General features: G+C 31.6%; 56 protein-coding genes, 1 pseudogene, 1 riboswitch and 1 other annotated feature. Of the genes and pseudogenes, 6 read left to right on the top strand and 51 right to left on the bottom strand.

The window, feature by feature from the left end:
- Positions 1-392 precede the first annotated feature (392 nt).
- The 23 genes and pseudogenes from LQK79_RS15840 to LQK79_RS15730 form a co-directional block, all read right to left on the bottom strand.
- Positions 393-1770 (bottom strand): annotated as a pseudogene (locus LQK79_RS15840) (SNF2-related protein).
- A gap of 29 nt (positions 1771-1799) precedes the next feature.
- Complete coding sequence (locus LQK79_RS15835; RefSeq protein WP_053241819.1) at positions 1800-2210, bottom strand: HNH endonuclease; 411 nt, start codon at positions 2208-2210, stop codon at positions 1800-1802.
- On the bottom strand, positions 2211-2486 hold the full coding sequence (locus LQK79_RS15830) for a VRR-NUC domain-containing protein (RefSeq protein ID WP_053241820.1): 276 nt from the start codon (positions 2484-2486) through the stop codon (positions 2211-2213).
- Positions 2487-2760: 274 nt separating this feature from the next.
- Positions 2761-5190, bottom strand: coding sequence for a virulence-associated E family protein (locus tag LQK79_RS15825; protein ID WP_198149986.1), 2430 nt, complete (start codon positions 5188-5190; stop codon positions 2761-2763).
- Between the two features lie 156 nt (positions 5191-5346).
- Positions 5347-5505, bottom strand: coding sequence for a hypothetical protein (locus LQK79_RS15820; RefSeq protein ID WP_198149988.1), 159 nt, complete (start codon positions 5503-5505; stop codon positions 5347-5349).
- A gap of 5 nt (positions 5506-5510) precedes the next feature.
- Positions 5511-5804, bottom strand: a complete 294-nt coding sequence (locus LQK79_RS15815) for a hypothetical protein (protein WP_053241821.1) — start codon at positions 5802-5804, stop codon at positions 5511-5513.
- A gap of 36 nt (positions 5805-5840) precedes the next feature.
- On the bottom strand, positions 5841-6086 hold the full coding sequence (locus LQK79_RS15810; protein ID WP_053241822.1) for a hypothetical protein: 246 nt from the start codon (positions 6084-6086) through the stop codon (positions 5841-5843).
- A 3-nt stretch (positions 6087-6089) separates the two neighbouring features.
- The gene (locus tag LQK79_RS15805) at positions 6090-6275 is read right to left on the bottom strand and encodes a hypothetical protein (protein WP_053241823.1); all 186 of its coding nucleotides are present in this window, start codon (positions 6273-6275) and stop codon (positions 6090-6092) included.
- 133 nt (positions 6276-6408) lie between these two features.
- Positions 6409-6639: a hypothetical protein gene (locus LQK79_RS15800; RefSeq protein ID WP_231017151.1), complete on the bottom strand. Its 231-nt coding sequence runs from the start codon at positions 6637-6639 to the stop codon at positions 6409-6411.
- A 46-nt stretch (positions 6640-6685) separates the two neighbouring features.
- A complete protein-coding gene (locus LQK79_RS15795) occupies positions 6686-8650 on the bottom strand; it encodes a DNA polymerase (protein ID WP_053241824.1) in 1965 nt (654 codons plus the stop codon).
- On the bottom strand, positions 8643-9203 hold the full coding sequence (locus LQK79_RS15790) for an NUMOD4 motif-containing HNH endonuclease (protein ID WP_053241825.1): 561 nt from the start codon (positions 9201-9203) through the stop codon (positions 8643-8645). The genes LQK79_RS15795 and LQK79_RS15790 overlap by 8 nt, the downstream gene beginning before the upstream one ends.
- Positions 9203-9760, bottom strand: a complete 558-nt coding sequence (locus LQK79_RS15785; RefSeq protein ID WP_053241826.1) for a DUF2815 family protein — start codon at positions 9758-9760, stop codon at positions 9203-9205. The genes LQK79_RS15790 and LQK79_RS15785 overlap by 1 nt, the downstream gene beginning before the upstream one ends.
- Positions 9761-9794: 34 nt before the next feature.
- Positions 9795-10946, bottom strand: a complete 1152-nt coding sequence (locus LQK79_RS15780) for a DUF2800 domain-containing protein (protein WP_231017150.1) — start codon at positions 10944-10946, stop codon at positions 9795-9797.
- Positions 10946-11188: a hypothetical protein gene (locus LQK79_RS15775; RefSeq protein WP_053241827.1), complete on the bottom strand. Its 243-nt coding sequence runs from the start codon at positions 11186-11188 to the stop codon at positions 10946-10948. Before LQK79_RS15775 ends, LQK79_RS15780 begins: the two co-directional genes overlap by 1 nt.
- Positions 11188-11652, bottom strand: coding sequence for a hypothetical protein (locus tag LQK79_RS15770; RefSeq protein ID WP_053241828.1), 465 nt, complete (start codon positions 11650-11652; stop codon positions 11188-11190). Before LQK79_RS15770 ends, LQK79_RS15775 begins: the two co-directional genes overlap by 1 nt.
- A 2-nt stretch (positions 11653-11654) precedes the next feature.
- Positions 11655-12119 carry a hypothetical protein gene (locus LQK79_RS15765; protein ID WP_053241829.1) on the bottom strand — a complete coding sequence of 155 codons (465 nt, stop codon included), beginning with the start codon at positions 12117-12119 and terminating at the stop codon, positions 11655-11657.
- A 20-nt stretch (positions 12120-12139) separates the two neighbouring features.
- Positions 12140-12424 (bottom strand): hypothetical protein, encoded by a 285-nt coding sequence (locus LQK79_RS15760; protein WP_053241830.1) that lies wholly within the window; start codon positions 12422-12424, stop codon positions 12140-12142.
- Positions 12424-12675 (bottom strand): hypothetical protein, encoded by a 252-nt coding sequence (locus LQK79_RS15755; protein ID WP_053243297.1) that lies wholly within the window; start codon positions 12673-12675, stop codon positions 12424-12426. Before LQK79_RS15755 ends, LQK79_RS15760 begins: the two co-directional genes overlap by 1 nt.
- Before the next feature lie 91 nt (positions 12676-12766).
- Positions 12767-13003, bottom strand: a complete 237-nt coding sequence (locus tag LQK79_RS15750) for a hypothetical protein (protein ID WP_053241831.1) — start codon at positions 13001-13003, stop codon at positions 12767-12769.
- Positions 13004-13006: 3 nt separating this feature from the next.
- A complete protein-coding gene (locus LQK79_RS15745; protein ID WP_157055707.1) occupies positions 13007-13144 on the bottom strand; it encodes a hypothetical protein in 138 nt (45 codons plus the stop codon).
- 4 nt (positions 13145-13148) lie between these two features.
- A complete protein-coding gene (locus LQK79_RS15740; protein ID WP_157055708.1) occupies positions 13149-13304 on the bottom strand; it encodes a hypothetical protein in 156 nt (51 codons plus the stop codon).
- A gap of 237 nt (positions 13305-13541) precedes the next feature.
- Positions 13542-13850, bottom strand: coding sequence for a helix-turn-helix domain-containing protein (locus tag LQK79_RS15735; RefSeq protein ID WP_053241832.1), 309 nt, complete (start codon positions 13848-13850; stop codon positions 13542-13544).
- A 1-nt stretch (position 13851) separates the two neighbouring features.
- Positions 13852-14094, bottom strand: a complete 243-nt coding sequence (locus LQK79_RS15730) for a helix-turn-helix domain-containing protein (protein ID WP_053241833.1) — start codon at positions 14092-14094, stop codon at positions 13852-13854.
- Between the two features lie 170 nt (positions 14095-14264).
- On the opposite strand from LQK79_RS15730, the gene LQK79_RS15725 reads away from it, so the two are divergent.
- The 3 genes from LQK79_RS15725 to LQK79_RS15715 all read left to right on the top strand — a co-directional run bounded on the left by LQK79_RS15725 (position 14265) and on the right by LQK79_RS15715 (position 16247).
- Positions 14265-14609 carry a helix-turn-helix domain-containing protein gene (locus LQK79_RS15725; protein ID WP_053241834.1) on the top strand — a complete coding sequence of 115 codons (345 nt, stop codon included), beginning with the start codon at positions 14265-14267 and terminating at the stop codon, positions 14607-14609.
- A 20-nt stretch (positions 14610-14629) separates the two neighbouring features.
- Positions 14630-15097 carry an ImmA/IrrE family metallo-endopeptidase gene (locus tag LQK79_RS15720; RefSeq protein WP_053241835.1) on the top strand — a complete coding sequence of 156 codons (468 nt, stop codon included), beginning with the start codon at positions 14630-14632 and terminating at the stop codon, positions 15095-15097.
- 64 nt (positions 15098-15161) lie between these two features.
- Positions 15162-16247: a tyrosine-type recombinase/integrase gene (locus tag LQK79_RS15715; protein WP_053241836.1), complete on the top strand. Its 1086-nt coding sequence runs from the start codon at positions 15162-15164 to the stop codon at positions 16245-16247.
- 44 nt (positions 16248-16291) lie between these two features.
- On the opposite strand, the gene LQK79_RS15710 is transcribed toward LQK79_RS15715, so the two are convergent.
- Entirely contained in the window at positions 16292-18031 is a 1740-nt protein-coding gene (locus LQK79_RS15710; RefSeq protein WP_231017149.1) for an ABC transporter ATP-binding protein, read from the bottom strand.
- Between the two features lie 320 nt (positions 18032-18351).
- On the opposite strand from LQK79_RS15710, the gene LQK79_RS15705 reads away from it, so the two are divergent.
- The gene (locus LQK79_RS15705; RefSeq protein ID WP_053241837.1) at positions 18352-19413 is read left to right on the top strand and encodes an aldose epimerase family protein; all 1062 of its coding nucleotides are present in this window, start codon (positions 18352-18354) and stop codon (positions 19411-19413) included.
- Positions 19414-19449: 36 nt separating this feature from the next.
- Here LQK79_RS15705 and LQK79_RS15700 read toward each other — a convergent pair whose 3' ends face one another.
- From LQK79_RS15700 to LQK79_RS15640, 13 genes are all read right to left on the bottom strand, one after another.
- On the bottom strand, positions 19450-20520 hold the full coding sequence (locus LQK79_RS15700) for a mannose-1-phosphate guanylyltransferase (protein WP_053241838.1): 1071 nt from the start codon (positions 20518-20520) through the stop codon (positions 19450-19452).
- A gap of 160 nt (positions 20521-20680) precedes the next feature.
- Entirely contained in the window at positions 20681-20860 is a 180-nt protein-coding gene (locus LQK79_RS15695; RefSeq protein WP_231017148.1) for a hypothetical protein, read from the bottom strand.
- Positions 20861-21049: 189 nt separating this feature from the next.
- Entirely contained in the window at positions 21050-22969 is a 1920-nt protein-coding gene (locus tag LQK79_RS15690) for a hypothetical protein (RefSeq protein WP_231017147.1), read from the bottom strand.
- Positions 22970-22993: 24 nt separating this feature from the next.
- Complete coding sequence (locus LQK79_RS15685; RefSeq protein ID WP_198149990.1) at positions 22994-24226, bottom strand: glycosyltransferase family 2 protein; 1233 nt, start codon at positions 24224-24226, stop codon at positions 22994-22996.
- Positions 24227-24633: 407 nt separating this feature from the next.
- Positions 24634-25242 carry a DNA-3-methyladenine glycosylase gene (locus LQK79_RS15680; protein ID WP_053241843.1) on the bottom strand — a complete coding sequence of 203 codons (609 nt, stop codon included), beginning with the start codon at positions 25240-25242 and terminating at the stop codon, positions 24634-24636.
- A gap of 14 nt (positions 25243-25256) precedes the next feature.
- Entirely contained in the window at positions 25257-26423 is a 1167-nt protein-coding gene (locus LQK79_RS15675; protein ID WP_053241844.1) for a MalY/PatB family protein, read from the bottom strand.
- Positions 26424-26725: 302 nt separating this feature from the next.
- Positions 26726-27634, bottom strand: coding sequence for a PLP-dependent cysteine synthase family protein (locus LQK79_RS15670; RefSeq protein WP_053241845.1), 909 nt, complete (start codon positions 27632-27634; stop codon positions 26726-26728).
- 353 nt (positions 27635-27987) lie between these two features.
- Positions 27988-29130: a trans-sulfuration enzyme family protein gene (locus LQK79_RS15665; protein WP_231017146.1), complete on the bottom strand. Its 1143-nt coding sequence runs from the start codon at positions 29128-29130 to the stop codon at positions 27988-27990.
- Between the two features lie 56 nt (positions 29131-29186).
- Positions 29187-29813: a class I SAM-dependent methyltransferase gene (locus tag LQK79_RS15660; protein ID WP_053242464.1), complete on the bottom strand. Its 627-nt coding sequence runs from the start codon at positions 29811-29813 to the stop codon at positions 29187-29189.
- Positions 29814-30218: 405 nt separating this feature from the next.
- Positions 30219-31364 carry a tRNA uracil 4-sulfurtransferase ThiI gene (gene thiI, locus LQK79_RS15655; protein WP_053242463.1) on the bottom strand — a complete coding sequence of 382 codons (1146 nt, stop codon included), beginning with the start codon at positions 31362-31364 and terminating at the stop codon, positions 30219-30221.
- Positions 31361-32497, bottom strand: a complete 1137-nt coding sequence (locus LQK79_RS15650; protein ID WP_269144180.1) for a cysteine desulfurase family protein — start codon at positions 32495-32497, stop codon at positions 31361-31363. The genes thiI and LQK79_RS15650 overlap by 4 nt, the downstream gene beginning before the upstream one ends.
- 179 nt (positions 32498-32676) lie before the next feature.
- A complete protein-coding gene (locus LQK79_RS15645) occupies positions 32677-33831 on the bottom strand; it encodes a pyridoxal phosphate-dependent aminotransferase (protein ID WP_231017145.1) in 1155 nt (384 codons plus the stop codon).
- Between the two features lie 76 nt (positions 33832-33907).
- Positions 33908-34014, bottom strand: a riboswitch (SAM riboswitch).
- A 96-nt stretch (positions 34015-34110) separates the two neighbouring features.
- Entirely contained in the window at positions 34111-34392 is a 282-nt protein-coding gene (locus LQK79_RS15640) for a hypothetical protein (protein WP_053242462.1), read from the bottom strand.
- Between the two features lie 254 nt (positions 34393-34646).
- On the opposite strand from LQK79_RS15640, the gene LQK79_RS15635 reads away from it, so the two are divergent.
- The gene (locus LQK79_RS15635) at positions 34647-34820 is read left to right on the top strand and encodes a small, acid-soluble spore protein, alpha/beta type (protein WP_084757010.1); all 174 of its coding nucleotides are present in this window, start codon (positions 34647-34649) and stop codon (positions 34818-34820) included.
- A 50-nt stretch (positions 34821-34870) separates the two neighbouring features.
- On the opposite strand, the gene gatB is transcribed toward LQK79_RS15635, so the two are convergent.
- From gatB to LQK79_RS15565, 14 genes are all read right to left on the bottom strand, one after another.
- Positions 34871-36310 (bottom strand): Asp-tRNA(Asn)/Glu-tRNA(Gln) amidotransferase subunit GatB, encoded by a 1440-nt coding sequence (gatB, locus tag LQK79_RS15630; protein WP_053242461.1) that lies wholly within the window; start codon positions 36308-36310, stop codon positions 34871-34873.
- A gap of 2 nt (positions 36311-36312) precedes the next feature.
- Positions 36313-37752 (bottom strand): Asp-tRNA(Asn)/Glu-tRNA(Gln) amidotransferase subunit GatA, encoded by a 1440-nt coding sequence (gene gatA, locus LQK79_RS15625; protein WP_053242460.1) that lies wholly within the window; start codon positions 37750-37752, stop codon positions 36313-36315.
- A 13-nt stretch (positions 37753-37765) separates the two neighbouring features.
- A complete protein-coding gene (gene gatC / locus LQK79_RS15620) occupies positions 37766-38059 on the bottom strand; it encodes an Asp-tRNA(Asn)/Glu-tRNA(Gln) amidotransferase subunit GatC (RefSeq protein ID WP_053242459.1) in 294 nt (97 codons plus the stop codon).
- 205 nt (positions 38060-38264) lie between these two features.
- Complete coding sequence (aspS, locus tag LQK79_RS15615) at positions 38265-39557, bottom strand: aspartate--tRNA(Asn) ligase (protein WP_053242458.1); 1293 nt, start codon at positions 39555-39557, stop codon at positions 38265-38267.
- Between the two features lie 54 nt (positions 39558-39611).
- Positions 39612-39896, bottom strand: a binding site (T-box leader).
- A 93-nt stretch (positions 39897-39989) separates the two neighbouring features.
- Positions 39990-40568, bottom strand: a complete 579-nt coding sequence (locus LQK79_RS15610; RefSeq protein ID WP_053242457.1) for an undecaprenyl diphosphate synthase family protein — start codon at positions 40566-40568, stop codon at positions 39990-39992.
- Positions 40569-40842: 274 nt separating this feature from the next.
- Complete coding sequence (locus tag LQK79_RS15605) at positions 40843-41679, bottom strand: Mrp/NBP35 family ATP-binding protein (protein WP_231017144.1); 837 nt, start codon at positions 41677-41679, stop codon at positions 40843-40845.
- 21 nt (positions 41680-41700) lie between these two features.
- Positions 41701-42540, bottom strand: coding sequence for a hypothetical protein (locus tag LQK79_RS15600; protein WP_053242455.1), 840 nt, complete (start codon positions 42538-42540; stop codon positions 41701-41703).
- 88 nt (positions 42541-42628) lie between these two features.
- On the bottom strand, positions 42629-43210 hold the full coding sequence (locus LQK79_RS15595; RefSeq protein ID WP_053242454.1) for a PsbP-related protein: 582 nt from the start codon (positions 43208-43210) through the stop codon (positions 42629-42631).
- 21 nt (positions 43211-43231) lie between these two features.
- Positions 43232-44644, bottom strand: a complete 1413-nt coding sequence (locus tag LQK79_RS15590; protein ID WP_231017143.1) for a synaptonemal complex protein 1 — start codon at positions 44642-44644, stop codon at positions 43232-43234.
- 437 nt (positions 44645-45081) lie between these two features.
- Positions 45082-45930: a 16S rRNA (adenine(1518)-N(6)/adenine(1519)-N(6))-dimethyltransferase RsmA gene (gene rsmA / locus LQK79_RS15585; protein WP_053242452.1), complete on the bottom strand. Its 849-nt coding sequence runs from the start codon at positions 45928-45930 to the stop codon at positions 45082-45084.
- Positions 45923-46474 (bottom strand): ribonuclease M5, encoded by a 552-nt coding sequence (rnmV, locus tag LQK79_RS15580; protein ID WP_053242451.1) that lies wholly within the window; start codon positions 46472-46474, stop codon positions 45923-45925. Before rnmV ends, rsmA begins: the two co-directional genes overlap by 8 nt.
- 171 nt (positions 46475-46645) lie before the next feature.
- On the bottom strand, positions 46646-47695 hold the full coding sequence (locus LQK79_RS15575; protein WP_053242450.1) for a G5 and 3D domain-containing protein: 1050 nt from the start codon (positions 47693-47695) through the stop codon (positions 46646-46648).
- 278 nt (positions 47696-47973) lie between these two features.
- Positions 47974-48735 carry a TatD family hydrolase gene (locus LQK79_RS15570; RefSeq protein WP_053243329.1) on the bottom strand — a complete coding sequence of 254 codons (762 nt, stop codon included), beginning with the start codon at positions 48733-48735 and terminating at the stop codon, positions 47974-47976.
- Between the two features lie 370 nt (positions 48736-49105).
- Complete coding sequence (locus LQK79_RS15565; protein ID WP_231017142.1) at positions 49106-49480, bottom strand: desulfoferrodoxin; 375 nt, start codon at positions 49478-49480, stop codon at positions 49106-49108.
- Between the two features lie 204 nt (positions 49481-49684).
- Between LQK79_RS15565 and LQK79_RS15560 the strand changes: the two genes are divergently transcribed.
- Complete coding sequence (locus LQK79_RS15560; RefSeq protein ID WP_053242448.1) at positions 49685-49882, top strand: hypothetical protein; 198 nt, start codon at positions 49685-49687, stop codon at positions 49880-49882.
- The last annotated feature ends 198 nt before the right edge of the window (positions 49883-50080 follow it).

Here is a 50080-nt window from a genome sequence, read left to right as displayed (position 1 = left end):
ATATAAAGCAGGAAGAACACTAAAACCTACAGCCTTAAATGATCAAAAAGTTACATTTTAATCTTGACATTTATATACCTATTAGTTTGTCCTTATGTTCTATGTTTATATCCTGGATTAAATTAGGTTCATCTAAATCTAACGCTTTCCTGTGGCACTTCCATAAAATCAAGATACACATCTGGATTAAGTCAAAGGTTTCTCTAACTATCTCTTTAAGATTGCTAAGGCATTTACTCTTGTTGTATCTGGCTATTGCATCAACTACCTCAGCGTACTCCTCTGTGAGCTTAGTAATTATCCCCCTCTGTTGTGATTGTTGTATTATCTATTTTCAATTTGTCATTTTTTCTCAAAATATGCATTAATAATTTCATACCTCGTTTTACCTCCTAGCTCTTATATTTTTCTATCCTTGCCTTTACTGCTTCCAAAAGTATATTTTGATTTACTTCTTTGCTACCTAAGGACTTCATAACATCTTCATCCACAGTATTTTTAGCTATAATATGATTTATAACAACTGTTTCCTTTTGACCTTGTCTGTGTAATCTTGCATTTGCCTGCTGGTAGAGTTCTAAGCTCCATGTAAGTCCAAACCAGGTAATAATATTTCCTCCATACTGAAGATTTAAGCCATGTCCTGCTGAAGCTGGATGAATTAAAAGTATTGGTATTTTACCCTCATTCCATTTTTTAATATCTGCTGAATCCTTTAATCCAACTGCTTTTAATTTTTTAGAACCTAGAAATTTAACTATTCTATCAAAATCATGTTTAAAAGTATAAAATACTAAAACTGGTTTTCCGTTAGCTGCTTCTATAATTTCTAACAAAGCCTTTAATTTTTCCTCATGAATTTCTATAACTGCCTTATTTTCTGAATAGATAGCTCCATTAGACATTTGTAATAATTTGTTTGTAAGTACTGCTGCATTTGCTGCTGTTATGTCTTCTTTTCCAAGTTCCAAAACTAGATCCTTCTCTAGTTCTTTATATTTTTGCATTGCACTTTCAGGTAATTTAACCTCTATAGAATTATCTATCCTTTCAGGTAGATCTAAGTAATCCTTTGCTTTCATAGAAATACAAATATCACTTATCCTGCTTTCAATGGCTTCTGCTGCACCTTCTTTTAGATTCCAGTTATAAACTACAAATTGATTTCTATTACCTGGGGTAAAATATTGTTCTCTATAACTGCCTATTGTTTTTCCTAACCTTTTACCTCCATCAAGTAAATACACTTGTGGCCATAAATCAATTAAACTATTAGGTGCTGGAGTTCCTGTAAGTCCTACTATTCTTTTAAAATAAGGCCTTACTTTTCTTAATGATCTAAACCTTTTAGCCTTAGAACTTTTGAAAGAACTTAACTCATCTATAACAACCATATCAAACATCCATCTACCAAAACATTCACCAACTAACCAATCCACATTCTCTCTATTGGTCACATAAATATCTGCGTTAACCATTAAAGCATTTTCTCTTTCTTTTTTAGTTCCTAGAATCTTTGATATTTTTAAGTGTTTTAGATGGTCCCATTTTTGAACCTCAGTACTCCATGTATCTTCTGCTACTCTTAGAGGTGCTATAACTAAAACTTTATAAACTAAACCTAAAAACAATAATTCATCTACTGCTGTTAAGGTACTCACTGTTTTTCCGTACTCAACCCATGCCCATATCCAAGAATAAACCGGATGCCTCATGGTCTATGATGTGGCTAATTGCATATTCTTGATAATTCCAGGGCTTAAATTTCATAAAATCACCTTCTATCTTTCATAATATTTCTACTTAAACCTTCCATTTTTCTGGTGCAATTTTGCGTGTTCCTTTTGGGAAGGTAGCACTTCTAAATTATCCTCATTAAAGTTTAATTTGTTTTCATCTTTATGGTGAACTACTTCTCCCTTTCTTAGTTTTCTTCCTAATATTTTTTCAGCAATTACTCTGTGTGCATGTTTACCATGAATTTTGGGATACGTCTTACCTTCACCTTTTAATAAATGTGACCATCTTAAGTTTTCCTTAACTTCATTAGTCATTCTCGTAGGATTAAGTTCTTCATTCATTTTTGTCATTCTTTCGCTTGTATAAGTTTTTGAACATTCTCTACTACAAAAGACATGACTTAATATTTGACCTTTGTATCTATAAATTTCTTTTCCACAATTCTCACATTTTACTTTTATTTTAGGCATTTACTTCAACTCCCTTACAAAATTCTCAACTCCATTAATGCTATCTATACATTCAACCCTAAAACCCAAAGCTTGTAATTCTTTAGCTCTATACTCTTGAAGTTTTCTTCTTTTTTTACCTGGGGCTTTAAGTTCTACAAAAACAATCCTACCATGTGGTAAAAGAACAATCCTGTCTGGTACTCCGGACACTCCTGGACTAACAAACTTAAATGCTTTACCACCAATCAACTCAATTTGTTTTTTCAGTTTTCTTTCAATAACACTTTCTAACAATAAAATCACCTTCTATCTAACGGATACAAATGATACAATTTTTTCTTATATACGTGTATACGCGTGTTTAGGCGTGTATGTGTGTATACGTATATGCCTAATTATATAAATACTACTTATATAATATTTTTTGTATCATCTGTATCATGTAGTATTATATCCATTGGTGTACAATACTTTTAGTATGATACAAAATCGGATACAGTGTATATTTTTTTGTATCAATTGTATCCGTTTCTTCTTTACTGCGGATACAGAATTTTTTGTCTGATTTTTAATTCTGTATCCGGATATAAGTTCTTTGTCTGCCATAAATTTTACCAAAACTTAATGGTGCATTATTTTTCTCCCAGCCTTTCAAGCCTTTAAGAATATCATTAATTTCGCGTGATTGAATTGGTGTAAGGCTCTTAGGATCACCATTAAATAACTCACACCATATTTCCATTACACACGTTTTATTTCTCAGTACATTACCTTCTGGGATGTCTCCAAAATCAGAACCATGAATGTAGTTTCTTCTATCTACGATACTTAAGTTGTACCAGTTATCAGTAATTGGTCTGTTAAGGTATTCTTCAATTAATCCTGCCTTTGCACTTTCTTCACTGTGTGCCTCCTGCTGCTCCTGCGCTTCTTTCTCTTCTGCTGTACTTAAATATAAAGGTTCTTTATCATTCCATAATGTTGCAGCCTCAGCCCATATCTGGTCAATTTCATAATCTGTTAAATCCTTAAACACGCTTTTGCTGTGAGTTGTCACACCTACATCTATTGGCCAGAACCTTCTATTGCCTGTTTTATCCCTTAAAAATTCTCTATCATTTGTGGTACCTATAAAAACACATTGGCGTGGAAATCTACTAGTCCTGTGACCGTACGCGACTCTATAAATATCTTCCTGCTTAGATAAAAACTGTTTAGTAGCTTCAATGTCAGCCTTTTTTGTGGCCATCATTTCTCCCATTTCTAAGAGCCATACACCTTGTAATTGTTCATAAGCTTCTTTACCACTTACTGTTGTTAAGCTGTCACTATACCATTCCTTACCTAACTTTTTAATAATGGTACTTTTACCTATTCCCTGAGGACCACTTAAGACGGGCATGTTATCGAATTTGCATCCGGGAACAAAAACCCTTGCTACTGCTGCAACTAATATTTTTCTTGTAACTGTCCTTACATAATTGTTGTCCTCAGCTCCTAAGTAATCTACAAGCAAGGTATCAATTCTTTTAACTCCATCCCAGAATAAATTATTTAAGTATTCTCTTACTGGATGCACTGAATGTTTTTCAAAACTTAATGCCAGTGCATCAGCACATTTTACTGTAGAACTTATTTTATAATACTTCTCAATAAACTCCTGTAGTCCGCTGTCGTCTGTATCATTCCAGTCTGATTTATTATTTTTATTTCTCCATGGAAGCTGGCCAACAACTACAGCTCTATTAGAAAACTCATTGTAAGCAATTTTTCCTTTAAGCAGTGGCTCGTTTTCAATTATTAGTAGAAAATTACTTCTTGTGCTTTTTAGTTTACCATTGTCTGTGTATTCAAGTTCTTTAACCCATTCAGTGTCAACTTCTTCCTCAACTATTCCAAAATCCTCCTGAGCTTTTTCCATACGTTCTTTTCCTAAAGTCTGCATAACATTTTTATCATTTGAAGCAAACTCTGTCATTTTAGTAAATGAAGGTAATCTATTAGCAGGAGTATCAGGCTTTGCCTCATCATCTAAATCACCAAACTTTTGTATCCTAACAAGATCAAATGCATTGCATAATATTTCACTCGCAGGATCTGTACCATGATGACTGTAACTGAATTTATCATCATATATCACAACTCCGCCAGTTGTTGAACCTTCTGCATATGTGTACCTGGTTTCATCTGCACCAGGTATATAAACATCTTTTAAAAATTCATCTATAGCCTCAGTAATTGAGTAAGTTCTGCAAAAGGCTCCTATAATACCTTTCTTATGCAAAGGGTCTTCCTGTTTTTTTATTGCTGTATTTATTTTTGCTCTCGACCTTGAACTTTCTGGCCAATAACTAACATCCTGCCAACCAAATGTATATCTATCAAGTACTTCATCTGGATTAAGCCATTTTTCATCCTGGACCTTAAATATATATTCGCCATCACTGCTAGTTGATGGCCAGTACATTAACCTGCATGGTTCATATGTTGTATCATCAAATTGGTCTATGCCTAAATCACTAGCTATCATTCTTGCTATGGCTTGATACTCGTCTGGAAGTACTGGCCTTGATAATGGAATTATAAGTCTTAACCTCTGATTATCTGGTGCATGTGTATGGGTTGAATACATAAGACAGCCAAAATCCCATAAAAGTTCTATGCTTGACCATATATCATTTTGAACATAATCCAAGTCTAGTGTTAATATTGCTCTGTTGGCCACATTCTCGGCTTTACGTCTTCCGTTCTTAAGACTACCACCTACAAATCCACCAACATCTTTAATTCTGTCTCTTTCACTTTTAGGCATTTTCTTATATTCTGCGTATGTTTCTGGTGTTTTTGTTGTATGACTTAATTTCTCAACTAAAGCTGAATATAATAGATTTTTGTTTTTCCAGTGAGTTTCTTTTTTTGATTTTCCGGTGGCTATTGTTATGGATCCATCATATTTAATTTTTAAGATTTGTTTTTTATCTACTGCACTATCTTCCAAAGTTACCACCTCCTTATTTAACTACTTTCTGGTACATCTTTTTACTGCCCTACTTACAACGTCATATACTGCTGCTTTATTTGCTTTATCCTTTTTCTTTTTTCGTTTTTGAAGCATTTTTATAGTAAAGTCTGTTTTATCTTTAATACTTGGGCTCTAATTCTTTTTTCTCCTTTCCATATATAAAAAACCTATAGTACTATCCATTTCTGATATATTTTCAATGTGATATTCACCTTCAAAATGTTTTACTTTTTTAATCTTATCTTTAAAATTTTTATATGGAAGCAATATTATTTTTATTTGAGACACCATAAGCTTCACTCTCCTAAAAAATCATTTATATCTTCATCATTCTTCTTAGGTGTTTCTGACTTCACTGTGAGCCCATCAATGAGTTTATATAATTCATTAATCTTATTACACACTGTCTCAAAATCTTTTAATCCTGTGCCTATTATCTCGTCGTTAACTAATCCCTTTAATGCTCCCTGAGGAGTTGTATAGTAACCCGTTCTTTTCCAATCTTCTTTACCCTTGATTGTTGTTCTTTTTAAGATACATATGTTTCTATCATCAACAGCTTCAACCTTAATATTTTTATTTATTTCCAATTTGCTACCTCCTTACAATTTCTTTGAATTGCGAACCTATATATCATTAAGTTTTGATATAATTCCAGTTATAACATTATCAGCATATGGTTGATATCTAAATGCTAATTGAGTTAACTCTTCAACATTAAATTCTGTTATCTTTTTAGAAAACTTATTTACTACTTCTTGTATTTCATCAACACTAAGTTCTTCATCTATATTTTGAGCATCTTCTAATGTCAAAGTGGCAGAAGATATAATTTCCAATGCTTTATATAAAACTCTTTGCTTTTTATTCACTTTTCAACCTTCTTTATTAATTATTCGTATTTGACTTGGATATTTTTCTACTAAATTAGCATATTCACTTTTCCCTAATTGATTATGAATACCTCTATTAATTTCAATAGTAATGTTTAAATCTTTTAATTCTTCTTCTGAATATTCTTTTAAAATATTATATAATTCTATCGCTTTTAAATTTAACATAAATCCTCCTTTTAAATTCATCTTTTATTCAACTGGTGATTTTTTTACTATTTCTGTGATAAAAATAGCCATTTTGATGATTTTTTAACCTATATCGTGATATTTTAGTTGAAGTGCGAACTTAATATTCATCTTAACTGCATAATGATTCCATTGCTTCTTGCCAGTTATTAAAATAAAACACTTCCTTTTTTTCATTATTTCTATGTTCATTTTGGATTTTAAACACAATAACTTTTTTAAAATCCTTTGTCATCCCTTGTGGCAAATATCCATTCTTTACTAAAATTTCATGTGCTTCGTGTTCTGCTCTAATATATTCTTTTTGTTTAAAAACACTTATGCCTTCAACTTTTTTAATCATTTTTTTCACTCCTTCTTATTGATTCACATTTTATTCATATTCACAACTAATCCTTCATGTAGTAATTACATTCATATCCATCAGCCTTTAGTGGTAATCCCGGAGCCCATTCTATAGGTTCAGCAAATATGTTGCATATTTCTTCAACGCTGCCCTTTTCCTTAAGTACATCAAGTATTAACTCATCATGTACATGCATTACAACATGAAAGTCTTTTTCCTCGACTCTCATCATAGTAATACCTAAGCAATCTCTTGCGGTAGCTTGAACTATATTCTCTACAAGTTTTGGACCATATGTGTCTATTCTTTTCCACTGCTTTGAAGTTTGTTCCATACCTTCATATGTGATTTTGTCACCACTAAAAGTCTCATGTGGTTCAACCTTAGGTCTTAAATATGCTAACTTTCTTCTACTCGGCAGCTGTATGAATAACACCCCAGGGGCATATATAAACTTAAGACCAAACTGCAAATTTACTGTTGTTTTTTCTGTTATTGCTTTTTTAGCTGCTTTATCTACATCCCACCAAAATTTTGTTATCTTAGGGTTTGCATTTCTCCAATCTCTTACCAACCCCGGAAGTTCTTCCTCAGGAATATCCTTTTTCTTATCCATACTTGCAAGAGCTCCAACACTACCACCATAACCAAGGGCCAACTCTGCTATTTTTCCTTTTGGTCTTAAATCACCGTTAATACCATGCTTTTCTACTGGTACCTTAAACATTTTTGATGCTGAAGCACAATAAATATCACCATTATCGTTAAAAACATCTAGTCTCCATTGTTCTCCTGCATACCATGCAATTACTCTTGCTTCTATAGCGGAGAAGTCAGCAACAATAAATCTATTACCTTCTTTAGGGATAAATGCTGTTCTTATAAGTTGTGAGAGTGTATCTGGTATACTGTCAAATAAGAACTCCACTTCATCAAATTGTCCATTTCTTATAAAGTTTCTAGCATTATCTAAATCGGGCAAATGATTTTGTGGAAGGTTCTGTACTTGTACTAATCTTCCAGCCCATCTACCAGTACGATTTGCACCATAGAATTGTAATAATCCTCTTACTCTTCCATCCTTGCATCTAGCTCTCTGCATGGTTTCATATTTTTTTATCGAGGTCTTGGCCATAAGCTGTCTTAGTTCTAAAATTTCTTTAACTTTTTCATCTGTAGTTTCTTTTATAAGAGTTGGAACTACGTCTTTTGTAAGACTAGTAACTTCATGGCCAACTCTTTCACCAATCCATTTTTTTAATTGAGTTGGACTATTAGGATTACTTAACCCTGTTAGCTCTATAGCTTCTTTGGTAAGTCTTTCAGTGTAACTACTGTCACATTCAATTGCTTTTTCTATTAATGTCAAATCAACTCCAACACCTCTATCATTTATGTGTTGGTCTAGTTCCCATAATCTTTGTTCATTTTCTATAATTGGGTATTTATTTAATTTATTTCTTATGGTTCTTTCAACCTCAACATCTTGCTTATTGTACTTTTTAAATATTTCCCACTTCTCAGGTGCGTGTTCTGGAAGGTTTCTTGTTCTTCCACCATTAGCCTTTGTAGGTTTACATGGCTTGCAGAAGTATTGTATTAATGCCTTACCTTCTTTCATCTTTTGTTTATTTTCTTCAAAGTGTAGAGCTTTTCCAACCATATCAAGTGAACCAGGTAAACCAAGAGTTAAAGCTTTAATCATAGTACATTGCCATTGTTCTGGAGGACATTCTATTAATGCAAAATCATTGGATATGGCATTTCTTTCAAAGTTTGCATTAAAGGCGGTTTTTATAATATTAGGATTTTCAAGAGCGTCTAAAACACTATCTGGTAAATCTTCACCCTGCGCAAAGTCCACAACTTCCACAGGTTCATCATTGAAAGCATATGCAAATAGTAATATTTCAAATGAAGGGTGCTCACAATATTTATAAGCACCCACATTTTTAATATCTAAGTCGCAATATGTTTCTACGTCGATAGAAAGTATATCTTTATTCATTCATAACACCTTCTTTATTCAGCCACCAAAATATTTTATTCTCTTTTATGTCATAGACTACAGAAGTTTTAACATTAACAATTTTGGCTATTTCCGAACACTTAATATTATGTTTTAATAAGTGTTTTATCTTTATAGCTTGTTCTATAGATGTTTTTCTCCACTTTTTTCCTTGTCTATATACATCTAAAATATTTTGAGTTCTTGTACCATAAGCTAAATTACTTAATTTATTATTTTGTGGGTTTCCATCTAAATGTCTAACATCATAACCTTTAGGTCTATCTCCTAAAAACGTTAATGCAATTAGATGATGGACTGGTGAGCCATTTGCTCCATGTCCAAGCACTACTGACACACGACCATCTTGATTATATCTACCTGGCTTTAGGATTTTACCCTTAAGTAATCTTGTAAATGGTTTACCAGTTCTTCCTATTTGAGTTACATATCTATCTAAACTTCTTATTCTACCAACGTTGGAAGCCTGATAACGACCTTCATATCCTGGTATGTCTTTCCATAATTCTTTTTCTATTGCTAAAGTATCCATTATCCTAAGAAGTCTTCTTCTGAACCTACAGCGTCAAAATCGTCTTCTGCTCTTGTAAATCCTCCAAGTGGTTCACCATCTTCAAGCTTTTGAACATTACCAAGTCCTGCTGCAACACCCTTGTTACCACTCGCACTATACGGATAAAAATTTAATGTAAGTCTCGCATAGCAGCCACTATAAACCTCAGTTGCATCCATAATAGTTTGTACATTCTGGTCAACAACTCCTGGTCTATTTTTGCTTGAAGCATTTAAAAAGTAACAATTTGCATAGGCTTCATCATCTGGTCTTTCAGCATCACCGTCACGTAATGGAGTTTTTAAATTAGGTGGAACTTTTCCATTCCATTTAGATTTACCCTGTTCCTTAGCTTCTGCAACTGCTTCCTTGATAGCTTTTAATGTTTCTGTATCAGTTTTAGGTATTATTACACTTACTGAGTATTTTGGTTCATTTCCTTCTATTGCATGTGGCTCAAAAAGGTGTGCATAGCTTAATCTAACCTTTCCTGTAGTTACCTTTGTTCCTGTTCTTTTTGCTTTTATATTTGACATATTAATCATTCTCCTTCATATTTAAATTTTTTATTTATTCAAAATCTGCTTTTGCAGAATTAAACACTGGTCTTTTATCATCCTGAGATACTAATACAGGTTTACCCTGAGGTTTCTCTATAAGATCACCTATTAACTGATTTAATTTTTTCTTACCAACAAGCTTCTCCATGTTAGTAAGACCTTGAAGCTCTTTAGGTTTATAAATAACACCTTCAGCATATTGGTTAGCAATTAATATTTCTGCTACTTTTTCAGTGTCAGTGTATTTTCTATTGCTTCTACCTTCTACAACTTTCCAACCTTCATATGCTACACCTTGCAATGCTTGGTCTAACGCATACTCCTGTATGTCCTTAACCCATTTAGCAAGTTCATCGGCTTGACCCAAAATATTTGATATATCTTTTTCACTTAAGGTATCAGTAGATCTAAATTCATACTTAGCAAGTTCCATATTCTTATCAGCTCTAGCCTTACATACGCTTTTCGCTCTACAGAATCCACAGTGCTCACCAGCTTTAAATTCTCCTTCACCTTTAAATGCAAGTTCTGCCGTTGGTTTCAATACTTTTTCAGCCCATTCTAGTAAATCTTTTACTGATATTTCATCAGTAGAAATACTATCTAAACGAGGTTGTATTATGGTCATTTTTATTTTTTCAATGTCATATAAGAAACTAAATTCTGCTATTGCTCCAAGTGCATAAAGTCTCATTTGTGGATTGCCTTTGGCACTTACGGGAACACCTTTTCCATACTTTAAATCACATATTTCCATAGTTCCATCTGCTATTGTTACAAAGTCTCCCGTTCCAAAACCTTCTGGAACCCATTCAGAAAAATCAAGTTTTTGTTCTACCTTGAAAATAGCATCCGGTGTTTTTGCTTTAGCTTCTGAAAACTTCTCTAAGCAAGTATCAACATAAGTTTCTACATAGTCAGGCATATCTGCGGTAAATAATTTATCCCCTTGAATTTTTTTAAGCTTGGAATTGAATGTCCTTGTAGGCATTTCACCTAGCGTGAATTTTAAGCTTATCTCTCCTAATTCATGTGCAAGAGTTCCTTCTGCTGCATATTCGCTTGTTTTTTGTGGAAATTTTTCTTCTAGTCTTACACATGGTGGACAAGCGAGCCACCTGTGCGAAGAACTAGCGCTTAATATCGCATGTTGTTCTGGCATTATTCTAATTCCTCCGATTCTTCAAATTCAAATTCTGAAATTTCTCCATCTTCATCTAAGCAAGTATTTTTTATGGTAAATCCTTTTTGTTCAAGATCAGCTATTATATCATCAGTACATATGGAATCTCCCGCTATATCATCTATAACAGAATCTACATAATCTGTATCAAAATTAGATTCTACATAAATTATGTGATTAAATTCTCTATTCTCTGAAAGACTTAGTTTATGAACTGCCATTACAGTAATGCCTCCACTTCCTTATATACTGCTGGATAATTTTCTTCCTTCAACTCTGGTAACTTACTAGCACCATACTTTTTAGTTATTTCCTTAGCTTCTTTTGACTTACCAGCTTTAATTAGCTCCATGAACTTAGCTCTAATCATTTCCTTAGTTATCTGAACTTCTCCCTCAGACTTTGACCCTTCCTTTGCTGTCTCCTTTGGTTTATCATTAGGAGCTGTATTAGTCTTTGTGGTTTCCTTCTTTGCTGTTTCTGCTGCAGTTTCAGTTTTTGTTGTCACTTTCTTAGTGTCCTGAGCTTTACTCGTTGAATTTTCCTTTACTACTGTAGAATTTACTATACCCTGTGATAAATTGTTGTTTGTTTCTGTTGCAAGTGTAGTAATTCCATTAGCACCAAAGGCACCTATAAAACTTAGTAACTCCTCATTTGAATTGAATTCTGCTGTTATTTTCATAATTAATTTTCCTCCTTAATTCTTATTGGCAATACAACACCTATAAATTCATTATCTTTAAACAATCCTATTGGACTAACTCTATCCTTGAATTTTAACTGTGCACCAAGTTTCTTAAAATAGCTGTAATAATTATAGTTGAGACCAATTTTTCCTAGCTTATCCATTCCTGTATCCAAAATTATTATTGAATTATCACTTGAAATTTTATAATGCTCGACATCATTATCAGTAAACTTGTAGCCATCTAGGAAATACTCAAAAACATTCCCATTTATTTCTCTAATTTCTTTCAGAGCACCAATTCTATTTTTAAAACCTTTAGGTGCCATTTCATCTTTTAGAAAGAAGTATTCAGTACCTATAAAATTGACACTCTTAACCTTTGTTTTAAGAGCACTAAACCTTGATTTAACAACCTGTGCTACGGTAACCTTTTTAATTGGTATTTCTATTTGTGTATTCAACTTAAAACCTCCTAACTTATTTATCCTAAGAAGTCATTAACTTCTTTGCTTGACTCTTCTGCTGGCACCTCAATATTTTGAAGTTCCTTAAGAACCGCTTTTAATAGTTCAGTATTTTTGACACTAACGTGCCAACTTCTGGTTAACCCATCATTAAATGTCGGATTAGTAGCGTCTGTACAAACTGATATAGTTAATTTTTTACTAGCTGAATGGTAGTTGAATTCTATATCTTGCTTTCCAGTAATATCTATCTTGATTGCTTCAGTCATTATTGCTTTTATAATTTCTAGGTTTTCATTCATTAATCAAAACCTCCTAAAAACATTTTTGTTTCAAAAGCTTCAGTATCAACTTTTTCAACTATCCATTTAGATGCGTTTTTTATATGCTGCTTGTTGGTACTGTACCTTGAAAATACACCTACTGAATAAAAGTTATTGGTTGGTACTACTACAACATCACCTTCTTTTAAATCTTCTATATCAGTGAAATATGAGTACTCCATAAATTCTTGATAGCCTTTGAATTTAATTAATGCTACTTGCTTAATCAAATCAATAATCCTTTCTTGATTTATTTTCATTCCTGTATTAGAATGAATGTGTTATAAAACTTTGTTTGGACTCTTTGGCGAGAGTCCTTTTTTATTTCTCAGGCATTTGAAAAACATTTTCTTGCATAATCCTTTTTCCATGAAGTATCACATCACTTGATGAGCCAACTACCAATTGATTTTGTATCATGTCTACTACTTCAAGAGCTCTTTCATTGGTTTTATATCTACCTATTCTCATACTGTCAGCATATACAGCTTGATCCACAGCATGTATCCTTCTATGTGCATTTAATAAATCTTTTTTATCTTGACTTCTAATCCACATAAATTATTTTTCCTCCTTCTCATCTTCTATTTGAATGTATTTACCATCAGTAATAACCAGTGCAATGCCAGTATGCTCATAACATAACTTTGCTGAATCTAATCTTATAATTGCTGCTAAATCATACTTAGTTCCTAACATTTCCTCACCTCCTTCCGTGGCTCTTGCCATCTAGTTCCATGATTTCCTTATCAACAACCTCTTTTCTTTCTTGGTATTGTTCATCTGAAACCATATTTTTTATCTGCTCAAGTCCTTGTCTTTTATAGGCTATCTCACGCCTTTTCTGTTCATCAGTCATAGAACCAACCTCCTAGTACCAAGTATGTGGAGATAGAACTCTGAACCACTCACCACTTTTAGTAGTAGCTTTTATAAATTGTGTTGCGTGTTTCCCTCGACCTTCCCTTGCAATAGCAACTTTTGCAACTTCATGATCCTGTGGAAATTCAAATGCTGCATAAAAATTTTTAAGAAATCCTGTAAAAACCTTTTGAGCTTCTAAAGGTAATTTATTAAATCCTTTAATTTAAGCATTTTATACACTCTCCTTTAACTTTAAATACATAGTTTCAGTTGTAATCATATTTACCCTAGCGATTATTTTTTCTGCTTCCTCTGCTCTGTGTTTCCATTCTTCAAGTTCTTTTTCAAGCCTTCTGCGTTCTAATGGAGAAAATCTTTCTGGCTCAACACCTTCAAGTTCTTCGATATGGCTTGGCGTAAATCTAACTGTTGGTATTCCCTTTACGGGAGTAAGTATTTTGTCTGAAATGTATCGGTCTATTGTTGGTAATGATACATTTAAAAGCTTCGCTACATCTTTTTTAGTAAGGAGTTGTTCCATTTTAAATAGCAACCTCCTTTATAGAATTTTCTCGTTCCGATTTAGGAACAAAATCTGCAAAAAAAATATCTGCATTCATGTTTAATTCTTTACACATTTTTTTTACTTGTGTTATTGTAAAATCTCCTATTCCATTCAATTTGTTATTAAATGTAGAATTAGACATACCTAGAATAGTGGCTACATCTTTCTGTTTTATCCCATGTTCTACAAGGTAGCCTTTAACTTTTGCGTAACCAGACATCTATATTCCTCCTTCCATTGTTCCTTTTTAGGAACTTTATGATTTTAGTATAGTAAACATTTGTTCCTTTGTCAATAACTTTTTATGATTTTTTTTAAAAATATGTTCCCATTATGGAATTTGTATGATATAATCAGATTAATCAATTTTTTACAAGGAGTTTAAGAAAAATGAAAAATATAAGCGAAATTTTAAAATCTTTAAGAGAAGAAAAAAATATATCAATGGACGAAATGGCAGAACAATTAAAAAAATATGGTGTTAATCCATCTAAATCTATGATTTCAAGATGGGAAAACGGCAAAGCCGAACCATCAATGTCTTATGTTAGAATACTTGCTAAATATTTTAACGTAACCTTAGATTATTTATTGGGTTTAGATAGTGAAGAAAAATCAAACAAAGAAAATCAAATTAATACTTTAGCCGCGCATCTAGAAGGTAAGGACTTAACACCTCAAAAAATGAAACTACTAGAAAAATACATAGATGCTTTATTTGATGATGAAGACTAGATTTACAAGGTGGCGAATATATGACATATGAAGAATTATTGATTGAAGCTGAAAATAAGGATAAAAGATTAAAAATTAAAGAGGGATCGTTACATAAATTTGGACTAAGTGGAATATGTAAAAACAATAAAATAGCTATTGAAAAAAATCTCAATTCGCGTGAGAAAAACTGTATACTATCCGAAGAGCTTGGACACTACTGCACTACATATGGCAACATACTTGATCAAACTGACACTAATAACATAAAACAGGAAAAAAGAGCCCGTAACTGGGGATATGAAAAACTTGTAGGCATTGTTGATTTAATTAATGCCTTTGAGAAGGGCATAAGATCCAAGCATGAAATTGCTGAGTATTTAAATATTACCGAGGAATTTCTTGGACAGGCAATTCAGCATTACCGTGAAAAGTATGGTATATGTTATGAAATAGATAATTATTTAGTGTATTTCGAACCTAATTTGATAATACTAAAAATGCTTTAAAGACTAAAAGTCTTTATATATTTTTCTAAAATTTTAAGAACATATGTTCAGAAAGGATGATTTTATGCAGTACAATATTACTTACCGAGAAAAAGATAAAGGAATTCAATTTATTATTTCTTACAAAGACAGCAGCGGGAAATGGAGGCAAAAAAGCAAGCAAGGTTTTAAGGGTAAAGCAGTTGCAAAAATTGCAGCAGATAAGTTACTTGATGAATTAAAAAAGACCGTAGCTTTGCAAAGTAAATTAAATGCTAATTATGAAAACATTACTTTTAAGGACTATACATTAGATTTTATTGAACACCAGAAGCTATATAAGGAACCAAATACTATAGACCACTACAATTCTACATTTACCAAATTTGAAGCACTTAATAACCTAAAAGTTATAGATATTAAGGCCCCTGACATCCAGAAATGCATTGATAAGTTAGTTGAAAATGGATATAGTCAAATGTCGATAGAAGGATATTTATCTTCACTTCATTATCTTTTCAACTATGCCCAAAAAAAGGATAAAATAATTTTAGAAAATCCCGTACATGATATAGACTTTAAGGTTGAAAAAAAGAAAAAAGAAAAAACGGCCCTTACATTTGCGCAAACTAAGGACTTGTTAAATAAGATAAAAAACCCAAAGCTACATCTAATAACAATGATTGCTGTTAAATGCGGACTTAGAATAAGTGAGATAATGGGTCTAACTTGGAGTGATATTGGTTTTAACGATAATCTTCTTGTAGTTAATAAGCAGTGGAAAAAAGATAAACGGGGAGTTTATGGATTCGGAGAAACTAAGGGAAAAAATTCGAATCGAGTTATACCAATTCCAAAGGATCTGATGGAAGAGTTTAAAAAATATAAAAGTAATCAAAAAATTATAAGTCTAAATGATAGAATTTTTGATTATGAAAAAAGAAATGTAGTATCATCAACCTTATGTAATACTTATAAGCATTTGGGTTATAAAATATCAGTTCATGAACTAAGACATACTTATGCTACTACATTAATCGGTAATGGACTAGACTTTAAAACAACGGCCAATCTATTAGGTCATGATGTTGTACAAACCATGCGTACCTACTCTCACGTTAACGATGATATGATTGACCGCGCTAAAAAATTGATTGATAAAATATTATAGATTTTTGACGAATTTTTGACGATTACAATTCAAACACTGATTTTTCATGCTCCTAAGCCCTCAAATTGCATATTGTAGTAGTATGCATAGAGTCCTTGTTTTTCAAGTAATTCTTCGTGATTTCCTCTTTCCTGTATGCCTTCATTGTTTATAACTATAATCTCATCTGCATTTCTAATTGTACTCAATCTATGAGCTATAACTATAGTTGTCCTGTTCTTTGAAAGTTCTTCAAGTGATTTTTGTATAAACCTTTCGCTTTCGTTATCAAGAGCTGAGGTCGCTTCATCTAGTATCAAGATTGGAGGATTCTTAAGGAAAACTCTAGCTATTGAAATTCTCTGCTTTTGCCCTCCAGAAAGTTTAACTCCTCTTTCGCCAACATATGTGTCATATCCATCCTCAAGGCTCATTATATAATCGTGGATATTTGCCCTCTTGGCTGCCTCCATAATTTCTTCATCAGTAGCCTCAGGTTTTCCATAGCCTATATTTTCTTTAATTGTACCAGAGAACATGTAAACATCCTGCTGAACCACTCCAATACAACTTCTAAGGGATTCAATGGTTATGTCCCTTATGTCCTTTCCATCAATTGTAATTGCTCCTTCTGTAACATCATAAAATCTAGGAAGTAAAGAACATAGAGTTGTTTTTCCTCCTCCAGATGGTCCAACAAGTGCAATATTTTTTCCAGCTTTTATGCTTATACTTAAATCTTTCAACACATAATCTTCCTTATCATAGCTAAAGGACACGTTTTTATATTCTATATCGCCTTTTACATCGGATATAACTTCTGCATTCTCTCTGTTTTCTATTTCTGTTTCAGCTTCCATAACATCTATAAATCTTCTAAAGCTTGCATATCCCTTTTGAAACTGCTCTGTAAAGTTTATAAGTACATCAATAGGATTTATAAGTATATTTATATATAAAGCATATGTAGCTAAATCAGTAGCTTTTACAGTACCTTGAGTTATAAATATTGCACCTGATACTATTACTGATACATACAAAACACCTTGAAAAAACGAGTTTCCAGCCATAAATTTTCCCATAGCTACATAGCTGCTAACTTTAGATTCAAGATAATTTTTATTTGCTCTTCCAAACTTTCTTTTTTCAAGCTTTTCATTTGCAAAGGATTTTACAACTCTTATTCCAAGAAGACTATCTTGAACCATTGAGTTTACATTTGCTATTTTTTTCCTATTATCCATAAATATCCTCTGCATTTTCTTATTTTGAATAAAGGAAAATACAATCATAATAGCAGTAACCACGCATAGTATCAAGGTCATTTTAACGTTGATCGTAAGAAGTATTGCAAAAGAACCTACTATTTTAAGTGCTGATATAAAAATATTTTCAGGTCCATGGTGTGCAAGTTCTGAGATATCAAACAAGTCTGATACAAGCTTTGACATCATTTCACCAGTATTATTTTCATCATAATATGAAAATGGAAGTATTTGAAGATGATCAAATAAATCTCTTCTCATGTTAGTTTCCATTCTAGCTCCCATAATATGTCCCCAAGAAGCTATAAAGTACTGGCAAAAATACTTTACCATATACATAATTAAAAGACCAATTCCTATATAAGCTATCATCTTCATTATATATGTCCTGTCCATTATGAAAAAGTTCTTTACAAGATAATTAAGTATAACAGGAAAAGATAAGTCAATTAAAGAAACAACAAGCGCACAAAACATATCTGCAAAAAAAAGAAACCTATACGGCTCATAATACTTTATGAATTTTTTCCATACCTTCATATATTTATTATTCCCCCTTTTTTAGAGCTATCGTATCAAAACTTATTAATCTATACATGTAAATTCAGCAAAATATATTAATTCATTTTATCATATGAGTAATTATAACATAACAATTTTAAAATTCCAATTTAAATGCATTGCCCTAATGTTTAAATGTTTTTGCCTGTCATGTGAAAAATTATAAAAAAAAACTTCATAAAGCAATTTTAAAATTAATATAAATTTATTAATTTAAACCTTTACTTTTATTTGTTAACCGTTTACTATTGTATTGTACATAAAATTTATTTAATTTGATTTTAAGGGAGGCCTTTATTATGTCTATTGTTAAGAATAATTTTGGAAAAACTAAAGATGGTAAAAATGTAGATATATTTACTCTTACTAATTCTAATAATTCAAAAGTAAAAATAATGACTTATGGAGCTACTCTAGTTTCATTAGTTGTTCCTGATAAAAATGGACTTTTAGCTGATGTTGTACATGGATATGAAAATATAGAAGCCTATGAAAAAGGTGATAAATTTTTTGGAGCAGCTATTGGAAGATGCGGCAATAGAATAGCCTTTGGCAAGTTTACAATTAACGGGAAGGAATATTCATTAGCTCAAAACAATGGTAAAAATCACTTACACGGCGGCATAAAAGGCTTTGATAAGGTTGTTTGGAATGCTAAAATAATTGATAGTGAAAAGAATGTACTTGCCTTTTCATATTTAAGCAAGAATGGCGAAGAGGGGTATCCTGGAAATCTCAATGTAACTATTACTTATACTTTCACTGATGATAACGCTTTAAAAATAAACTACAAAGCAGTTAGTGATAAAGACACTGTAGTAAATCTTACAAATCACTCTTATTTTAACTTAACTGGTAACCAAGCTTTAACAGCTTTGAACCACAAATTAATGATAAATTCTGATGAATTCACAGAAGCTGATGAGTTCTCTATTCCAACCGGCAAATTTATAAAAGTAAGCGAAACCCCAATGGATTTTAGAGAATTAAAAACTGTTGGAGCTGAAATAAATGAAGATTATTACGAACTTAAATTTGGCGGTGGATATGATCACAACTGGATGTTAAATACTAAAGGAAATTTAAATGAGGTTGCTACTAAATTGGTTGATGAAGCTACAGGCAGAGTTATGGAAGTACATACTACAACCCCAGCTATGCAATTTTACAGTGCAAACTTCCTTGACGGCTCCGATATTGGTAAAGGAGGCATTCACTATGAAAAAAGAAGTGCCATCTGCCTTGAAACTCAATATGTTCCGAACGCTATAAATGATAATCATTTTGAGTCTCCACTTTTAAAAGCTGGCGAAGAGTACAATCACACTACAATATATAAATTTTCAACAATTGCGAAGTAACATAAAAAATCCGCCCGAAAAACTTCGAGCGGATTTTTAAAGATACCCTTCTATTTCCTTTTCATTTTTTAACTCTTCAACAAGATGTTTTAGTTCTTGATCCCTATTTTTGTCCATTATTAAAACAACATCCCCTGCATCAACTACAATTAAGTCCTTAACCCCAAAACAAATTATGAGGTTTTTACTTCCAAAAATAGAGCAATTCTCTGTGTCTTCTAAAAAAACATTATCACTTACAGTATTTTCGCCTTTATAGTCTTTTAAAAATCTTGATAAAGAACTAAAGTTGCCTAGGTCATCCCAATCAAAGTTTGATTTCACAACATAGCCTTTCCTTGTTTTTTGCATTATTCCAAAATCAACAGATATGCCTTCCATTGTTCTATATCGCTCATTTATTAGTTCATGTTCACTTTCTGTTCCAACCGCTTCATAAATATCCATCATACCTTTATACATCTTTGGAAGGTATTTATTCATTTCTCTTAAGTACGTATCTGCCCTCCAGATAAACATTCCACTGTTCCAGAGGTAATTTCCTTTGCTTAAAAGGTCCTTTGCAACTTCTATATTGGGCTTTTCAAGAAATCTTTCAACTTTATATACAGATTCATAGTTGAAAATCTTATCACCCATTTGAATATAGCCATATCCTGTTTCGGGTCTCGTGGGATTTATTCCAATTGTAACAAGCCCTCTTCTTCTCTCAACAACCTCAATTCCCTGCTTTAAAGTATCTATAAATTCTTTTTCATTTTCAATATAATGATCTGAAGGAAGCACTATCATTGTGGCATCGTTGTCCTTTTTTAAAAGCTTCACTGCCGAAAGACCTATACATGTAGCAGTTTCTTTGTTCTCAGGTTCAGTAAATATATTTTCCTTTCGTATATCTGGAAGTTCATCATAAATTCTTGTAATGTAGTTTTCATTAGTTATAACGTATATATTATCCTTGCTTACCAAAGTCTTTATTCTATCAACAGTATTTCTTAAAAAACTTTTATTATTTACAATTTTTAAGAACTGTTTGGGATTTTCCTTTCTTGAAAGCGGATATAATCTTGTTCCTTTCCCCCCTGCCAGTATTAATGCGTATAACACACAAAACACCACACCATTATTGCTCTTCACTTCATAATATGAAAAACAAGTTGATGTGGTGAAAAATATATGAACCTACTTTAATATCACTATTTTCTATGGTTCTTCCTATTTATGATTTCATCCTGACACTTTTGTGCGTTACTAATCAATATTTCAATTATTCCTTTTTGGTATCAGCATTAGATGTTTGTATTTTAGAATAATACTTTTTTCTTTTTGTATAAATAGAAAAGCGCAATAAAAAAATAATTATGGCTACAACAATACCTATAATTATGAAAAATAAAGGAATAATAAAATCAAATTTCTGCTTCATTAAATCATAAATAAAATTCATGCAGCACCTCCTTTATTTTTTTGCTTTAACATTTTGTTTTTTCTATAATTATATAAAGAAATATATAAAATTATTCCCGCTCCGATAGAAATACTCATTGAAATAATTGGCACTAACCACAATATAGTAATAATTACCTCACCCATTCAACACACCTCTAAATATTAATTGATTATTCAGCGCAGCAAGTTAAAGTTCGCTATGTCGTCTTACAACTAAACTAGAAGGAACTATTGTAAAATTCCCAAAATTTATTATTTGTCCTGGGGATAAATGATAACCAACCATTGAGGTTAAACCTGTATCTAAAACATTTCCTCCTGTATTACTTGAACCATCCATTGTTGTGGCAGATACACCTGTACCTCCTGAAAATGATATATCAAGGCCAATTTTAGAGGCTACATAATTAACACCAGATATCGGAATAGGAATTGTTCCTGTTGAACCTATCTCAGCCTGAACAACGACAACCGTTGGAGCAATAGTATATGTTATAGCTATTGAGCACCCCGTATCAAGATAATCATCGGTATAACGCATTGCACCTAGTAAAAAACGGTGATTCAAAGAAGTAACCCCATTATCAATTATATTACCTTGGGCATCTTTACAAATGATAGAAACATCGGCTCCTCCGCTAATAGTAATGTCAACTGGATCTCTTACATAATAAGTATTTCCTGATGTTGGTACGGCCATATTACCGCTTCCAATGCCAATAGATGGATATCCACCATCTAAGAATGGAGTTGCAATTATACCACCAAAGGCATACGGAATAGTAACTGAGCGAGGAACTACTTGTACAATACCACTATCACCTAAATTAAACGCAAGACAAGTCTTTTCTATACGTGAATCATCATTGGTTATAGTTATTATATTATTACTATATGATGATGGCCAATTGAAAAAGTAATCAATCTGAACATAAGTATCATCATAAAGGTACACTAAAGGATTATCTCCCATCCAGCATATACCAAGAGACTCATAGTTTAACCTATGAATTATATTTCCATGACCATCATTAGTATTAAATGCCACAGCTAAACCTTGCGCGGCATAAACCACAAGATCATCTATCTCATTTAGCCAAGCATCTTGAAATGAAATTCCTCTAAAACATCCATACATCATTATTTTCCTTACTCTGACACAATCATATCCTATTATTGATTCCCAGCATGGACCTGCCCCTCCATGTGCAAAAATATAAATCGAACCTATTGTACAATCAGTTCCTCCTCCCATGTTACCACCCTGGCAATTAAATGCCATACATACATTTTTAGTTTGATCTATTGCAGGTTGACCTAATTCAAACCATCCCCAAGGAAGAAACATAAAATTATCTAATCGTAAATTAGCACCGTATTCATCAGTTAATCCATATATAGGTACTGTATAAGCAGCATCGCCAAAAGCAGGCATTAAAGCACAATTTTCAAATCTTGTTTGACCTTTAGCATTAATAGTCCCTGCTTCAGGGTGGGGATTAACTCTGACAAATATTGATGGCGAATAATAATAAGGTACCCCTGTTTGAGTTGGTACGCTATCAGTAAGAGTTAAAGTATTGGTACTCGGATTAACAGAAGCAACATGATTATAGTTACCATTTATATAAATAGGTTGACCAACCCAATTAGAATCAAATGGTAAAGTGCCTGAAACCTTCGTAACACTAGTTCCTTCTGTATTGCAAGTTCCATACCAAGGTGTAGTATTCCAGGCAGCTGAACTTCTAAATTGAGTTCCTGCTGTTGGTGTAGTTGTACAAATTGCAATATTAAAATCTACATTTGGTATACCTTCACCATTTACATAAAAATTCAGTCCATAGGGAATACATATTGGTTTTCCAATCCAAAACGTACCAAATGCCTGTATATAAATTGAAGTAAATTCATTTGCTACAGCTTCATTAATTAAAGCCTGAATTTGAGCATCATCAATGCAATTAGAACTTGAACCTATGCAAACACCATCCGCCCAAGATTTCTGCGCTGCTGCAGCGTTTGAGCCAGCTATAACTATAGTAGCTGTACGCCCATGCATTAAAGTATCGTTCGCATTTGCATCTGTTAAATTTGATTTTTCCATAACCTTTACCTCCCTGTTATTGCTTTAGACTGCCTTATCAGAGTCTACAAAATGTTCGGTTTTAATCCAACTGTTTCTTCCACTAGCTTGCCTAAAAGTTGCAACTACTACCGCTGGTATTTGCAGCATGTTATAGATAGGAATAAATAGACCTGCAAGCAGAGTTTTATAGAAACTTTCTTTTGTGTCACGCCAATAAGATATTGAAAATACAATTCCAGGCAAAAACACAAATATAAGAATTAATATTAACAACGCTAACAGTTCATTATCTTGATATGAACTAAGCTTGCTTCTTATAATGCTGGAGTGATGCCAATACGTATATAATATTAAAAACCACGAAAAGAACAGTGCCGCAGTTGAAAGTAAAGTCAGCCAAGGTAACATCATAAAATAAGCCACTTCCATTTTTCCAGAAAGAGATAAATATTTAGCTTTTATTATTTTACTAATATACGGCATGCATTGGATACACCCCTGTGCCCACCTGGAACGCTGTTTAACAAATTTTTTATAGCTAATTACACCCTGTTGGTAAATATTTTCATCTTGAACTAAACGTGTACGCCATCCATTTAATAACAATCTTAAACTAAAATCAAAATCCTCCAATAAACATTGGCTCCAAGGTTCATCACCAAGTGTTTCCATAGCTGATAATCGATTAAATTGACCATTTCCAGCTGCCGCAACTGTTCCTGTGTATTCACGTACATTCTGCATACGATTTATAAAAGTATAAAATTCCAAATCTTGCATTAAAGGTAAAAAATAATTACGAGTTGAAGTTCCTATTCTAACACGAGCTTGAACCATGCCAACTTTAGGTTCATTGTTCATAATAATAGCTATTTTTTCTAGTAAGCTTCTCTTAATGAACGTATCTGCATCCATAACCCCAAGAACCACTTTTGAAGGCTGAAGTCCCTCTTCACTTACAATCCCTTTTACATATTCATATCCATCATTTAAAGTTGCACCCTTACCCTTTTGGGCATTTGGAAGAACACGATTTAGAACTCTTAAACGAGTATCGACAATTCCTTCAAGTATTGTTGAAGTATTATCATTAGAAGCATCGTTAATTACTATAAAAACAGTATTTGGCATATTTAATGATAATAGATTTCTCACTGTTTCATAAATAACTTTTCCCTCATTAAGACAGGGTACAAGTATAAAAAAATGCAGATCAATATCATCAATATATTCTTTATCTTTTAAGTGTAATACTGGCGGAAATAATAACAACAATGTTAACCATAAAAAATAAATTCCATCCGTTATACATGTTATTATGAAGAAGATGATAATTAATTGATACATATGGTATTACTCCCCCTATTTACAATAGTTTTAAAAACACAGGAAATTGAACAACTTTAATGAAAAGTTATTTATGTTATAAGTTTTTAATAGAATACAGAGATTTACTTAGAGTTGATTTGGCATTTGGTATTTATTATCTATTAAGTGAATATACAACAAAAGATTTATATATTTATGATACCCATTTTTTTGCATAAATGCAATAATATTTTTGTAAAATGTATAACAAATAAAACGCAAAAATGAGTCAAAAATTTGACTCATTCCACAATTTAATAACCTTATTCGATTTTTAATTCCATCAACAGTATTTCTGGTAAAAACTTAAGAAACTATTTCACCGACACATACCTATTTCCTTTTATATAAAACCTCCAAAGATAGTCCTTAGCCTCTTTTGCATAATCTATACCAACTCTTTTGGCTTCAACTATTTCAAAAGGCTCATTTTCGGTTTCCTCAAAGTAAAGCTCCCCTCCGCATAAATCTATAGAATTTTGCGCTTTTGTAATGTCCATTGCTAAACAAAGCTTAGAGGGTCCATTAGTTAAATTTTTAAGCTGATATTTTGACAGTTCACTATATGGCTTTTTAAACCTTCTCTCACTCATAGTCTCTATTCCTGAAATTGGCTCTATAGCTCTTATAAGAACTCCTTCTGGAATTCCTTCCTTCATAGCAACTACATTCATGCAGTAATATAATCCATATATAAAGTACACATAAGAATATCCCGCTGGTCCGTATAAAGCTTCATTTCTTGGTGTTCTTCTGCCACCATAGGCATGTGCTCCTTTATCCTTTATCCCTCTATAGGCTTCCGTCTCCACAATTTTCCCAGAGGTTTTAATACCTTCTACCTCGTGCACAAAAGTTTTTCCTAAAAGCTCTTTAGCTACAACTATAGTATCCCTACCATAAAATTCTTTTGGTAATTTCAAAATATCATCCTTCTCTACTCTCTACTTTGGTTAATCGCTTTATTAATTCTCTCAAGTGCTTCTTTTAAAATAATTCTTGGACATGCTAAATTGATTCTTTCAAAGCCGTTTCCTTCATAACCAAATATGTATCCTTCATCAAACCAAACCTTTGCTTTTTTGAGAATAAATTCGTGAAGTTCATTAGGTTCCATTTCAAGCGCTCTAAAATCAAGCCACGCTAGGTAAGTTCCTTCTGGTTCTATGACTTTTATATAAGGCATGTTTTCATTTATATATTCCTTCATAAAATTCAAATTTCCCTTTAAGTAATCAATCATTTCACTTAGCCACTGTTTTCCATAATTATAGGCTGCAACTGTGGCACATTCACTAAAAGCATTAGGTTCTGCATTTCCAACACTATCTATTACATTTATAACTTTTCTTCTTAATACTTCATTTGGAATAATAAGACTCGAAGTTCTAAGTCCTGCTAAATTAAAAGTTTTGCTTGCAGACATACATACTATAGAGTTATTTTCAAACTCTTTGCTTATGCTTGCAAAAGTAGTATGTTCATTTTCTTTATAAATTATGTCTGAATGAATTTCATCAGAAATAATAGTAACCCCATTTTGAAGACATAAATCACCTAATCTTTTAAGTTCATCCTTAGTCCACACTCTTCCAACAGGATTATGCGGACTGCATAAAATTAATGTCTTAACTCGTTTATCTTTAAGCTTTTTCTCAAGATCTTCGAAATCCATTTTGTACTTTCCATCTTCAAATTTTAATGGATTCTTAAGAACTCTAAAACCATTATTTTCAATGGCCCTATAAAATGGGTAGTAAACAGGCGTTTGAATAACAACTTTATCCCCAACTTGATTTAGTGCTTTTACTATAAGATTAAGTCCTGTAACAACGCCTGGTGAATATATAATCCACTCTTTTTTTATATCCCAATTGTGTTTTTCTTTAACCCAGGATATCACCGCATTATAATATTCATCACTAAACAAAGTATATCCATATACACCATGTTCAGCCCTCTTTTTTACTGCTTCTAAAATCTCTGGCAGAACTTCAAAATCCATATCTGCCACCCACATTGGAAGTACATCCTTATCTCCTGCATCCCATTTTACACAGCTTGTATTTCTTCTTTCTACTATTTTGTCAAAATCATAATTCATTGAATAGCCACCCTTCATGCAGAGTACAGATTAAAAAGTACAGAGTACAGTTATAGATGATTTTACTCCATTTCATTACGTAAAATCTAAAAAATCAAATAAACTGTTATAATTATTGAATTGAAAATATATTTAGAGATTTTCAATAGCATAGCGGAGAAAAATCACCCTTCACTGTACTCTGTCATCTATACTTTGTACTCTTAATTTTCTAAATTATTTGTAAAACATTACGTATCATAAATTTAAAAATTTCATGTATCCTTAAAATTGAAGGAGGACTTTCAAATTATCATGCTTCTCTAAAATAATTCTTTACTAAAGTACCTGTCTCCTCTATCTGGAAATAGCGTCACTACATTACCTCCTGCTATTTTCTCAGTCAATTTTAAAGTTCCGGCCATAGCTGCACCAGAAGATGAACCAACAACAAGACCCTCTTTTATTCCTAAAGTCTTAACCATTTCAAAGGCTTCATTATCATTTACTTTTATAACTTCATCAACCAGCTTCATATCCATAGTATCAGGTATAAAATCATTTCCTATGCCCTCTATATTATAGCATAATTCTTTTCCACCTCCCATAGTTGAACCGACAGGATCTACTAATATACCCTTTATTTCCGGATTTTTTTCCTTTAGAAATTTAACTATACCAGTATAAGTGCCGCCACTTCCAGCTCCTGCCACAAAATAATCTATTTTACCATCTAATGCTTTATATATTTCCGGTCCTGTGGTTTCATAATGTGCAAGTGGATTTGCAGTATTCTCAAATTGCTTAAGTGCTATAGAGTTTGGTATTTCTTTTAAAAGCTCTTCAGCCTTTGCTACAGCACCAAGCATACCCTTTTCTCTTGAGGTATGAATAATTTCTGCTCCATAAAGCTTCATTATTTTTTGTTTTTCAATTGAAAACTTCAAAGGTACTACAAATATAACTCTATATCCTTTATTTAAAGCTGCCAGTGCAATGCCTATCCCTGTATTTCCTGCTGTAGCTTCTATTATTGTTCCGCCCTTTTTTAACTTTCCACTTTCTTCAGCTTTATTAATCATGTATACCCCTATTCTGTCCTTGACGCTTCCACCTGGATTAAAATTTTCAAGCTTAGCAAATACATTTACTCCCTCTTTAAATGGAATATTATTTATTTTTAAAATTGGAGTATTTCCAATAGAATCTTTAACATCATTTAAATAATTCATTTTTACATCCCCTAACTCTTATCTATAAATAACTGACAATTTAAAAATTGCAAAGTCCAAGTTTACCCCGACAAACTGGAATTTAACTCAGAGTACAAAGTACAGAGGACAGAGTACAGTGAAGGATGATTTTTCTCCGCTGTCGCTACAAAAAATCTTAAACTTAATGCACGCAAAGCGCTTAAAATATAGTGCTCAGCGTAGCTGACACTATTAAGTTCTAAGATTTACCTGAGAGAAACGAAAGGTAAATCCACCTTCACTGTACTCTGTACTTTGTACTCTGTGCTCTGAATCAGCTTCCAGTTTATCAGTATAAACTTGATATTATCAATTTCATCCTTTAAGCTTGTTTATCTAATGAGTTCAAAGGCCTTTTTTAAATCGTCTATTAAATCATTAACATTTTCTATTCCTATAGACAATCTTATAAGATTATCAACTATTCCAAGCTCCTGTCTTAAATCATATGGAAGTGCTGCATGTGTCATTGTAGCTGGATGGCATGCTAGGGATTCAACTCCTCCAAGGCTTTCACCTAGTGTTATAAGTTCTATACTCTTCATAAACTTTTTATAATCATATTTTTTATCTATTACAAAAGATAAAACTGCTCCTGCTCCCTTTGCCTGCTTATTTTGAAGTTCATATCCAGGGTGACTTTTCAATCCTGGGTAATATACTTTGTCTACCTCTTCTCTGTTTTCTAAAAATTCTGCAACTACTGTTGCATTTTGAATGTGTCTGTCCATTCTAACAGGTAGAGTCTTTATTCCTCTAATTAAAAGGAAACTGTCAAAGGGTTGAAGTATACCACCAGTTGAATTCTGTATAAAATGCATTTTCTCTGCTAGTTCTTCACTGTTAACTACCACAAGTCCAGCTATTAAATCGCTGTGACCTCCTAAATATTTTGTTGCACTGTGAAGAACAATATCCGCACCAAGGTTTAATGGCTTTTGAAGATATGGAGTCATAAAGGTGTTGTCAACCACTGTTAACAATCCATTTTTCTTTGCAATATCTGAAACAGCTTCTATATCTGTTATATCCATAAGTGGATTGGTTGGAGATTCTATAAAAATTGCTTTTACTTCTTTATCTATGCTTCCTTCAACATTTTTTATATCAGTCATATCTACCATTTTATATTTTATATTAAAGTTATTAAAAATTTTATCTAGTACTCTAAAAGTACCCCCATAAACATTGTTTGATATCAAAATCTTATCTCCACTTTTAAAGAGCATTATAACTGCTGTGATAGCAGCCATTCCAGAAGCAAATGCAAAGCCTTTCTTTCCCTCCTCAAGATCTGAAATAAGTTTTTCAAGTGCAGCTCTTGTAGGATTTCCAGTTCTCGAATATTCATAACCTTTGTTTACACCTATTTCTTCCTGCTTATAAGTTGATGTTTGGTATATAGGCACATTAACTGCTCCTGTCTCCTTATCTCCGTCAATTCCTCCATGTATTACTAGTGATTCAAATTTCATAATATCTCCTCCATTTTATATTTTTCATATTGTTTTACTAGGTTTTTATTTATAATTTAATATTTTTTACCCTGTGCTATAAATATTCCTGTTTCGGTAAACTCACCTTTGCTTGAGTAACCTGTACATTTAAGTCCACTACTTTCAACTTTTATTTCTTTTAAACTTGCTTTTTTCATAACATTTTTTATTTGTTCATGAGAAAAACCAAGCCAAACATCATGCATTTCTTCTCTAGCCCAAGTGCCATTATGCTGTTCTACGTCAGATATTATTAGCGTTCCCTTCTTTTTTAATATTCTGTGCATTTCTTTAACTGCTCTTTGTATATCTTCTATATGATGAAGTGCCATATTAATAAAAACTGCATCCACACTCTCATCATATAGTGGTAAATCATACATATCACCTTTCATTGGATATATATTTTTTATGCCTTTATTGAAAGTAGTTTTCTTTAATTCATGAAGCATATTTGTCGAATTATCCATTGAAAAAACTATGTTTGCTTTTTCTGAAAGACCAATCGATATAAAACCAGTACCACAACCTAAATCTGCACAAACTTTACCATCTATATTAATTTTAGAAATCACCTTGTTTCTTAGTTCATCTTTAAAATATTCTTTCCTTATTTTGTTCCAATCTTCTGCAATCCCATTAAAATAAGCTGCTGAATTCATAATTAAACACTCCTTATAAATAAATTCCAAAATAAAAACTCCCACCTCTATAATAAATATTATAGAGGCAGAAGTTATCTGCGGTTCCACTCTACTTGCTGCAAATAAAGAAATTAAATAAAATTTCCTTTTACAACACTCATAATCGAGTACATCATAATACCCTAACGCTTTATCGTGCGTACACGCCGTAGTTCACCATGTATAAAATACACTTCAACCCGGTACTCAAGGGTGCATTCAATTAAATTCTCCCAAAAATCCATTTCAGCCAATGTGGATTTATCTCTGATGTTATAAACCTAATTTACTATTCCCTATCATCGATTCGTCTTTAATAACATTTTATGCAAAAATAAAACTTACGTTCATCTTTATGAACATTATACAACTATATTTCAAATTTTACAACCTAATTATTTCTGTTTTTTCAATAGCTTCTTCAATTAACTTTTCTTTATCAAGAGCACTTTCAGATTTTTTTATCTGCTCTAAAATTGGTTTTGTCTTAGGATGCTTTGGTACAAATATAGTACAGCAATCCTCATATGGAAGTATAGATGTTTCATAAGTTCCGATCCTTCTTGAAATCTCCATAATATCTATTTTATCAAGTGCTATAAGTGGTCTAAATACAGGTCTATCAGCACAATCATTGCTCACTACGAGCCCCTGCATTGTTTGACTTGCAACCTGACCTATACTTTCTCCTGTAGCTACAGAATGAATTTCATTGTCTTTGGCTATTCTGCAAGCAATACTCATCATAAATCTTCTCATGATTATAGTGAGTTCGTCTTCTCTGCACTTTTCTATTATCTGCATCTGAATATCTGTAAAATTAACTACATATAAATTAGTTCTTCCAATATATCCAGTTAATATTTCTGCTAACTTTTTAACCTTATCTTTAGCTCTTTCACTTGTATATGGAGGACTATGGAAGTAAACACAATCAACCTCTACTCCACGTCTTGCCATCATATAACCTGCTACTGGAGAATCTATTCCACCGGAAAGCATAAGAAGTGTTTTCCCATTAGTACCATATGGCATTCCGTTAAGACCTTTTATAGGTTTTGAATAAATATAGGTATTATCCCTAACATCTATGTGAACCATACATTCTGGATTATGTATATCTACAGTTATATCCTGAAGGTTATCTAGAACATAAGCTCCAACCTCTCTATTTATCTCCATTGAATTATATGCGAATGTTTTGTTTGCTCTGTTAGTCTCTATTTTGAAAGTTTTAGCTCCGCTTTCCTTTACTTCTTCAAGTGCCTGTGCTTTTATAGCATCATAATCTGTTTCTATCTGTGATACCACACAAATTTCAGCGATTCCAAATACCTTCATTAATCTTTCTATAATTTCATCAACATTGCTGCCTTCTAAAAACCATCTTCCGGAATCATGAACAAAAGTATATTCCAAACCCTTTAATGATCTTTTCATATTGTCTCTTAACTTTTTTTCAAATTTCCCCTTATTTAAACCTTTTAGAAAAATTTCGGAGGCATATTTAACCATTATTAGCTTTTTCATTTTTTTATTCTCCTCAAAAACTTAAGTATTTTTTCTAAATTTTCTACTGCATAATCTATTTCTTCAATTGTATTTCTGGGAGAAAAACTAAATCTTAAAGCACCATCCATGTAGCAGTTTTCTATTCCCATTGCCGCTAAAACATGACTTATATGTTTTTTCTTTGATGAACATGCTGAGCCAGTAGATACATATATGTCTTTTTCTTCAAGTGCATGAACAAGTACTTCTCCTCTTACTCCATTGAAGGAAACATTAACTACATGTGGGAGAAAATCATCACCCAATCCGCAGTTAATTCTAATATCATCAATTTTAAAAATTTTGTCTATAAAATATTCTTTTAATTTCTTTACCTTAACATAATTTTCTTCCATATTTTGATGTATATTTTTTGCTGCATAAGCAAAAGCTGCAATAGCCGGAAGATTCTCTGTTCCTGCTCTTAAACCAAATTCCTGCCCCCCGCCCGCTATTAAAGGCTCTGGTACAAGTCCCTTTCTTACATAGGCAAAACCTATTCCTCTTGGTCCATATATCTTATGTGAACTCGTTGAAAGCAAATCTATCCCCATCTTTTTAGGATTTATCTTTAGCTTTCCATAGCTTTGTACTGCATCTACATGAAACTTTACTCTTGAACTTTTTGCTTTTATAGTCTTACTTATAGCTTTAATATCCTGAATAGTACCCGTTTCATTGTTAACATGCATAATGCTTACAAGAACAGTATCCTTTGTTATGCTATTTTCAAGATCTTGAAGTTTTATTTTTCCTTTATCATCCACATCTATATATGTAACCTTTACTCCCCATCTTTCAAGCTGAGCAAAAGTGTTTAAAACACTAGGGTGCTCTATTTTAGAAGTTATAATATGTAATCCTGGTTTTACAAAACCTTTTATTAAAAAATTATTGCATTCACTTCCACCAGAAGTAAATATAATTTCACTTTCTTCTGCCCCTATCGTATCTGCCAAAATTTTTCTTGATTCTATTAACTTATCCTCTGCCTTTTTACCTAAAGAGTGAAGTGATGACGGATTTCCATAATAATTATAAAAAACATCCTTCATTATTTCTGAAACTTCTTTAAGAGGCTCAGTAGTTGCACTATTATCAAAATATACCAAGTGCGAGTCCCTTCTTTCTTATAATTCATATTATGTAAATTTTTAAGTAAATCAGTTATTTGTTTTCATAAAATTCATAGAAGCATCGAGATTTTATGAGAACAAATGACAATTTACTAATAAAAATTATATAATTACCACAATAAATATAAATCAATAAAAATCAAATGTCAACTTCTTTATAGCGCCTTAATTTTTTTTAATCTTTTTATTGCTTCTATTAAAGTTTCATCTTTTTTAGCAAAGTGAAATCTAATGTAATTGTTCACATCCTCCTTAAAGAAACTTGACCCCGGTACTGCTGCTACCCCTACTTCCTTTGCAAGCCACTGACAGAATTTATAATCACTTTTTTCACCAAACTCTGATATATCGACTAAAACATAATACGCACCTTGAGGTTCAAAATATTTGAGTTTTGCTTCCTCTAAGCCATTTAAAAAAAGCTGTTTTTTTCTACCATAAATTTCAATCAATTCTTCATAGTAATCCTCTCCAAGACTAAGACCAGCACAGGCAGCTTTTTGAAGCGGTGCTGCTGCCCCTACCGTCAAGAAATCATGAACTTTTTTGCAGTTATCGACTATTTTCTTATCGGCTATAATATATCCAAGTCTCCACCCAGTTATAGAATAAGTTTTAGAAAGTGAACTACAGGATATAGTTCTTTCCTTCATTCCTGGAAGCGACGCTATATAGGTATGTTTATAAGGCTTATATACAATATGTTCATAAACCTCATCTGTTATTACAAAAGTATCATATTTTTTAGCCAGATCACTTATATATAAAAGCTCATCTCTTGTAAATACTTTTCCAACAGGGTTAGATGGATTACATAGTATTAAAGCTTTAGGTTTCTCCTCAAATGCTTTTTTTAAAACTTCTTTATCAAAATTAAATTTTGGTGGAATGAGTGGAATATATATAGGTTCTGCTCCACAAAGTATTGCATCTGCTCCATAGTTTTCATAAAATGGTGAGAATACAATAACCTTATCGCCTCTATCGCAAACAGACATCATAGCTACCATCATGGCTTCGGTACTTCCGCAGGTAACTACTATATTTTCATTGGGGTTTATTTCAATGCCCATATATTTTTCCTGCTTTTTTGCCAGCTTTTCTCTAAATTCATTTGACCCCCAGGTAATTTCATATTGATGAGGTCCATGACTTGCTGCTTCTTTAAGCGCTTCAGTTATAGCTTTTGGAGGCTCCCAATCTGGAAAACCTTGAGATAAATTAATAGCACCATAATCATTAGATATTCTTGTCATTTTTCTTATTACTGATTCTGTAAACCAATCAAGTTTATTGCTTAAATTAGGCATTTTATCATCTCCTATAAAAAAATAAAACCGCTTTTCAATAAGAAAAACAGTTTTTTAATTTCTAAAATGTACTTCTCTCTTATCTCTCAAATAAATTTGCAGGAATTAACACCATACATTCAAATGAAAAATGCTGGTTGTTGGGTTTCACAGGGCCAGTCCCTCCACCACTCTTGATAAGAAACAATATTAAGTTTTTTGACACGTTAATTCTTTTATTAAATTATATCATCCTTTTTATATATGCACCAGTTTAAATTATACTTTTTTATTAAAATATTATTTTTTAACTTCAGTATAATCAACATCTACTACATTGTCTTTATCATATCCAAAGCCTTTATCTTCACTTGAGAATTCCGATGTTACCTCATCTTTTTTACTAAATTCCATTTTCTTATTGCTTTTACTTTCAAACCATTTAGTTATTTTAAATACTCCCCAAATAGTTAAGCCCACCACTAAAATGACAGGAAGAATTTTAATAAACAATGTTATTGCTAAAAAAGCAATAATTAAACCTCCTATAGTACCTAATACTGTTTTATTTGAAAAACTCATTACAATCCACTCCTTATCATAAATGTAAATTTAGCCTTCTTTATTAACATTAAAAACATTATACCACAACATTCTTGTAAATGGTATAATATAACCTTTAAAAAAGTATTAATAATCTGTTAATACTAGAGATAAAGACCTAAAAGGTTAAAATATAAACACTAATAAAATTATTGCTTTTGGTTATAATATATTTTGTACAAATCCTTAAAATACTTTAATTTAAAATAAGAATATCATGGAGGTTCTTTTATATGGCTCACAAAGGTAATAAGAATAGTAAAGATAATAAAAAAGCTGGTCAAAAAACAAAAAGTGCACTAGAAAAAATGACTCAGGAATTGTCAGATGAAATTGGGCTAACATACGATAAATCAAAACGAAAAAGGAACAAAAACTCTAATACTAATAGTGATCCAAGAAGCTAAAAAGAAACACCCTCGTATTTTTATGAATATGAGGGTATTTCCTTTACATTTTATAAATTGCTAAGTTTTTTTTCTAATATTTCTTTAACCATAGGCGGATTTGCTTTTCCTTTACTTGCCTTCATAACCTGACCTACAAGATAGCCTATAGCTTGAACCTTACCTGCCTTATAATCCACAACAGATTTTTCATTATTTTTAAGTACCTCATCTACTAAGTTTTCGAGGGCACTACTGTCACTTATTTGTGATAATCCTTTTTCTTCAACTATAACTTTAGGCTCTTTAGAAGTCTTAAACATTTCTTCAAATACCTCTTTTGCAGCAGTATTACTTACTGCCTTGCCCTTAATCATATCAAAAAGCTCCTTCATACTTTCAGGAGATACAGGTATGTTCTTGGAATCTGTTTCTGTTTCTCTCATTAATCTAAGCATATCTCCAAGCATCCAGTTTGAAGTTGTTTTACTGTCTGCTCCCAAGGATACAACTTTTTCAAAATAATCGGATAATGCCTTATCTTCTACAAGTATTTCCACTTCTTTATCTGTAAGATTGTACTGATCTTTAAATCTTTTTGTTCTATCAACTGGAAGCTCTGGCATTTCTTCATTTACATTTTTAATTAATTCATCCTTTATAACTATAGGAATTATATCTGGTTCAGGGAAATATCTATAATCGTTAGCATCTTCCTTAGTTCTCATGGTTACAGTTTTTCCTTTTCCTGCATCCCATCTTCTTGTTTCTTGTTTTATTCTGAAGCCTTCTCCAAAATCATAAAGTTCCTTCTGACGTTTTTCCTCCTTTTCAAGGGCTTTTTGAAGTTCTTTAAAAGAGTTTATGTTTTTTATTTCAACCTTAGTGTTGTATTCTTCTTTTCCAAATTCTCTTAAGGATATGTTCGCATCACATCTCATTGAACCTTGATCCATACGACAATCCGATATATTTGCATACTGAAGTATTGCTCTTAATGTCTTCATAAACTCAACTGCTTCTTCTGGTGAACGCATATCTGGTTCAGAAACTATTTCTATAAGAGGAACTCCAACACGGTTATAGTCTATAAGTGAATAAGGTTCATATTCCATGTGAACAAGTTTGCCAGCATCCTCTTCTATGTGAATTCTATTAAGTCTTACTTTTCTCATTCCATCCTTTGTATGTATTTCTACATATCCGCTGCCGCATATAGGTAAATCAAATTGAGATATTTGATATGCCTTTGGAAGATCTGGATAAAAGTAATTTTTTCTATCCATCTTATTTAACTTATTTATTTTACAATTAAGTGCCTCTCCTGCTTTTACTGCAAGGTGAACAACTTCTTCATTTAAAACAGGAAGTGTTCCTGGAAGTCCCATGCATATTGGGCAAGTATGCTCATTAGGTTTAGCACCAAATTCTGTTGAGCAATTACAAAATATTTTTGTTTTTGTGCTTAATTCAGCATGTATTTCAAGACCTATGACGGTTTCGTAACTCATACCTATCTTTCCTCCTTTTCAAGTGCTCTTGCTGCTCTAAATATTTTCTTTTCTCCAAAATGAGGTCCTAAAAGCTGCAAACCTATTGGAAGCCCTTCTTTGCTTACGGCACAAGGCATTGATATCGCAGGAATTCCAGCAAGGTTTATATTTACTGTGTATATATCTGCAAGATACATCTCAAGAGGATCTGCTTTTTTCTCTCCTATTTTAAAAGGAAGTACAGGCGATACAGGGCTAAGTATAAGATCAAACTTTTCAAAAGCCTCTTTAAATTGAAGTTTTATTTTCTTTTTAAGTTTTAATGCTCTTTTATAATATGCATCATAGTAACCTGAGGAAAGAGCATAGGTACCAAGCATTATTCTTCTTTTAACTTCATCTCCAAAAGCCTCTGTTCTACTGCTTTCCATCAAATCATATACATCCTCAAAATCCTTTGGTCTGTATCCATATCTTATTCCATCAAATCTTGCAAGATTTGAACTTGCCTCTGCTGATGAAATTATATAATATGCAGAAAGCCCTTCTTCAGTTATTGGAAGACTCATTTCTGTAACTTCTGCACCTAAACTCTTTAATTTTTCTATAGTGCTTTCAACTGCTGCCTTTATTTCTGGATCAAGGCCCTCTCCAAAAAATTCTTTTGGCATTCCTATCTTCATACCTTTTATTCCATCATCAATTCCATCTAGGTAATCAACTTTAGCAAGACCTTTTACACTTGTATTGTCAAGCTGATCTTCTCCTGCAATAACATCTAAAAGCTCTGCGCAGTCCTTTACTGTCTTTCCAAATGGTCCTATTTGATCAAGGGAAGAACCAAATGCTATAAGTCCAAATCTTGAGACAAGCCCGTAAGTTGGCTTAAGGCCTACAACTCCGCAAAAAGCTGCTGGCTGTCTTATTGAACCACCTGTATCTGATCCCAAAGATATTGGAGCCATTTTAGCAGCAACTACAGCAGCAGAACCACCAGATGATCCACCAGGTACTCTTGTTATATCTCTTGGATTTTTAGTAACTTTGAAAGCTGAGTTTTCAGTAGAGGAACCCATTGCAAATTCGTCCATATTTGCTTTTCCTATTATTACTGCATCCTCTTCCTTTAATTTCTTTATTACTGTAGCATCGTATGGTGGAACAAAATCATAAAGCATTTTTGATGCGCAGGTAGTTTTTATTCCATCTGTACATATATTATCTTTTATAGCAATAGGAATACCAGCAAGCTTTCCTACTTTTTCTCCCTTTGCTATTTTTTCATCTACTATTTTCGCCTGCTTCACTGCATAGTCTTTACACAAGGTTATATATGCTTCTATTTCAGGTTCAGTTTTTTCTATATTATCAAAATAAGCTTTAACTATATCCTGTGACTTTAATTCTTTATTTAATATAGAAGCTTTTAATTCTTCTACAGTCATATCCAATATATCCATTTAAAAAGCCTCCTTATTCTATTATCTTTGGCACTTCAATAGCACCATCTCTTAAGGATTTTACATTTTGCATAAGTTTCTTTTTATCCTCAAAAACCGTAGGAACATCTTTTCTAAACTCAGTATTAACTTCATCAAATTCATTAACATCTATATCAGATAAATCAACTTTATCTATAGTTTCAAAATGTCCAAGTATAGCCTCAAATTCCTTTGCAAGCTTCTCTGCCTCTTCCTCTGTAAACTTGAGCTTTGCAAGTTTAGCAATATACTTAACTGTATCTAAATCTACATGCTTATCACTCAAAATAATCACTCCTCGTTTTTTGGTATAGTTATTTATTCTTTAAACAACTAATAGTTTTTAAAACTTATATGAAAATTGTTAAAAATCTTAGAAGTTTCAATTTGTCTGAGCTTAGCGAGTTATTGAAACTTCTTAGAGTTTTAATAATTTTGATATTTAGTTTTATACTTTTCATTTAATGTTTTAAAATAATATTATTTTACCTTTATGGTGTTATTCTCTTCATATCTCTTGGAAGAAGTGAAGCTTCTCTTATATTTTCAAGACCTAATATCTGCATTGTCATTCTTTCAAGTCCTATAGCAAATCCACCATGAGGAGGCATACCAAACTTAAAGTTTTCAGTGTAAAACTCAAATTCTTCAGCTTTAAAACCTTTTTTCTTTATATTTTCAACCAACATTTCATAATCATGTATTCTCTGACCACCAGTTGTTATTTCAAGTCCTTTATATATAAGGTCAAAACTCTTTGTTGCCCCCTCTATTTCAGGGTCAGGCATTGTGTACATAGGTCTCTTTGAAGCTGGATATTTTGTTAAGTATACAAAGTCGCTGCCATATGTCTTTTTAACATATTCTGAAAATAATCTTTCACCTTCAGCATTCAAATCACCTTTTGGAGATCTCTTTCCATATTCTTTATACACTATTTCTTGTGCTTCAGAAAGAGGTATTCTAGGTATTTTAACTTCATCTGGAAGCTCTATACCATACATTTCAAGTTCCCTCTTGCAGTTTTCTTTTAAATGCTTAAATAAATAATTCATAAATCCTTCTTCAAGATCCATTATTTCAGTTTCATCTTCTATAAAACCCATTTCAGCATCCAAACTTACATATTCATTTAAATGTCTATAAGTATTGTGAAGTTCAGCTCTATATGCATGACCAACCTCAAATACTTTTTCAAAGCCAACCCCAACCATCATTTGTTTATAAAACTGAGGACTCTGTGCTAAAAAAGCTCTGTGATCAAAATAATTAACAGTGAATAGTTCACTTCCCCCTTCAGTACCAGAAGCTAATATCTTAGGTGTATGAATTTCTGTGAACTTGTTTTCTCTTAAATATGCTCTAAAACATTCACATATTTCTTCTTGAATTTTAAAAACTGCCATTATTCTAGGTGCTCTTAAGCTCATATTTCTATGATCAAGTTGAACTTCAAGAGCTGCATTTATTTTTCTTCCATTTATATCAAAAGGTAACTTATCATAATAAGCCTTTCCTAAAATCTTAATTTCCTTTAGTTGAACTTCTATTCCGCCAGGTGCCTTCTCATTTTTGCTAAGTACACCAGAGGTTTCAACTGACATTTCGTTTCTTAGTCCTTCTAATTGTTCTTTAGTAGCAACAAGCTGCATAATTCCAGTTTTATCTCTTAGCTTAATAAAGTTTACATGACCAAGATCATATATTTTATGAATCCATCCTTTTAAAACTACTTCTTCTCCTTCTTTCATATCAAGTGCATCTTTAACGTACAATTTTTTCATGTTATAAAACCTCCATTTTTATGAAAAATAAAAATCCGCCCCTATACTAAAAAGTATAGGGGCGGATATATTCGCGGTGCCACCCTAATTAGCCGAAGCCATCTCAAACTCGGTACGGGTAAATTCTATAAATAAAAGTTGCTTTTAATAACTTTAAAACTTACCGATACTTATTCCTTTTAACGGTGGACAGCCGTTTAAGCCTACTTTCCAAATTTCAAAATTAGATTTGGGTTAACTACTCCAGGATGTTCTTCCAAATAACTATACTGCCGGTTTCTCAGCCCCCCGACTCTCTGAAAGTTTCGTTAAATGTACTCTTCCCTTCATCATCATTTTTGCATATATATGCGCTCATATTCAATAATATAAAATTATTATACACTTTATTAAAATTATAATCAATATAAAGTTTAATAATTTTTGCATATTTTAAGCTTTATTTGCTTCATATTTTATATTTTTACAACATTTATATCTTATTGCATTATAAATGTGTAATGGTTCAAAATTCATAAAGGATTGTTTTTCAATATAATAGTTTGATTTAATCGTCTGCAGTGGTAAAAACCTTTTAAGCTCTTTTTTTCCATTCCATACTACTATTAAATCTAAGCTGCTTACAAATTCAAACCTTTCATCATTGTAATTATTTTTATAGTTATAACTTGAAATTTTATTATCTATATCCCATATTATACTATAGTTTACTAAAACATTTACTTTTACTCCATCCCCCTTAGTTCTACCTTGAGCAAATTGAAGAAGTTCATTTGGAAAATATGCAGATTCCGTATTCCCTACTACAAGTAGCTTAGCTCCCTTTAGTATAAGTCCATATGCAATTTCATCATAAAAATTATTAATACCATAAAAAGTAACTTCATTTATGCCTATATTAGAACATATATCATATACTTTAAATATATTCCTCAATAATTTTTCCTTTAAATTTATTTCCTCCAAACAATTATCTATAACAATACCAACATGAGAAGGTATATTAAGCATTTTATCACTTCCTCATTTTTAAACTTATAAAATCCTCATCTAAAGTAAACACATATTATCAAAATAAGCTTAAAAATTTTCCATATAAATTTTGTCCCTTTGATATAAAATATATATTTATATCTTATTATGTGAATTTAAACATATATTTATTTATAAAAAACTTATGTTTGAAAAAATGTTTATCAAAATTTATATTCAAAGTCTATAAAAATAAAAACAGCAGATAATTTTGCACAAAAAACAAAATCATCTACTGTTCTTTTCCATAAAGCTATTTACATATTTTACTTATAAGTTCATCATAATCTTTATTATCACATATATATTTTTCTGCAGTGCCATTTTCAAGATTCTCTACAAGATCAAGATCTATAGGCATTTCAGATAAAAGTGGTAAATCTAAATATCTAGCTTGTTCCTCAGCTGATTTTTTACTGAAAACCTTCATTTTTTCACCACATTTTTCACATTTAATATATGACATATTTTCAACAACACCCAATATATTGACATTTAGTTTTTGAGCCATTACAACTACCTTTTTAACAATCATAGAAACCATATCCTGAGGTGTTGAAACTATAACCATACCATCCAAAGGAATTCCCTGCATAACAGTAAGTGCAACATCTCCAGTTCCAGGTGGCATATCAATAAGTAAATAATCGAGATCTCCCCACTCAGCATCAACGTACATTTGATTTAATACATTGTTTATTACAGGTCCTCTCCATATAACCGGCTGATCTTCACTTTCAATCATTAAATTTAAAGACATTACCTTTATTCCAAGTTCTGTTTCAGCAGGTATGAATTTTACCTCTTCGCTTCCCTCTTTTTGCACTATAAGATTTCTTTTATTGTTTATTCCCAGTATTCTTGGCATTGATGGTCCTGTTATATCTCCATCAAGTACTCCAACTTTATATCCGGCTTTGGCAAGTTTTACAGCGATTATACCCGTAATCGTAGATTTTCCAACGCCGCCTTTACCGCTTATTACTCCTATTATTTTTTTAAATTTACCGTATTTACATTCAATCTTGTTACAGCCTTTATCCTTTTTATTGCAATTCTTACTACTTGCACAATTATCACAATTACTCATAAGTTTTCCTCCTGATTATATTTAAAAATTTGCTGGCTGACTATCTGATATAGAAATAGTCCAGGAATATTTGCCTTTATCATACGAGCATACAGCATAATACACCTTTTGAATCATAGTCTTATTGTCATAAAAAGTTATTTTACATTTGTATGCATCAGTTTTATATCCTCGTGTTTCAACTTTTTCAACAATATCTGTAGATACTTTATCATCCTTTATTATGCTAGCATTACTTGGAAGCTTCTTTTTAAAATCTTCAATGTCTGTTGACAATATATACTTTAATGCATTTACATCATCTTTAAAGTTAATGCCTATAGTTTTATTTTTGTCCACTCCAGAACTCTCATATTGATTAAGTGCTTGCAAAATCATAGGATAATATACTTTATTAAAATTATTTGGAAGCCTTTTAGCATCTATATCTAGAAAGTCTTTTATTATATCATTATCTATTCTTCCAGAAACTATATATTTTTTCTTGTTATTATATAAGTTTCCACCATCCTTTTTATCAATGCCTGCTATATAATAAAAGCTATCGTATTTAACTTTATCGCTTTTATATAAATCGAATATGTAATCTGGATCTAATGTTGACTTTTGGGAAGCAATTTTAGCACTTGACAATATATCGTATATTTCATTTATCGTTTCTGGACTTGTAACTACAAATCTAAAACCCCTATCCCTTGTACTTTGTATTATTATTTTTCTTATCTTTCCTTGCTTCATATAATTAAAATCTTCATTTTTCAACCCCATTTTAACTTGAATTTTATCTACCTTCTCACATGCCGAAGTAGAGAAAATAAGCAATATAAGTATGAAAAAAGATACAAGCCTTTTTAACCTCAAATAAATTCCTCCTAAAACAAAATAGAAGAAGCCTTAACTTCTCCTATGATTATAATACTTAAAGTTTTTTTTATCAATAAAATTAATGTTAATAATTTAAGGTTTCCACTATAGCCTTAAACACAGATTTCATATTAGTGGTATAGCCTTTACTATTCGTATAAAATGAAAATCTTATAAATTTATTATCGTGTTCTATAAAGTACTCAATTGCTTTAAACCTTTTATTTTCTTTATTTATAAGCGTATATTCAATTATATAACCTTTTTCATTTTTTACTGATATTTCATTTATTGTATACTGCTCAATGTTATTTTGTTTTTCAGATACTTCTTTGCTTGTATTAAGAAAAGTTTTTAAATCCTGGCTTTTATTCCATACCTCTACAAATCCCCATACAGAGTTATCCGAAGCTCTAAAATCATTGTGATAAAGTATTTCATTTCCTCCAAACTTTTCAATGTTTGTCTTCCATTTAGCTGGGAGCATATAATTTATGTTTAAACTATTAACACTGTATTTCTTTAATTGTCCCATATTGCTTTGAATATACGCTGTAGATCTAATTCTACTGCTAAGATTACTTCCAACCCCAAACAAAACAAGCATAAGTCCTACTACAATTACGATTCCACCTAGTTTTCTCCCGTTTATAATTACAAACTTCATAATCTAATTCACCTCAGTATTTTATCTTTGAGGTACCAGTATCGCAGCATTTTTAAAATCATAGAACATAAGCCAGCATCCAGTATCGTCGTAATCTTCTTTACCTTTTTCAATTGGAACCCATGATACAAAGCCTGTTCTACCACCAAAAGGTTGATCAAACTTATTTTTAGTTCCTAATATTCCATACACAATGTATTTCATCTTTCCTTTATTATCATATTTATATCCCACAAAATAATATCCACTTTTCTGAATATATGGATAATATGCCATCATAGGATAATACAAAAGTGCATATTTGTTATAATCCCCCTTATGGTGTTTATGTTTTCTGTAATCCATTGGAATCCTATACCATCTACAACATCTTACATCTTCAAATATTTTTCCCAAATCTTCAAATTCATCTGCTAACTTTTTAAAGAATTCTCCCGTTTTACCAATCGGATAGTCTTCACTTCTATTTGCTATAGGAATTTCATCCTGAACAGTATTTTCTTCTTGTGGTTCATCATGAGAATAGCACGGACACTTATTTTCCTCTTTTTGAACCTTTATTTCACTTTTTTCAATTTTTACCTCATTATTATTTTCTCTATTTTCATCTTTTACTTCATTATTATTTTCTCTATTTTCATCTTTTACTTCATTAGAGTTTATGTTTTTATTTTCTTCACAAATATCTTTCTTGGTATTCTCTATGATCTCTTCATACTTATCAAATATGTTATCACTTTCTTTTTTATCAGACTGCTTCTCCACACTGTCTGGATCTTTTTCTATTTTTCTCTCAACCGCTATTTTAGGGTTAAACTTATTAGTTTTAACTTCCTGTACTTTAATTTCTTCTTTTTTTACTTCTTCTACTTTAACCTCTGGTATTTTAACCTCTTTAACCTCCTGCTTTTTTACTTCTTCTACCTTAACCTCTGGTTTTTTAACTTCCATTATTTTGGAATCTAATGTTTTTGCAAAACTATTATTAGTTTCTTTATTTTTTTCATCAATTAAAGGATAGGTTTTCCAAGAATCTGGAATATCTGTAGCATTAAAGCCGCTCATTAGCACAACCATATCGCTGCCATTAAACTGTGATATTGCAGCACCAATAACTTTATCTATAGATATTCCACTTTTTGCAACATCATTTTCATCATATTCTCTGGATATTTCTGACTTTCCATACTCATCAAGATTAAGTTCTCCTAATTTTATAAGTTTTTTTGTGTCTTTTTTATTGCACACAAGTATCATATGATAAGGCTTTGATGTGCTCTTCAAGTTTTGAACATAAAAAAACACTTTACATTTTCCATTTCTAGTTTCTATTTTAGTATAGCCTGTTGGAAGTTTATCTGAAGATATTCCGTGCCCTTTTTCATTTTCCTGAAGAATTATAAAACTTCTACTATAATTTCTTTTCTGGCTCAAATTACTTGTACCTCCATTAAATTTATACATTACTAATATATGAGGTACTTATCGTAAAAATGTACGAATATTTAAATAAGAGTAGAGAGTAAAGAGTAGAGAGTAGAGTGAAGGTTAATTTTCTGCTGACACAGAAAATTTTAAAACTTAATTGATAACGTTTTTACATTTTTACATAGTACAGTACAATAATTTATATATAATTGGATACACAAGTTAACATCTAAAATTCCGTAGGTACGGAGGAATTTTTTCCTTGTACTACCGTGGAGGCGAAATAATAGTGTTGAAGGAACGATTTAAAAAAACTCTAATAAATCTTGGTAGAAAAATCACAAAATACTTAGATGTTTCAATCTGCTTGAGCAACGCGAGTTATTGAAACATCTTAGGATTTTGTGATTTTTCCACCTTAGATTTATAGAGTTTTTTTAATGTTACGAAGCACTGTTATTGAGCTTATATATTTCATCTGCCAAGTGTCCAAACTCTTCTATTGAAAGCGTCTCTCCCCTTCTTTTGGGATCTATTCCGGCAAGTTCAAATATAGTTTTCATATCATCACTTGATATCTTAAAGGTTTTAAGCGCATTCCAAAGAGTTTTTCTCCTCATATTAAATGAATCCCTAACAACTCTAAAAAATATTTTTTCATCCCTTACTTTTACTCTAGGCTCAGAAAGTTTTTCTAATTTTATTACAGTTGAATCAATTTTAGGCTCAGGAACAAATGATGATGGCTTAACATTTCTTACAATACTAGTATTACAATAATATTGGACTAGTATAGTTAATGCACCATATTCCTTACAATTTGGCTTTGAATTAATTCTTTCTGCAACTTCTTTTTGAATCATTATTATAAGTGATTTAAAATTATATTTTTCATTTAAAATTCTTGAAATTATAGGCGTAGTCACATAATATGGCAAATTTGCTACAAGTTTAACTGATTTTTCTTCTCCTATTATTTCGTTAAAATCAACTTTTAGTGCATCTTTATTTATAAGTTGAAAATTTTCTTCTTCTCCGATTTCCTTTTTTATAATTGGTATCAAATCCGAATCTAATTCAATAGCACATACCTTTTTGGCTTTTTTTAGAAGCTCTTTTGTAAGTGTTCCAACACCTGGTCCTATTTCTATAACTAGGTCTTCTTTATTTATATCTGAGCTTTGAATTATATCTTCGAGTACACTTACATCTATTAAAAAGTTTTGTCCTAAACTTTTAGAAAACTTAAAACCATACTTTTTTACAATCTCTTTAGTGTCTAATCTATCCATTCTTAATCTCCTTATCAGCTTTTTCTACCGCCTTTGAAAGTTCTTTCTTTGAGACTCCAAAGTTATTTAATCTTGATAAGAACTGTGCTCCATTAGCATATCCTATACCAAGTTCTCTTCCAACTAAATCTCTTCTTTCCTTAGCATTTTTATCGGCAACAAGCTTAAAAAACATCATATCTTCTATATTAAAAATTTCATTTTTTTCTTCAACTTCACATTTAGCATTTAAAAGAGCATTCATTATTGCCTCTGGAGAAGCATTTTCCACACCTATGTCACCATCTTTAATTCCATCTTTTTGAGATATACGCGCATGTTTTACTCCTTTAACTCTTTTAGTTATTATCTTTCTTATTTTTTCACCGGCAAAATCTGGGTCTGTAAATACAATTACACCCTTTCTCTTTTGCGCTTCTCTTATTTTATCTATTACTTTAGAATTTATACCAAAACCACCTACTGAGATAATTTCAGCATCAACTGCTTTTTTTACTGCAGATATATCATCTCTTCCTTCAACAACAATTACTTCTTTTATCATAAAAATTAATACTCCTTTACCTTCAAATATAAGGATTTATTTAGTAAGTTTAGCTATATTTAAGAAAATATTGATATTTTACGTTATAATCCATTAATGACATAAACTTTTATGAGCATTTTCTTTAATATACCCAAGTATAAGTAAAAAAATTAGGAGCGTTAAAAGCTCCTAGTTTTTAAGTATATACACTTTAATGTTTCGTACACCCCAGTTATAACAATCTTTTTCACTTGAGAAGAATAAGTCCAACCTATTGCCTTTAATGGCACCGCCTGTATCCTCTGCAACCCCATAACCATAACCTGGAATATAAAGTTTTGAACCCAAAGGAATCACTCGCGGATCAACAGCTATCGAGCTGTAACCGTTTGTATCTCTCCTTACTCTTGAACCAGAGGCTGTTATACCAAACCCAAAATCATTTGTGTAAGCAGTTGCAACTACATCAATACTTTTTTCGTATAATACTCTTCCACCTCTATCAGGCTTTAAAACACCAAGAGTACCTATTTTTACAATCTGCTTTACAGGCTGCTTTATTAAATTTTCACTTACAATATTATTAGATACCTGAACGCCATCTTCATATACAATTTTTGTTGAAACTTCTTTTTGTCCAGCTTGCCCTTGCTGGATAATTTGCTTTTCATCATTTCCCATAGTGTTATCAGTTATAACTTCTGTTGCAAAACCGACTTCTTCATTATTTTTAACAATTTGAGAATTTACCCTTATAATGCATATTTTCATTTCTTTTTTCAACAGCGAATTCTTAGCCGGTTTAATTTTATCAATCTTGCTTAAAGTAATATGTTCCGCCTTTAACATATCCTGTATATTTTTTTCTGCGGATTTAATCTTAAGCACCTTTCCATCAACTGCAATATTAACATTTACAGCTCTTTTGATGGCTATTTTATCTCCGTCTCTTATATTCGTGTCCAAACTTGGTTGAACCTTGTCTTTTGGCCCTACTAGTATGTTATTGTTTTCTAAGGCTTCTTTTTCATTGCTTCTATAAGTAACAATTTGCTTGCTTTTACCATCAATCTTAACAGTTAATGTTTTTCGCATTGAAAAGCCAACTGCTGTAACAGCCAATGAAATTATTACTAAAAAGCCTATAAACGACAAAAGTACCCTAGTAGCATTTGAAAAGCTATTATTAAAGCGTAAACCTAGCTTATTTCTAACAATGCTTTTCATCTTTTCTAACATAGTAATACCTCCCCCCAAAGGCAAAAGTCTTTAACATTATAACCCCAATATTGGAAAAATGTCAAATTTAATGCCACAATTAAATTTCTACACCCGGTAAAAATGCATGATATGCATAAAATAAATAAAAGTATAATAGCGTATAAAACTTAACCGGTATCCAATTTAATAGAGAGGACTGTATATAATTTTATATGTCACCTTTATAGGTATATGCTTTGTAATGAAATTTTAGAATAAATTGTTTTAAATAATTATGTTCTCATTTTACATCAATTTTATAACTTTAGCAAGTCTTTAACATTTTGTATTGTTTTCTCACTTACATTTATTGGTAAGATGCTCTTTATATCTGCTATTTTCTTTATTATATCTTCTATATATTCAGATCTATTTCTTTTCCCTCTATTAGGTTCTGGTGCCATATATGGACAATCAGTTTCAACAAGCATTCTATCCATAGGTACCTCTTTAACAACTTCCACCACCTTTTTAGCGTTCTTAAAGGTAACAACACCAGTAAATCCTAAATAATACCCAAGTTTTAAACACTCTTTTGCAAATTCAACGCTTCCTGAAAAACAATGAATTTCTCCTTTTACATCTGGAAACTGCTTTATTATTTCAAGAGTATCACCATGTGCCTCTCTGTCATGTATTATAACTGGTTTTTTTAATTCTCTAGCAAGTTCCATTTGTTTTATAAATGCTTCTTTTTGAATTTCTTTAGGTGGATTTTCTTTATAGTAATAATCCAAGCCTATTTCACCAATAGCTTTAACTTTTGGATTTTTTGCAAGTTCTTTTATTTTATTTATAAGTTCTTCATTTACAGTATCAGCATATTCTGGATGGACACCAACTGCTGCATAAAAGAAATCATATTTATCTGCAAGCCCAACAGATTGTATCGATCCCTCTAAAGAGTCTCCACAATTCAAAACTCCAACAATTCCGTCTTTTTTTAATTCATCAATTACCTCATCTCTATCTCCATCAAATGCTTCATCGTTATAATGAGCATGTGCATCAAATATCATCATTTTTATTCCCCATTTCATATTTTGTATATGTATAATAAAATCACTGTAACCATGTCTAAATGTTTTACCTAAACAGATTAATACCTAACCCAATTTATTTTTAGGTGATATACTATAAAAATTTAATAAACTATATAAATTCTTACCCAAAATTCTGTAGGCACAGAGGAATTTTTTCCTTGTACTACCGTGGGAGTGAAGGAACAATTTCAAAAAATTCTAATAAACCTTGGCGAAAAAATCATAAAATACTTAGAGATTTCAATCTGTTTGATTGCTAGCGAGTATAAACATACGCGGGGTTTGGGCTATACGCCCAAACCCCGCGTATGTTTATGTGACGAAGCATTGTTACTTTGCATTTGCATTATTTTTTCCACAAACCATGTACATTGCAATATTCCCTTGCATATAAAACTTCTTCGTCAATTTTAAATTCTGCCTGTGGTTTTTCACCAGGTTTTAGATATTTTCTATATACTTTATTTTCAGTATGAATTTCTATCCATTCAATATGATGTTCTTCAAGCATAGGATGCTCAACTTCTCCAACCTTAACCAAAACACCACCTTCTATTTTTTCAATAACAGGAACGTGTTTTTCAACAGCAGCATCTACTGTATTTTCAGAAACAAGCATCATAGGCTTTCCACAACAAACAAGAGTTCCTCCAGCTTTATGAAGGACTTCAATCATATTACCACATATAGGGCATTTATAAATTTGTTTAAATTCTGTCATTGTATCCCTCCTAAATATTTTATTTATATAAATTATACCAAAACCATAAGCTTTTTTCATTAAAATCCAAAACTTTGTACAATTTCACTTTTTATTTTGAATTAATCCACATAAACTACAAACACTATGATTAATAGATATTATTATATGCATAAAAAATTCACTTTAAACATTATTTATCTTATTATACGAGGAGTGATAATGATGTCAAGCAAAACGAAAATTTCCTATGGTCCAAATGAAAGAGATTATCTTGAACAGAATGCAAAAATAATAAAGTCATATTCAAAACATGATTACACTAAGCTTCCAGATCCAGTTAGGGATCCAATAGTATCAAATAATATCTCCAATGCAGAATTTGATTACACCTACAATGAAGGAAAAGATATAAAGGAATAGTATCTCAAAATATTAAATGGGGCTGTTGCACTAAATATATTCGGTCATAATTTAGAAATATTGCGAAGTAATAACTAATTTTTTTCGCCTAAAAAGAAGGCGAAAAAGCTAAGGGTGAAGTGTTTTAACTTGCTCTGCTCGCTAAAAGGTGAACTTTTTTACCTTCAGTAAAAAGTTAATGATGATTTTCTTCCGTTT

Source organism: Clostridium guangxiense (genome assembly GCF_021043395.1).
Classification (GTDB): Bacteria; Bacillota; Clostridia; order Clostridiales; family Clostridiaceae; genus Clostridium_S; species Clostridium_S guangxiense.
This window is presented reverse-complemented; position numbering and strand designations above follow the sequence as displayed.

Coding starts and splice junctions, on each gene's coding strand:
- LQK79_RS15570 (WP_053243329.1), bottom strand. CDS start 48,735: ATGATATTTGATGCACATGCTCATTATAACGATGAAGCATTTGATGGA.
- LQK79_RS15770 (WP_053241828.1), bottom strand. CDS start 11,652: ATGAAAATAACAGCAGAATTCAATTCAAATGAGGAGTTACTAAGTTTT.
- LQK79_RS15805 (WP_053241823.1), bottom strand. CDS start 6,275: ATGTTAAATTTAAAAGCGATAGAATTATATAATATTTTAAAAGAATAT.
- LQK79_RS15730 (WP_053241833.1), bottom strand. CDS start 14,094: ATGTCTGGTTACGCAAAAGTTAAAGGCTACCTTGTAGAACATGGGATA.
- LQK79_RS15820 (WP_198149988.1), bottom strand. CDS start 5,505: ATGGTGTCTCAAATAAAAATAATATTGCTTCCATATAAAAATTTTAAA.
- LQK79_RS15595 (WP_053242454.1), bottom strand. CDS start 43,210: ATGAAGTTTGTAATTATAAACGGGAGAAAACTAGGTGGAATCGTAATT.
- LQK79_RS15640 (WP_053242462.1), bottom strand. CDS start 34,392: ATGAGTTTTTCAAATAAAACAGTATTAGGTACTATAGGAGGTTTAATT.
- LQK79_RS15665 (WP_231017146.1), bottom strand. CDS start 29,130: ATGAAATTTGAATCACTAGTAATACATGGAGGAATTGACGGAGATAAG.
- gatB (WP_053242461.1), bottom strand. CDS start 36,310: ATGAGTTACGAAACCGTCATAGGTCTTGAAATACATGCTGAATTAAGC.
- LQK79_RS15740 (WP_157055708.1), bottom strand. CDS start 13,304: ATGACTGATGAACAGAAAAGGCGTGAGATAGCCTATAAAAGACAAGGA.
- LQK79_RS15710 (WP_231017149.1), bottom strand. CDS start 18,031: ATGAAGGTATGGAAAAAATTCATAAAGTATTATGAGCCGTATAGGTTT.
- LQK79_RS15705 (WP_053241837.1), top strand. CDS start 18,352: ATGTCTATTGTTAAGAATAATTTTGGAAAAACTAAAGATGGTAAAAAT.
- LQK79_RS15750 (WP_053241831.1), bottom strand. CDS start 13,003: ATGTGGATTAGAAGTCAAGATAAAAAAGATTTATTAAATGCACATAGA.
- rnmV (WP_053242451.1), bottom strand. CDS start 46,474: ATGATAAAAGAAGTAATTGTTGTTGAAGGAAGAGATGATATATCTGCA.
- LQK79_RS15695 (WP_231017148.1), bottom strand. CDS start 20,860: ATGAATTTTATTTATGATTTAATGAAGCAGAAATTTGATTTTATTATT.
- LQK79_RS15785 (WP_053241826.1), bottom strand. CDS start 9,760: ATGTCAAATATAAAAGCAAAAAGAACAGGAACAAAGGTAACTACAGGA.
- aspS (WP_053242458.1), bottom strand. CDS start 39,557: ATGAAAAAATTGTACGTTAAAGATGCACTTGATATGAAAGAAGGAGAA.
- LQK79_RS15735 (WP_053241832.1), bottom strand. CDS start 13,850: ATGGAACAACTCCTTACTAAAAAAGATGTAGCGAAGCTTTTAAATGTA.
- LQK79_RS15720 (WP_053241835.1), top strand. CDS start 14,630: ATGACATATGAAGAATTATTGATTGAAGCTGAAAATAAGGATAAAAGA.
- LQK79_RS15715 (WP_053241836.1), top strand. CDS start 15,162: ATGCAGTACAATATTACTTACCGAGAAAAAGATAAAGGAATTCAATTT.
- LQK79_RS15795 (WP_053241824.1), bottom strand. CDS start 8,650: ATGAATAAAGATATACTTTCTATCGACGTAGAAACATATTGCGACTTA.
- LQK79_RS15690 (WP_231017147.1), bottom strand. CDS start 22,969: ATGGAAAAATCAAATTTAACAGATGCAAATGCGAACGATACTTTAATG.
- LQK79_RS15560 (WP_053242448.1), top strand. CDS start 49,685: ATGTCAAGCAAAACGAAAATTTCCTATGGTCCAAATGAAAGAGATTAT.
- LQK79_RS15645 (WP_231017145.1), bottom strand. CDS start 33,831: ATGCCTAATTTAAGCAATAAACTTGATTGGTTTACAGAATCAGTAATA.
- LQK79_RS15760 (WP_053241830.1), bottom strand. CDS start 12,424: ATGAATGAAAACCTAGAAATTATAAAAGCAATAATGACTGAAGCAATC.
- thiI (WP_053242463.1), bottom strand. CDS start 31,364: ATGAAAAAGCTAATAATGGTTAAATATGCCTCCGAAATTTTTCTAAAA.
- rsmA (WP_053242452.1), bottom strand. CDS start 45,930: ATGGATAGATTAGACACTAAAGAGATTGTAAAAAAGTATGGTTTTAAG.
- LQK79_RS15565 (WP_231017142.1), bottom strand. CDS start 49,480: ATGACAGAATTTAAACAAATTTATAAATGCCCTATATGTGGTAATATG.
- LQK79_RS15780 (WP_231017150.1), bottom strand. CDS start 10,946: ATGCCAGAACAACATGCGATATTAAGCGCTAGTTCTTCGCACAGGTGG.
- LQK79_RS15575 (WP_053242450.1), bottom strand. CDS start 47,695: ATGTTAGAAAAGATGAAAAGCATTGTTAGAAATAAGCTAGGTTTACGC.
- LQK79_RS15660 (WP_053242464.1), bottom strand. CDS start 29,813: ATGAATTCAGCAGCTTATTTTAATGGGATTGCAGAAGATTGGAACAAA.
- LQK79_RS15800 (WP_231017151.1), bottom strand. CDS start 6,639: ATGATTAAAAAAGTTGAAGGCATAAGTGTTTTTAAACAAAAAGAATAT.
- gatA (WP_053242460.1), bottom strand. CDS start 37,752: ATGGATATATTGGATATGACTGTAGAAGAATTAAAAGCTTCTATATTA.
- LQK79_RS15635 (WP_084757010.1), top strand. CDS start 34,647: ATGGCTCACAAAGGTAATAAGAATAGTAAAGATAATAAAAAAGCTGGT.
- LQK79_RS15675 (WP_053241844.1), bottom strand. CDS start 26,423: ATGAATTATGATTTTGACAAAATAGTAGAAAGAAGAAATACAAGCTGT.
- LQK79_RS15605 (WP_231017144.1), bottom strand. CDS start 41,679: ATGAGTAATTGTGATAATTGTGCAAGTAGTAAGAATTGCAATAAAAAG.
- LQK79_RS15745 (WP_157055707.1), bottom strand. CDS start 13,144: ATGTTAGGAACTAAGTATGATTTAGCAGCAATTATAAGATTAGATTCA.
- LQK79_RS15610 (WP_053242457.1), bottom strand. CDS start 40,568: ATGCTTAATATACCTTCTCATGTTGGTATTGTTATAGATAATTGTTTG.
- LQK79_RS15790 (WP_053241825.1), bottom strand. CDS start 9,203: ATGGATACTTTAGCAATAGAAAAAGAATTATGGAAAGACATACCAGGA.
- LQK79_RS15725 (WP_053241834.1), top strand. CDS start 14,265: ATGAAAAATATAAGCGAAATTTTAAAATCTTTAAGAGAAGAAAAAAAT.
- LQK79_RS15835 (WP_053241819.1), bottom strand. CDS start 2,210: ATGCCTAAAATAAAAGTAAAATGTGAGAATTGTGGAAAAGAAATTTAT.
- LQK79_RS15670 (WP_053241845.1), bottom strand. CDS start 27,634: ATGAATTATTTAAATGATGTTAAAGATTCTATTGGAAATACTCCAATT.
- LQK79_RS15775 (WP_053241827.1), bottom strand. CDS start 11,188: ATGGCAGTTCATAAACTAAGTCTTTCAGAGAATAGAGAATTTAATCAC.